Here is a 56,449-nt window from a genome sequence, read left to right as displayed (position 1 = left end):
GGCGCTTGCCGCCACCGAGCCATACCCGTCGGAGAATCGAAATGCTCATGAATCGAGAGGGCAGAGTCTTGCCGTCTTTTCCTTCGCGGTTGCTGATTGCAGCCTCTTCTGCCGTCCTTGTCGCCGCGTGCGGAGGGGGCTCGGATGGGAATTTCGTGGCCCTGCCGCCCGTGGGTGGGCAGCCAGCGCCGGCGCAGCCCGCGTCCCCGAGCTGCGCCTCGCTGGCAGGCACGACGCTGGCGGATACCACGTTCACCACCGCGGAGGACGTCCCTGCAGGCAAGTTCGTTACCCCGACGGGTGCGACCCTCAATGACGTGCCGGCCTTCTGCCGCCTGGCCGCGACGATGAAGCCGACAGCGGAGTCCAACATCAAGGTGGAGCTCTGGATGCCGGCCAACTGGAACGGCAAGTTCCTCGGGACGGGCAACGGCGGCGCCGGCGGAGCCATCCGCTACAACGACCTGGCAGTCGGCCTGCGTCGCGGCTATGCCGTGGCCAACACGGACATGGGCACCGGCCCCGACGGTGTGAGCACCATGGTCGGCAAGATGGAGAAAGTCGTCGACTATGGGCATCGGTCGACGCACCTGATGACCACCTTGTCGAAGGCCTTGTTAAAGCAGTTCTATGCGGCAGCCCCGTCGCGCTCGTATTTCATGGGCTGCTCCACCGGAGGCGCCCAAGGGGTCGCCGAGGCGATCCGGTATCCACAGGACTACGACGGGATCGTCGTCGGCGCGATGGGCCACAACCGCGTGCCTGCCCACGTTGCTGGCCTCTGGGCATATGCCGTCACCCAACAGGACATGACGACCTACTTCACGCAGGAGAAACGCAAGTTGTGGGCGGACAAGGTGATGGCCAGCTGCGATGCCCTCGATGGCCTCACGGACGGGGTGATCGGACGACCTGACAAGTGCACGGTCGACCCCGTCGTCCTGCAATGCACGTCCGGCGACGGCCCGGACTGCCTGTCCGCCGGTCAGGTCGGCGCGTTGCGCAAGATCTATGCGGGCCCGAGCCACTCGGTGACCGGTGAAAAAATCTATCCTGGCTTCCTGCGAGGCACCGAGCTCAGCTTCTCGACGGCAGTCCCTTCACCCACGTCCATTTCGGAAGGCGGCAACTTCCCGTTTCAATGGATCTGGGGCACGAACTGGAACTGGCGGACCTTCGACTTCGGCACCGACGTGGACGTGATGCGCAACGCGCTCAACTTCGCCGTGGACCACACCAGCGGCGACCTCTCCGCGTTCAAGGGCCGAGGCGGCAAGATGATCCTGTTCCAGGGCCTGGCCGATCCGGTCGCTGCCCCTGAAGAATCGCTGAACTATCTGCAAACGGTAGAGAAGACTCTGCCCGGTCAATCGAACCAGTTCGTCAAGTTGTTTAACGTACCGGGCATGGGTCACTGCCGTGGCGGCGTTGGCCCCAACTACTTCGGCAACTGGTCTGGCGGCCCTGCCGTTCCGTTCCCCCAGAAAGCGACGGATCCGACCGAGGACCTGCTCGCCGCCATGGAGCAGTGGGTCGAGAACGGGCGCGTGCCAAACGAGATTATCGCTACCAAGTACGCGGGCAACCAACCCACCGGCGCAGTGGAACGCACGATGCCGCTGTGCGCGTGGCCGAAAGTGAGCAAGTACAAGGGAACGGGCGACGTCGATTCCGCGGCGAGCTTCAGCTGCGTCGATCCGGATTGAGCCGGCGAGGAGCGCATCCATGAAACTGATTCAAAACCTCTTGCTCTGCCTGCTCGCCCTTCCCTTGTCTGCGGCTGCGGGCACCGCCGCCGACACGTTCCCCGAGCGTCCCATTCGCATCATCGTGCCGTTCCCGCCGGGCGGCGGCACGGACACGGTGGCGCGCAGCGTTGCGGCCAAGCTGTCCGAAAGCTGGAACGTGCCCGTCACGGTGGACAACCGCCCCGGTGGCAACACGTTGATCGGTGCGGAGATGGCCGCGCGAGCAGCGCCGGACGGCTACACGCTGTTCCTGCCGATCGACTCCACGCTCGCGATGAACCAGAGTCTCTATGCGAAGCTGCCGTACGACCCGATCAACGGCTTCGCGCCGGTGTCGCTGGCGATCACCATGCCCATGGTGCTGGCGGTGCATCCCTCGGTGGAGGCGCGCAGCGTGAAGGAACTGATCGGCCTGGCGAAGTCGCGCGATGGCAAGCTGGCGTACGCTCACGGCGCCCTGCCGGCGCAGGTGGCAGGCGAGGCTTTCAAGTCGGCGGCCAAGGTCGACATGGTGGCTGTCCCGTACAAGGGCAGCGGCCCGGCGATGACGGACGTGGTGGGTGGGCAGGTGCCGGTGATCTTCGATGCGCTGGGTCCGGCGATCGCCTTCGTGAAGGCGGGCAAGGTCAGACCTCTCGCAGTCACTAGCGCCAAGCGTTCGCCGTCGCTCCCGGACGTACCCACCTTGGCAGAGTCGGGTCTGACCGGCGTGGGCCTGGTCACCTGGATCGGCTTCGTGGCACCTGCGGGAACTGACCGCACGATCGTTGCCAAGCTCAACACCGAGATCACACGCATCATCAAGCAGCCGGAAACCAGGGAGAAGCTGGGCGCTATGGGAATGGACGTGGTGGCCAGCAGCCCCGAGCAGTTCAAGCAGACCATCAAGGACGACGCCACCAAGCTGGGCGCTGTCATCAAGGCCGCCGGCATCAAGCTCGATTGAAGCTGACGTACCAATCTGGAAGTGAGGTATTACCCTCGCACTCGGTTTTCGGGCGCAACCGATGCGATGAACTCCGACCTGCGCCGGGCAACTCAGACCGAAATCTTCTCCAGGTAATAGCAGCCTAGCCCGCGAACCGTTGCGACGCGCACCGGCCCCTTCTCTATCTTCTTGCGCAGGCGATGGATGTACACCTCAATCGCATTGAGGCTCACCTCCTCGCCCCATTCGCACAGGCGCTCCACCAACTGGTCCTTGCTGACCGGCCGCCCTGCGCGCTGCAGGAGCACCTCGAGCAGGCTCAGCTCCCGGCCCGACAAGTCCACCATCTTGCCGTCGAGCGTTGTCAATCGGCTGGCCTGATCGTAGACCAGCGGGCCATGCCTGATCGCGTTGCCGGAGATGCCCATGCCGCGTCGCGAGAGCGCGCGTACGCGCGCCTTGAGCTCCTCCAAGCTAAAGGGCTTGGCCATGCAGTCGTCGGCGCCGTTGTCCAGGCTCCTGATGCGCTCCTCCACGCTGTCTGCCCCGGTGAGTACAAGCACCGGTAGGTGCGACCCGCGGGCACGCAGGCGCCTGAGGATCTCGAGGCCGTCCATGGCGGGAAGGCCGAGATCGAGGATCAGCAGGTCGAACTCGCCATGGGTGATGAGGCTCGTATCGGCCTCCGAGCCGTTGGTCACGTGATCAACCACGGCGCCCGACGCACGCAGGGTGCGCAGGATCGAGTCGGCCAGCACCTGATCGCCGCCCGCGACAAGAATTTTCATGGTGATCTCTTACGTTGATCCCCTGACCACCGCTCGCGGAGTCGCACGAGCCGCCAACGATTGACAAGCTGCGTCTTCGGTTCTCTCATGCAACGCCTCAATGCAGCTTGACGTGGGGCTCGGTGCGCCGCGTGATGAGCCGGGCCAGCGTGTCGAGCGAGACCTTGACCACGCCGTGCAGCGCGAGCTCGTGCATCTTGTAGAGCGACACGTACATCAGCCGTGCGAAGGCGCCTTCGATCATCAGGCTGCCGCCGATCAGGCCGCCCATCATGTTGCCCACCGTGCTGTACTCGCCGAGCGAGACCAGCGAGCCGAAGTCGCGGTAGCGGTAATCCTTCAGCGGCGTGCCGGCCAGGCGGCGACGAATCTGCGCGGCGACGTGCGAAGCCTGCTGGTGCGCGGCCTGTGCGCGCGGCGGCACGAAGCCGCCCTTGCCGCCGTTGGCCTCAGGCCAGGCGCAGGCCGCGCAGTCGCCGATCGCGAAGATGTCGTCGTCGCGCGTGGTCTGCAGCGTCGGGCGCACCGCGAGCTGGTTGCTGCGGTTGGTTTCCAGGCCCGCAATGTCCTTCAGGAAGTCGGGCGCCTTCACGCCCGCGGCCCATACCACCAGCTCGGCCGGCAGCGTGCGGCCGTCGGCCAGGCGCACGCCCTCGGGCAGCACCTCGGCCACCTTGGCCGAGGTGTGCACGTCCACGCCGAGCTCGCGCAGCAGATCCTCGGTGGCCTTGGACAAGCGCGGCGGCAGCGCCGGCAGCACGCGATCGGCGGCCTCGATCACGCTGACCTGGATGTCCTTCTCGGCATCCACGCGATCGAGCCCGTAGGCCACGACCTCGCGCGTGGTGCGATGCAGCTCGGCCGCCAGCTCCACGCCGGTAGCGCCGGCGCCGATGATGGCCACGTGCAGCTGCTCGGGGCGCAGCGGCGTGGTCTGCGCGTGCGCTCGGATGCAGGCATTGACCATGCGCATGTGAAAGCGCTGCGCGTCGGCCTTCGACTCGAGCCTGAGCGCATGCTCGCGCACGCCGGGCGTGCCGAAGTCGTTGCTGAGGCTGCCGATGGCGACGACCAGCGTGTCGTAGCCGAACGCGCGCGCCGGCGTGACCAGCCGGCCCTCGTCGTCCATGTAGGGCGCGACATGCACCTCGCGCCGCTCGCGGTCGATGCCGGTGAGCTCGCCGAGCCGGAAGCGGAAGCGGTGCCAGTGCGCCTGCGCGAGATAGTCGACCTCGTGCGCACTCATGTCCATGCTGCCCGACGCGATCTCGTGCAGCTTGGGCTTCCAGATGTGGGTGCGGTGCATGTCGATCAGCGTGATGTCCGCCATGCCGCGCTTGCCCAGCGTATCGCCGAGGCGAGTGGCCAGCTCCAGACCGCCGGCACCGCCGCCCACGATGACGACTCGGTGCTTGGACAAAGGGCTGTTCATGGTTGACTGCTCGTACAGGCGCGGGGGCACTTCAATGCGGCCGGGCCACGATGACCGATCGGTTCGCCGGGCACGGCCACCTTGTGGAGGCGCGCCAGCATTCCAGGCCGAGGCCCAGCGCTGCTACAGCTGCCCCTGGCACACGTACTTGATGTGCAGGTAGTCGTCGAGCCCGTGCACTGAGCCTTCGCGTCCGTAACCTGAGGCCTTGACGCCGCCGAAAGGGGCGGCCTCCGCGGCGAGCGCGCCTTCGTTGATACCGACGATGCCTGTCTCCAGCGCCTCGGCCACGCGCCAGATCCGGCGGACATCGGTCGAGTAGAAGTAGGCCGCCAAGCCGAAGGGCGTGTCGTTGGCCGCCGCGATCACCTCGGCTTCGCTGTCGAAGCGCGTGATCGGCACCACCGGCCCAAAGGTCTCCTCGCAGCTGCAGGCCATGGTGGCATCGGCGTTCACCAGCACCGTGGGCGCGTAATAGTTCGGGCCCAGATCTACAAGACGCCTTCCGCCGGTGAGCACTTTGGCGCCCTTGGCGACCGCGTCCTGCACATGGCGCTCGATCTTCTCGACCGCGCGCGCATTGATCATCGGACCGATCTGCGAGCCCGGCTCGCTCGCCGGGCCCACCTGGAGCGCACCGACGCGCCCGGCCAGCTTGTCGGCGAAGGCGTCATGCAGGCGCTCGTGCACGAACACGCGGTTCGGGGAGACGCAGGTCTGCCCGCCGTTGCGGAACTTGGCAGCCATCAGGCCTTCCACCGCGGCGTCGAGGTCGGCATCGTCGAAGACGATGAAGGGCGCATTGCCGCCGAGCTCGAGCGAGAGCTTCTTCAGCGTGTCGGCCGAGCGGCGCGCCAGGTGCTGGCCCACCGGCGTGGAGCCGGTGAAGCTGATCTTGCGCACGCGCGCATCGTCCAGCCACACGTCCACCACCTCGGGCGTGCGTTCGCGCGAGGCAGTGACGATGTTGATGACCCCCGCCGGCACCCCGGCCTCCTGGGCCAGCTTGACCAGGGCCAGCGATGTCAGCGGCGTGTCCTCGGCCGGCTTGCACACCACGGTGCATCCGGCCGCGAGCGCCGGCGCGATCTTGCGCGCGATCATTGCGGCCGGGAAGTTCCACGGCGTGATGGTGGCGACCACGCCCACCGGCTCCTTCAGCGCGAACATGCGCCGTCCCGGCACCGGCGCGGGGATCACCTCGCCATTGGCGCGCGTGGCTTCCTCGGCAAACCACTCGATGTAGCTGGCGGCATAGGCCACCTCGCCCCGGCCCTCGGCCAGCGGCTTGCCCTGCTCGCGCGAGATCAGCCGGCCCAGGTCCTCCTGGTGCGCCATCACCAGGTCGTTCCAGCGCTTGAGGATGCGGGCGCGCTGCTTGGCGGGCACGGCGCGCCAGGCCGGGAAGGCGGCATGCGCGGCATCGACGGCCGCGCGTGCGTCGGCGGCCGTGCCGTCGGGCACGCTGGCGAAGACGGCGCCGGTGGCAGGGTCGGTGACGTCGAGGCGGCGTTCGTCGCTCGCCGCGCGCCATTCGGCGCCGATGAGGTGGGTGCCGGGCATCAGGTCCTGGCGTTCGAGGGTCAGTGTCATGGTGTTTGTCATGGGGGTTTCAGGCTGCGCTCACACGCTCGGCAATCGCGATGCCGAGTTCGGTGGTGGATGCAGTGCCGCCGAGGTCGCGCGTGCGCGGGCCCTCGCGCAGCACCGCCTCGATGGCGCCGAGGATCGCATCGTGGGCGGCGCGGCCCGCGCCCTGCCCTTGGGTGAGGAAGTCCAGCATCAGCGCCCCCGACCAGATCATCGCGATCGGGTTGGCGATGTTCTGGCCGTAGATGTCGGGCGCCGAGCCGTGCACCGGCTCGAACAGCGACGGGAACCTGCGGTCCGGGTTGAGGTTGGCCGAAGGCGCGAGGCCGATGGTGCCGGTGGTCGCGGGGCCGAGGTCGGAGAGGATGTCGCCGAACAGGTTGCTCGCCACCACCACGTCGAAGCGCGTGGGCTGCAGCACGAAGCGCGCGGACAGGATGTCGATGTGCTGCTTGTCGACCGTCACCTCGGGGTAGTCGCGGCCGATCGCGTCGGCGCGGCCGTCCCACCAGGGCATGCTGATCGCGATGCCGTTGCTCTTGGTGGCCACCGTCAGGTGCTTTCTCTTGCGCGCCTGGGCGAGTTCGTAGGCGTACCTCAGCACGCGGTCGGTGCCGTGGCGCGAGAACACCGATTCCTGGATCACGATCTCGCGCTCGGTGCCCTCGTACATCACGCCGCCGAGCGAGGTGTATTCGCCCTCGGTGTTCTCGCGCACCACGAGGTAGTCGATGTCGCCGGGCTGGCGGCCCGCGAGCGGGCAGGGCACGCCTTCGAACAGGCGCACCGGGCGCAGGTTGATGTACTGGTCGAATTCGCGGCGGAACTTCAGAAGCGACCCCCACAGCGAGACGTGGTCCGGCACGGTGGCGGGCCAGCCGACGGCGCCGAAGTACAGCGCGTCGACGCCCTTCAGTTGTTCCTTCCAGTCGTCCGGCATCATCTGGCCGTGCGCGGCGTAGTAGTCGCAGCTGGCCCAGTCGATGGTGCGGCAGTCGAGCTCGAAGCCGAAGCGCGCCGCCGCGGCCTGCACCACGCGCAGGCCCTCGGGCATCACTTCCTTGCCGATGCCGTCGCCGGCGATCAGTGCGATGCGGAAGGTGGGTGTCATCTCGGTTTTCCTCATGATGCTGCTGCAGCCCTGCGGTCCATGTCGTCGAGCCAGCCCTGGCGCAGCTCGGGCACCGAACGGGCCAGCAGTTCGTAGTAGGGGTGGTGCGGCCCGCGCTCGTAGTCGCAGCGCGCCACCTGCGCGAGCTTGCGGCCGTGCTGCATCACGACGATCTCGTCGCACACCGCGCGCACCGTGTGCAGGTCGTGGCTGATGAACAGGTAGGACACGCCGAGCTCGCGCCGCAGCTCCGCCATCAGGTCCAGCACCGCCGCGGCGACCACCGTGTCGAGCGCGGAGGTCACCTCGTCGCAGAGGATCAGGTCCGGCTCGGCCGCGAGCGCGCGTGCGAGGTTGACGCGCTGCTTCTGCCCGCCCGAGAGGCCGCCCGGCAGGCGCCCGGCCACCGAGTGCGGCAGCTGCACGAGCTCCAGCAGTTCGCGGATGCGGCGTTTCAGCGGCTCGCCGCGCATGCCCTTGTAGAACTCGAGCGGGCGCGCCAGGATGCGCTCGATGGTCTGCGAGGGATTGAGCGCGGTGTCGGCCATCTGGAACACGATCTGGATGCGGCGCAGCTCGTCGCGGTCGCGCTGCTGCAGCGTCGGCTTGAGCTCGCGGCCGCGGAACAGCACGCTGCCGTGGCTGGGCTTGAGCAGGCCCGCCACCGCTCGCGCCAGCGTGGTCTTGCCCGAGCCCGACTCGCCGATCACGCCGATCGCCTGGCCGCGGTGGAGCTTCAGGTCGATGTCCTGCAGGATCGGCATGGCCGGACGCCCCTGCGCATCCACCGGGCCGTAGCCGGCCGAGAGCTGCTGCACATGGAGCAGCAGCTCGGGGTCGTCGTTCGCTGCCTTGCCCGATTCGCGCGTTGCCGGCCGGACGGCGGCCAGCAGGCACTTCGTGTAGTCGTCCACCGGTGCCGAGAGGATCTGCCCGGTCGCGTTCAGCTCACGCATTTTTCCGTCGCGCAGCACCAGGATGTGGTCCGCCATCTGCGCCACCACGGCCAGGTCGTGACTCACGTACACCGCGGTGGCGCGGCGCTCGCGCACCACGCGGCGGAAGGCGCGCAGCACCTCGATCTGCGTGGTCACGTCGAGCGCGGTGGTCGGCTCGTCGAGGATCACGAGCTCGGGGTCGCCGATCAGCGCCATCGCCGCCATCAGCCGCTGCAGCTGGCCGCCGGAGACCTGGTGCGGATAGCGCGCGCCGATGGTTTCCGGATCGGGCAGCGCCAGCTCGCGGAAGAGCTGCACCGCCTTCGCCTCCGCCTCGGCCCGCTTGCACAGGCCGTGGATCACGGTCGGCTCGACCACCTGGTCCATGATCGTGCGCGAGGGATTGAAGGAGGCGGCCGCGCTCTGCGCGATGTAGGAGACCGTGCGGCCGCGCAGCGCGCGCTGCTGCGCCGCATCGAGCGCCAGCACGTCGGTGCCGCCGATCTGCACCCGGCCGGCCGAGATGCGGCAGCCGTGGCGCGCATAGCCCATCAGCGCCAGCGCGGTGGTGGTCTTGCCGGAGCCCGACTCGCCGATCAGCGCCAGCACTTCGCCGGGCTGCACGGAGAAGCTCAGGCTGTCGACCAGCGTGTTCGCGCCGGCGCAGATGCTCAAGCCCTGGACGGTGAGTGGTGCGCCCATCAGCGTGCTCCTCTTTCGCGGGCAGTGCGGCCCGGCAGGTTGTCGATGACGAGGTTGACCGCGATGGTCAGGCTCGCGATGGCCAGCGCCGGCACGATCACCGAGGCGCCGCCCATGGCCAGCGCGCCGATGTTCTCGCGCACCAGCGAGCCCCAGTCGGCCGCCGGCGGCTGGATGCCCAGGCCGAGGAAGCTCAGGCTCGCCAGCAGCAGCACGACGTAGACGAAGCGCAGGCCCAGGTCGGCCAGCATCGGTCCGACGATGTTGGGCAGGATCTCGCGCAGCATGATGTAGAGCGTGCCTTCGCCGCGCGTGCGCGCCACGGTCACGTAGTCGAGCGCGTTGATGTTGACGGCCAGCGAGCGCGCCATGCGGTAGGCGCCCGGCACGTAGATGATGCCCGCCGTGACGACCAGCATCGGCACCGAGGAGCCGAAGCCCGCCACCATGATGAGCGCGAACATCTTGCTCGGGATCGCGGTCAGCGTGTCCAGGCCGCGGCTGAGCACCGCGTCGATCCAGCGGCCGCTGGCGGCGGCCAGCAGCGCCAGCGTGGTGCCGGTGCCGCTGGCCAGCAGCGTGGCAAACAGCGCGACGCCGATCGTGTAGCGCGCCCCCTCGATGATGAGTGCCAGCATGTCGCGGCCCAGGTAGTCGGTGCCCAGCCAGTGCTTCGCGCTGATCGGCGCGAAGACGTTCGAGGTGCCCATGGCCGCCGTGCTGTGCGAGAGCAGCCAGGGGCCGAGCAGCGCTGCGAGCAGCCAGAACAGCAGTACCGCGAGGCCGAGCAGGCCGGAGGGGCCGAAGCCGCCGAGCCGGCGCAGCGGGTTGCTTCGACGCTCGGGTGGCGGGGCCGCGACGGAAGCCATGGCGTTCACGGCCGAGGTGGAGGTGGAGGTGGAGGTGGAGGTTTCCATGGAACTGGCCTCAACGGTGCCGCAGCCGCGGGTTGGCGAGGATGCCGCAGATGTCGGCCGTCGTCACCAGGATCAGGTAGGCGCAGCAGAAGATCATGGCGCAGGTCTGCACCAGCGGCATGTCGCGCTGCGAGACGCCGTCGACCATCAGCTTGGCGATGCCCGGGTAGTTGAAGATGGTCTCGACGATGATCACGCCGCCGAGCAGGTAAGACAGGCTCAGCGCCACGGCGTTGGCGATCGGCCCTACCGCATTGGGCAGCGCATGCGCCAGCACCATGCGCATCGGCGAGGCGCCCTTGAGCCGCACCATCTCGATGTAGGGCGCCTCGAGCTGGTCGATCACCGCGGCGCGGGTCATGCGCATCATCTGCGCGACGATCACGCAGCACAGCACCAGCACCGGCATGGCGAAGGCGCGCAGCAACTGGCCCAGCGACTCGATGTCGTTGACGAAGGAGAGCGCCGGCAGCCAGCGCAGCTGGACCGCGAAGACCAGCACCGCGAGGGTTGCGACCAGGAACTCCGGCACCGACACCACGCCCACCGCCGTCGTCGAGGCGGCGCGGTCGAACCAGGAGCCGCGCCACACCGCCGAGGCGATGCCGAGCGCGAGCGCGATCGGCACCGAGAACAGGGCCGTCACCGCCGCGAGCAGCAGCGAATTGGGCAGCCGGCTGGCGACCAGCTCGGCCACCGGCATCTGCGTCGTGGCCGAGCGGCCGGGGTCGCCCGTCACCATACCGAGAAGCCACTTCGCGTAGCGTTGGGGCGCCGGCACGTCCAGGCCCATCTGCGCGCGCAGCGCGGCGACCGCCTCGGGCGTGGCGTCCTGGCCGAGCTGCTCCTGCGCGGCATCGCCGGGCAGCACCGCGGTGATCGAGAAGACGATCACCGACACCGCCAGCAGCGACAGCAGCGCCAGCGCGATGCGCTGGGCGAGAAGCTTCAGGATTACATGGTTCATCTCGGTGCTCCTTGGCGCTTTGCGCCGTTCGCGACAGATGGAACCGACGCCGCCCGTTCGGGAAACGCCGCGGAACCGGCGTTGATGGGCCGCTGGTGTTGCCTCCGGTGAGAGAATTGACAGCGCGCGGAGTGCGCCAAGCCTGGGGAAGAGTTCATGCTCAGGCCTCGAGCCAGACGTTTTCGGCGAAGTTGTAGCCCATCAGGCCGCCAACCGGGATCGGCGACAGGCCCTTGAGCTTGGACGTATGGCCGTCAATGCTCGCGAGGAACATCGGGATGCCGATGCCGGCGTCCTGGTGGATCATGGTCTGCATGTCGGCGTACATCTGCTTGCGCTTGGCCAGATCGGTTTCGGCGCGCGAGGCGAGCAGCAGCTGGTCGAACTTCTCGCTCTTCCAGCGCGACTCGTTCCAGGCCGCACCCGACTGGAAGAACTGCGTCAGCAGCACATCGGCGCTCGGGCGCGGGTTGACGTTGCCGAATCCGACATGGCTGTTGAGCCAGTGGTTCGACCAGTAACCGTCGGCCGGCATGCGCTTAAGCTCGAGTTCCAGCCCGGCGCGTTGTGCGGTTTGCTGCAGCATCAGCGCGATCTCCACCGAATAAAGCGCTGCCGGCGATGCCACTACCGGCACCTTGCCCGTGACGCCAGCCTTCTTGAAATGGAACTTGGCCTTGTCAAGATCGAAAGGACGCTGCGGCAGGCCGGCAAAATGGAACCGGTTGGTCGGGTCGATCGGCTGGTCGTTGGCAACCACCGCGTAGTCGAGCGCAATGGTCTTCTTCATTTGCTCGCGGTCGAACAGGTGCTTCATCCCAAGCACGAAGTCCGCATTGGTGCCGGGACCCACGTCCTTGCGCATCACGAGATCGGAGTACTGGCCGGACTGGGTGACGAAGATGCCGAAGCCGGGCGTGCCCTTCACGCGCTCGACCGAGCGCGGATTGACTGAGCCCACAAGGTCCATGCCGCCCGACAGCAGCGCGTTGACGCGCGCGCTCTCGTCGCCGATGCCAACGAACTCGATCTCGTCCAGATAAGGCTTTCCGGGCTTCCAGTAGGCGTCGTTGCGCACCACCAGCGAACGCACGCCGGGCTTGAACTCCTTGAGCTTGTAGGGGCCGGTGCCGATGCCGGCGTTGAAGTCGGTGGTGCCTTCCTTGACGATCTGGAAGTGGAATGTGCCCAGGATCACCGGCAGGTCGGCGTTCGGCGCGCTCAGCACGAAGGTCACTTCGTTCGGGCCGGTGGCCTTGGCGCTGTCGATCTGGTCGGCGAGCACCTTGGCCTTCGACGCCGTGGCCGGGTCCTTGTGGCGCATGACCGAGAACACCACGTCGGCCGGCGAGAGCGGCTTGCCATCGTGGAAGGTCACGCCCTTGCGCAGCGTGAAGACCCAGGTCTTGGCATCCTTGGTGGCGAACGATTCGGCCAGCGCGGGCTGCGGCGTCAGGCTGCCGTCCAGCGAGGTGAGGCCGTTGTAGATCATGTTGCAGCGCGAGTAGTCGGTCTGGTTCGACTGCTTGGCCGGGTCGAGCGTGTCAGTGGCAGCAGCAGTCGCGCCGGCCACGCGGATGCGGCCGCCCTTCCTGGGCGTCTGCGCATGCGCGGACATCGCCGCGCCCGCAATGCCGCCGGCCAGCGTGGCCTGCATGCCGCCGGCCATCAGCATCGCGAGGATGTCGCGCCGCGAGGCGCCGCGCTTCAGCGACTCCATCACGCGAAGGCTTTCGCCGGGACCGACGAGCTTCTCGAAGCTCTTGTTGCTGCTGCTGTTCATGGGGTTGTCTCCTCTTGGTGGGTCGATAAAAAAATGGCGCTCAGGCCAGCCTGTCCTTGAGCGTGTAGTAGAGGCCCACCGCCGGCAGGAACCACGGCGGGCCGAAGTGACCGGGGATCGCGGGCCAGTTGCGGCCCTGCCAGGGGTTGGCGAGCGCGTCTCCGCCCATCACGGCCGCCATGCGCTCGCCCATGTGCACCGACATCTGCGTGCCGTGGCCGCTGTAGCCCATCGCGTAGTAGAGGCCATTGCGTTCGCCGGCGTGCGGCAGGCGGTCTTGGGTCATGTCGACCAGGCCGCCCCAGCAGTAGTCAAGCCGCACGTTGCCGAGCTCCGGGAAGATCTGGGCAAGCCCTACGCGCAGGATCTCGCCGCTGGCGGCATCCGATTGCGGGCTGGAGATCGCGAAGCGTGCTCGCCCGCCGAACACCAGCCGGTGGTCGGCGGTGAGCCGGAAGTAGTGGTGGATGTTGGCCACCGTCACGTAGGTGCGCCGCGCCGCGAGCAGGGCCTGCGCGCGCTCGGCGCCGAGCGGCTCGGTGACGACGATGAAGCTGCCGATCGGCACGATGCGGCGGCGCAGCCAGCCGAAGCTGCCGTAGCCGCCGTGGCGCGTGGCGCCGGTGGCCAGCAGCACCTGCTGCGCGCTGACGGTGCCGCGCCCGGTTTGCAGCCGATGCGCATGGCTTCGGCCCGCGCGTTCGAGACGACTCACGCCGGTGCCGGTATGGATCTGAGCACCGTTGCGCTCGGCCGCCGCGGCCAAGCCCTGGGCGAAGCGGCCCATGTGCATCTGGCCGCTGCGCTTGTAGAGAAGGCCGCCGTGGAACTGGTCGCTCTGCACTTCGGCGCGCACGCTGGCTGCATCGAGCACCTCGACATCGGTGTCGACGCCGTCGCGGACCAGGCGCTCGGCGCTGCGCTCCAGCGCGGCCATCTGGTTCGGACGTGTGGCGAGCTTGAGCTTGCCGTGGCGCAGGAAGTCGCAGGCAATGCCCTCCTCGCGCACCAGCTGCGCCACCGTGTCGACGGCGTCGTCATAGGCCCGGTACCAGGCTCGGGCACGTTCGGAGCCGAACTTTGCGGCCACCTCGGCATAGTCCACTGCGAGCCCGTTGTTGACATGGCCGCCGTTGCGGCCCGAGGCCTCGGCCGCCACGCGCTCGCCCGCCTCCAGCACCACGACCTTGGCACCACGCTTCGCGAGCGCCAGCGCCGCCGACAGGCCCGTGAAGCCGCCGCCCACGATCGCGACATCCACCTGCGCCGGCAGCTCGCACGAGCGCGGCACGAAGGCGGGCGCCGAATCGGTCCAGTAGGAGTCGAGCTTCATCGCGTACGGTGCTTGCAACGGATCAGAGACCGACCACGCCGGGGAGGCCGCCAATGTCCTTGATCTCGACGTAGCGGTAGGCCGGATTGCCCGGGCCGTGGCCGCGGTTGACGAAGACCTTGTTGACGATGCCCAGGTCGTCCGCCGACATCAGGTCGTAGCGCAGGCTGGAGGACACGTGCAGCACGTCCTCGGGGTTGCAGCCCAGCGAGTCGAGCATGTATTCGAAGGCCTGCAGCCGCGGCTTGTAGGCCTGGGCCTGCTGCGCGGTGTAGACGCGGTGGAAGGGCGCGCCGAGCAGCGCCACGTTCTTCTGGATCTGGCTGTCCGAGGCGTTCGAGAGGATCACCAGCGGAATCTCCTTGGCGATCTTGGCCAGGCCTGCGGGCACATCCTCATGAGGAGTCCAGGTCGGCACCGCGTCGTAGTACTTCTGCGCTTCGTGGTCGAAGTACTGGATCTTCCACTTCTTGCAAAGCCGGCGCACTGCGTTCTTCAGCACCACCTCGTAGGGCTGCCAGTCGCCCAGCACCTCGTCGAAACGGTAGGCCGTGAAGTCGGCGATGAACTGCTCCATCTGTTCGGCCGGAATGCGGTCAGCAAAGATGTCGCGCGTAAGTTCGCCCATGCGAAAGCGCGTGAGGGTGCCGTAGCAGTCGAAGGTGATGAATTTGGGACGGAAGCTCATGGTCTCTATTCCTTGAATGACAGATGAAAATGCGACAAGCTCATGACGAAGCGATTGCAGCACGCAGCAGTGCCGCGGGTGTACGGAAATGCGGCGCCCGGCACACGAAAGCTGCGGTTTGGAGGGGGTGCGGCGGCATGCCATGCGGTCCGCCCCTCGCGTGTGCAGCCACGCACCTCGGTGCGCTGCGCAGAAGTCGATAAGCACGCTTTTGAAGCGGCAGCGGCTGCGTCATGCTCAGGCCATGATCCACACCTTGCGCACGGTCTCGAGGGTGCGCCAGGTGCCGGTGTAGCCGGGCTTCATGATGAAGCAGTCCCCGGCCTTGTAGGTCACTGGGGGCTGTCCGTCCTCGGTGATCTCGACCACGCCGGACAGGATCAGGCAGAACTCCCAGGTCTCGCCCTTGATGGAGCGGTTCACGCCGGGTGTCGACTCCCACACGCCAGCGCGCACCTTGTCGTCCTTGGCGCTGTCGACGTCCCAGTTGCGGCACACGATGTCGCCTTCGATGACGCGTTCGGCCGGCGGCCGGTACTCGCGCGGTTCGCCGAGTTGGTCGAAGTTGAAGTTGATGAGCAGATTCTTTGACATGAAAAGTGGACTCTCAGGAGGGTGGAACACGACCCAGATGCTATGTTTGGGCGTTCCCGCGTGGGTGCCGAAGCCGATGCCGAAAACGGTGACAAATGCGCGATTGGCTGCGCGGCAAAGCGCAATCTGCTTGCGCGGGCAATGCGTGAGACTGCCGCCATCCGTTGGAGAAGTCGTTGCCTGCCACCAATGCCGGGCCGACCTTGGTGACGGCCTGCGTGATCGGGAAGTTCCAGTGCGCGATGGTCGCAACGACGCCGTAGGGCTCGCCGATCACCAAACCCAAGTGGTCGCTGCGGGTCGCCTCCACATCGCCGCCCAGCTTGTCTGCGCTTCTGCAAGGAATCTCAGGCAGTCGGCAGCGTAGGGAATGTCCACCGCCAAGACATCCTTGAAGGGCCGTGCTGAGCCCAAGGCTTCGATCCGGGCAAGCTCGTCGCTATGGGTCTCGATCAGGTCAGCCCAGCGCCGCAGTATCCGGGGGCGTGCACGGGCGCTCCCGTAACCCGGTCCGAAGTCTGGAATGCGGCCTGCGCATTGCTCACCGCGCAATCGATGATGGCTGCAGCAGCGATCGGTACCTCGGCATAGACCCTCCCATCGGATGGACGACGAACCTCCAGCACGTCACCCTCGCCATTGACCAGCACACCCCCGATGAAGTGTCCGTTCGGAAAGGAGGTCTTGTTGGGGCCGGAAATCAAGCATGTTCAAGTCCGGGTCGAAGCTTTGCATGGCGATCGATGCTAGGGAGATTGGCTCAGCATTTGTATGCGTAAGCAGGCCCGCCGCCGCAGCGAATTGCAAAACAGGCGCGCTTTGCAGGCGAAGCTTGCGAGTTGCGAAAGAGCGCGAATTCGGTCTGGCGAAAGGCGAGGATGTCGTCCAAGATGAGCTGCCCTTTTGCTCGCACGAAGACCTGCCGATGCCCGCCCAGACACTGAACGCACCCGCTCTCGACGGCGTGGTGCTGAGACCGATGACCGCTGCCGACCTGTCGCTCGCGCACGCGTTGACTACCGAGCTGCGCTGGCCGCACCGCCCCGCGGACTGGGCGCAGGTCTTCGCCCATGCCGCGGGCATCGTTGCCGAGCGCGACGGGGAACTGGTCGGCACCGCCCTACGCTGGCGGTGGGGCGATCGCCACGCCAGCATCGGCCTCGTGATCGTGTCGCCGGCCTGCCAGGGGCGCCGCCTCGGCCACCGGCTGATGAGCGCGCTGCTCGAAGAGCTCGAGGATTGCACGGTGCTGCTGCATGCCACCGCCGAAGGCCGAGGTCTTTACGAGCGCCTGGGCTTCGTGCGCACTGGCGAGCTGCGGCAGCACCAGGGCGTGGCCCACCCGGCGCCGCTGGTCGCGCTGCCCACGGGCTGGCGCCTGCGGCCCGCCGGCCAGAGCGAGGCGGCATCGCTGCAGGCGCTCGATGCCGCGGCACGCGGCATGCCGCGCGATGCGCTGATCGCGGACCTGCTCGCCGCGTCCGATGCCTGCGTGGTGCTCGACCACGACAACGCGCCGCGCGGCTTTGCGATGCTGCGGCGCTTCGGGCGCGGGCACGCGATCGGTCCGGTGGTGGCGCCCGATGCCGAAGGCGCGAAGGCGCTGATCGCGCACCTCGCCGGGATGAACGCTGGAAACTTCACGCGCATCGACATCGACTTCGCCAGTGGTCTGGCCGAATGGCTGGAGAGCATCGGCCTGCTGCGCGTGGATGCGCCGACGACGATGGTGCGCGGCGCGCCGCTCGCCACGCCGCCGGGCGGTCCCGCGCTGTTCGCGATCGTCACGCAGGCCGTGGGCTGAGTTCGATGGGCACGACCACCTTTCTCTACAAGTCCGATCCGGTGCGCGGCCGCCAGTGGGCCGAGGTGTTCGGACGCCGCGCGCCCGGGATCGACTTCCGCATCTGGCCCGACATCGGCGACCCGGCGCAAGTGCGTTTCCTAGCGGCCTGGGAGCCGCCGCCGAATCTGGCCGAGCGCTTCCCTAACCTGGAGGTGCTGTTCTCTTCCGGCGCCGGTGTCGACCAGTTCGACTTCGCGGCGCTGCCGCCGGACTTGCCGGTGGTGCGCATGGTCGAGCCCGGCATCGTGCAGGGCATGGTCGAGTATGTGACGCATGCGGTGCTCGGCCTGCATCGCGACATGCCGCGCTACCGGCGCCAGCAGCAGGAGGGCCAGTGGCGCCCGCTGCCGGTGCGGCCCGCGGGCGAGCGGCGCGTCGGCGTGCTCGGGCTCGGCTCGCTCGGCCAGGCGGTGCTGGCGCAGCTTGTCGGCCTGGGATTCGATTGCGCGGGCTGGAGCCGCTCGCGGCACGCAGTCGACGGCGTGCAATGCCATGCGGGCGCCGATGAGCTGCCGGCCTTCCTCGCGCGCACCGAGATCCTCGTGTGCCTGCTCCCGCTGACCGATTCGACGCGCGGCTTTCTCGATGCGCGGCTGTTCTCGATGCTGCCCGAAGGCGCGGACCTGGTGCATGTCGGGCGCGGGCCGCAACTCGTCGAAGCGGATCTGCTGGCCGCGCTGGCGAGCGGCCGCATCGGCGATGCCGTGCTCGACGTGACCGACCCCGAGCCGCTGCCGCCGGCGCATGCCTTCTGGCGCCATCCGAACATCCAGCTCACGCCGCACATCGCGAGCGTGACCCAGCCCTTGAGCGCGGCCGAGGTGGTGCTGGACAACCTGCGCCGCTTCGAGGACGGCGAACCGATGCTCGGCCTGGTCGATCGCGCGCGGGGATACTGAGGAGATGCAGGGACCTCAACGCGACAACGAGCAGCGCTGGGAGCAAGAGCGTGCGTGCTATCCGGCGTAGCAATCTCGACACCTTGGCGCGTGCGGCGACGCCGGCGTTTGCGGACGTATGATTCCGGCCCTCCAGCCCCATCCATGCTCCTGCGCCACGTATTGATCCGATTCCTGCTCCTGGCCGTGTTTTTCAACACGGCCATGGGCATGCCTGCGCACGAAGCAGTGCATCTGCAGAACGCCGCGGCAGCGGCGGCGGCACTGCCGGCCCCGCAGGCGAGCGACGATGCCGCGGAGCATGACCAGGAAGCGGATGGCGCGTGCGCGTGGTGCCTGGCCTACGCACATCTGGGCACGGCGCTGAGCTCGCCATCGGCCGCGCGTGCGCTGCCGGTGAACGCCGGTGTTCCACCACCGCGAGCACTGCTGGCCTTCGTCCCCAGCCCCGGCCATTGGCCTTTCGCCTCGCGCGACCCGCCTCGCCCCGTCGCCTGAAGCCCGCCGTTACGGCGGCAACTTCGCCCGCTCCGCAGTCCCGTCGCCCGGCGTGAGTTCACGTCTGGGCGGCGTGCGCCCCGGCCGCTGCCGGGCAAGACCCTGCGCGGTCCTTTCTGTCCTGCCGAGACTCCTCATGATTTCCATGCAACGCCCTGGGGCGAGTGCGCCCTTTCCTCTCGCCCTCGCGGTCGCAGCATTGTTCACCCACCCTGCGATCGCTCAATCTTCCGACTCCCCCGCGGAGACCAGCCAGTTGTCCACGGTCGAAGTGGTCGGCCGCACCGAGTCCGGCGCCTATCACGCCGACGAAGCGGCCGGCGCCAAGACCGACTTGCCGCTACGCGAGCTGCCCCAGTCGGTACGCATCGTCACGCGCCAGGCCATCGACGATCTCGGCGCGACCAAGCTCGACGACGTGCTCGACTACGTCGGCGGCGTCTCGCGCCAGAACAATTTCGGCGGCCTCTGGGACAACATCGCCATCCGCGGCCTGCCCGGCAACGAGAACACCGGCATGGCGACGCTGCTGAACGGCTTCTCCTCGAACCGCGGCTTCAACGCCCCGCGCGATCTGGCAGGCGTCGAACGCATCGAGTTCCTCAAAGGGACGGCGGCCGCTCTCTACGGCAGCAGCGAGCCTGGCGGAACGCTCAACATCGTGTCCAAGCGGCCGCTCTGGAAGGCGGCCCATTCCGTCGAAGGCTATCTCGGCAGCTACGGCCTCAAGCGCGGCGCGTTCGACAGCACCGGCCCGATCGGCGAGAACTTCGCCTACCGGCTCAACGTCGCAGTGGAAGACCGCGACAGCTTTCGCGACCACGTGAGCGCCGAGCGAGGCGTGATCGCGCCGGCTTTCACGTGGAAGCTCGGCCGCGACACTGTGCTGGAGTATTCGGGGGAGTTCCTGCGGCACGCCACGCCGCTGGACCGCGGCGTGGTCGCCATCAACAACCGCCTCGGCGCGATCCCGCGCAGTCGCTTTCTGGGCGAGCCCGCGGACGGCGACGTGACGGTGGAGAACCAGACCCACCAGTTCATCCTGACGCACGAATGGAACTCGGCGTGGCGCAGCCGGCTGGGCCTGTCTTACCGCGAGACTTCGGTGAACGGCTTCTCGACAGAGGCTTCGGCTCTGCGCGCAGACAACGCCACGCTCACGCGCCAGCGACGCTTCCGCGACTTCGACTCGGACGACATCACCTTGCAGGCCGAGCTGCAGGGCAACGTGAAGACCGGCGCCATCGAGCACGAGCTGCTGTTCGGCCTGGAGAGCTTCCGCTTCAGCATGGACTCGCTCATGCTGCGGGCCAATCCGACGACGGCTCGGCCCTATGCAATCAACATCTACAACCCGGTCTATGGCCAAGCCCAACCGGTGCCGGGGCGCAACACCGACACGCTGGAACACCAGCGCAACACCGCGCTCTACGTGCAGGACGCGATCAAGCTCGCGCCCGAATGGCGCCTGGTCGCCGGCGCGCGCGTGGACAACTACCGCCAGTCGCTCGAGAACCGCATCACCGGCACCACCGCCCGCCAGGATCCGTCGTCGACCTCGCCGCGCATCGGCTTCGCCTGGCTGCCGGCGCCGCAATGGACCGTCTACGCGAACGCCGGCCGCTCGTTCCGCCCCAACGTCGGTTCCGACTTCGCGGCCCAGGGCTTCGAGCCGGAAACCGGCCGCGCGCTCGAGCTCGGTACCAAGTGGGAAAGCGCGGACAAGCGCATGGGTGCGACCGCCGCGCTGTTCGACATCCGCAAGCGCAACGTGCTGACTGCCGACCCCGTCAACACCGGCTACTCGATGGCCGCCGGCGAGATCCGCAGCCGCGGCCTCGAATTCGACTTCGCGGGCCAGCTGACGACGAACTGGCGCCTCAATGCCAGCCTGGTGCTCAACGACGTGGAGATCGCGAAGGACAACACGCTGGAAGTCGGCGGTCGACTGCTCAACGTCCCCCGTGTCAACGGCAGCTTGCTCGCGGTCTACGAGAACGCGCTTGCCAACGGGCAGCGCTATGGCATCGGCGGCGGCGTCACGCACGTGGGCAAGCGGCTGGGCCAGGCCCGCACGCAGGCCGAAGCCGATGCCGCGACGCCCGCCTTCGATCTGCCGAGCTACACCACCGCCAAGCTGGTCGCCTACTGGCGCATCAACCCCAGCCTGCGCGCGACGCTGGACGTCGACAACCTGTTCGACACCACCTACTACAGCAGCTCTTACAGCCGCCTCTGGGTGACGCCGGGCACGGCGCGCACCATCACCATCGGCTTGCAAGCCAAGTTCTGAACGCGAGCGAATGCAGACCATGCCCTTGACCGACCTTCCACCGCCGCGCGCTGTGACCGCGCCCCATCCTGCCCTCGAAGCCGCCGGTGTGGTCGCCGGCTACGGTGCCCACACCATCCTGCACGGGTTGGACCTCAGGGTCGAAGCCGGTGAAATCTATGCGCTGCTGGGTGCCAACGGCGCCGGCAAGACCACCACGCTGAGCCTGTTCCTGGGCTTCGTGCAGCCCGGGCGTGGTCGCGTGCGCGTGAACGGCACCGACCCTGTGGCCGACCCGACGTCTGCGCGGCGCCAGCTCGCATACATCCCCGAGAACGTGGCGCTCTACGAGCATCTGAGCGCGCGCGAGAACGTGGCCTACCTGCTCGACCTCGCGGGACAGCGCGCCAGTGTGCAGGCGATCGACGAGGCCCTCGCATGCGCCGGCCTGGAAGCTGCGGCGCACGGGCGGCGCGTATCGGGGTTTTCCAAGGGCATGCGCCAGAAGGTGTCGATCGCGCTGGCGCTGGCGCGCAAGGTGCCGGCGCTGCTGCTCGACGAGCCCACCTCCGGCCTCGACCCGCAGGCCACGGCCGAATTCAACCGCCTGCTGGGGCTGCTGCGTGCACAGGGGGTGGCCATCCTCATGGTCACGCACGACCTGCTCAGTGCCGCCGACGTGGCGGATCGCATCGGCTTCATCGACGGTGGACGGCTGGTCGAAGAAGTCGCAGCGTCGGGCCCGGAGCGTTTCGATGTGCGCGCACTGCACCGGCGCTACGCCGGCCAGGAGGCGCAGCAATGAGCGCCGTGCTGCGCATCGCGCGCGAGGAGTGGCGCCTGCTGCGGCGCGACCGCGTTGCCGTGCTCGGGTTGACCTTGCTGCTGCTGCTGACGGCCGTGGCCGCATTCACTGCTTGGGAACAGCGCCGCACCACGGACGCCGAGCGCGCGCGTCACCAGACGCAGGTGGACCACGAGTTCGAGGCCCAGCCCGACCGGCACCCGCACCGCATGGTGCACTACGGGCACTTCGTGTTCCGGCCGCTGAATCCGCTGGCGGCTTTCGATTCCGGGGTGGATGCCTACACGGGCCACACGCTCTTCCTCGAAGGACATCGGCAGAACAGCGCCAACTTCGGCGACGTGCGGCAATCTTCGCTCCTGCTGCGCTTCGGCCAGCTCACGCCGGCCTTCGTGCTGCAGGTGCTGGCACCACTGCTGCTCGTCTTCGTGGGCCATGCGGTCCTGGCGCGCGAGCGCGAGTCGGGCACGCTGCGCATCCTGCTGGCCCAGGGCGCAAGACCGCGCCAGATCGCGGCGGGCAAGCTGCTGGCCCTCTGCGGCGTGGCCGCGCTGGCCCTGCTGCCGGCGCTGCTGGCGCTGACCTGGATCGGCGCGGCGACATCGGCCCCAGGGAGCTTGGTCGTCGCGTTGGCGGCGGGCTACGGGCTGTGGCTGCTGATCTGGGCCGTCGGCATCGCCGGCTTGTCGACGTGGTTCGCGCGCGGGCGCGATGCGCTGGTGGCATTGCTGGCGGTCTGGGCGGTCAGCGTCGTGCTCGTGCCGCGCCTGGCGCCCGAACTCGTGGCCTCATCCCTGGCACTGCCCACGCGCTTCGAGACTGACATCGCGGTGGCGCGCGACCTGGCGGAACTAGGCGACAGCCACGACCCCGATGATCCCTACTTCGCGGACTTCAAGAAGAAGGTGCTTGCGCAGTACGGCGTCTCGAAAGTCCAAGATCTTCCCGTCAACTACAAAGGCCTGCTGGGCATGGAGGGCGAGCGGCTGACCAGTGCGCTCTTCGAGCATTACGCCAACGCCGGCTTCGAGCGCCAGGACGCACAGTTGCGCCGGATCGACGCCTTCGCATGGTTGAGCCCGGTGATCGCGCTGCGGCGCCTCTCCATGGCCGCCGCAGGCACCGACCTGCAGAGCTACCGCAGCTTCGTCGAGCAGGCCGAGCACCATCGCTATCGACTGGTGCAGGAACTCAACCGGCTGCAGGCCGAGAAGCTCAGCTTCGCTGGCGACCGGTCCAGCCGCGACAGCCGCATCAGCCACGCGCACTGGCACGACTTTGCCGAGTTTCGCTACGAAGCCGCACCGCCCATCGACGCGCTGCGCCGTGCGGCGTCAGCCGCAGGTGTGCTGCTGCTCTGGCTGGCGATGCTCGCGGGTCTGTTGGGACTGGCAGCGCAACGCCTGGGAAGGATCAAGCGATGAGCTGGCTCGCCCATGAATGGCGCCTCCTGGCGCGCTCGAGACTCGCTGTGACTGCGCTGGCATTGCTGCTGGTTCTGTCGGCCGTGGCCGTCATTTGCGGCGCCCGCGAAGTCGCGCGCCAGCAGCAGACGATTGCGCGTCTGGCCGAGCTACAGCAACATGATCTGGCTGCGCATGCGCGCAAGTACACCCACGGCGGCGATCCCGGCTCCGCCGCCTATTACAGCTTCCATGGCACCTGGGATGCACCGTCTGCCACGGCCTTCCTTGCGCTCGGGCTGCGCGATGCCGCACCCTATGTGCTGCGCGTGCGCGCACTGGCGCTGCAGGCTCAACTGCACGAAGGAGAGAGTTTCAATCCCGAGCTGGCACTGGCCGGACGCTTCGACTTCGGTTTCGTGCTGGTGTACCTGGCGCCTCTGTTCGTGATCGCCTTGTTGTACGACCTCGTTTCGGGCGAACGCCGGTCGGGCCGGCTGGGTACGCTACTGGCGATGTCCGGCGCCGGTCGGCGCCTGTGGCTGCGCCGTGCAGGGCTGCGCGTGGCGCTGGTATTCGCTTGCCTCGTGCTGCCGGTGCTGGGCGCAGGGCTGAGCAGCGGCACCGCAACGACAGCCCTGGCCACGGCACTCCTGGTCACGGCGGCCTACCTGGCGTTCTGGGGCGGCTTGGCGCTGATCGTGGCGACACGAAGCGGAAGCTCTGCCGCCAACGCAACGGCGCTCATGGGCTGCTGGGCGGTGTTGACCTTGGTCCTGCCCACCATCGCCAACGCCGCGCTTGCGCGCGCCGTCCCGGTGCACCAGGGCGTGGAGCTGATGCTGGCGCAGCGCCAGGCCGTGCATGGCGCGTGGGACCTGCCACCAGAGGCCACGATGGAGAAATTCTTCCGCACGCATCCCGAATGGAAGCACACCGCGCCGCTGCCTTCGGGCTTTCACTGGAAGTGGTACTACGCCTTTCAGCAGCTCGGCGACGAGAGCGTGGCGCCGCAGGTGGCGGCTTATCGCGAAGGCTTGCTCGCGCGCCAGCGCTGGACCGCACGCCTGGGTTGGCTGCTGCCGGGCGTCGGTGTGCAGGCCGCGCTGCATCGCCAGGCCGATACCGATCTGCAGGCGCAGCTCGCGTATCAGGATCGCATCGCAGATTTCCACGCGCGGTTGCGGACCTACTACTACCCGTACTTGTTCGACGACGTGCGCTTCGGTCTCCGCGACTTCGCCGCCCAGCCGCGCTTCAGCCCTTCGGCCAGGTCCGCGGAGACACCTGCGGGTCAATTGCCGGGACTCGTGCTGATGGGCATATGGGCCTTGGTGCTGGGCGTGGCCGCCACCGGTCGAGTGCGACCGATGTGAACGCCCGTGACGTACGCGCGACGGCACGATCTGCTGTAGCGACTCGCACAACCGCAGCCTGCTTTGCGCAAGGCCCTCAATGCAGCACCCGCGCGAGGGGCACGCGGCCTAAGCTTTTGGACATCCAAAGGCCCGACCTCAGCCCCACCATGACACACCCCACCGCATTACCCCACCAAGCCGCGCTCGACGCGATCGACCGCGCGCATCTGATCCATCCCGTCTCGCCCTGGCGCGTGCACGAGCAGCGCGGCCCCACCGTGCTCGCCTCGGGACGCGGCGCGTGGCTCACCGATGCCAGCGGCCACGAACTGCTCGACGCCTTCGCCGGCCTCTGGTGCGTGAACGTGGGCTACGGACAGGAGAGCGTGGTGCAGGCCGCGGCCGAGCAGATGCGCCGCCTTCCCTATGCGACCGGCTACTTCCACTTCAGCAGCGAGCCGGCCATTCGCCTGGCAGAGAAGCTGGTGCAGATCACGCCGGCATCGCTGACCCGCGTGTACCTGACGCTCGGCGGCTCCGAGGCGATCGATGCCGCGGTGCGCTTCATCGTGCAGTACCACAACGCGATCGGCAAGCCGTCGAAGAAGCAGTTCATCGCGCTGGAGCGCGGCTACCACGGCTCCTCGTCCACCGGCGCCGGCCTGACCGCACTGCCGGCCTTCCACCGCGGCTTCGACCTTCCGCTGCCCACGCAGCACTACATCCCGTCGCCCTACGCGTATCGCCATGCGGACGGCGCCGACCCGCAGGCGCTGATCGCAGCATCGGTTGCCGCATTGCGCGCCAAGGTGGCCGAGCTGGGCGCGGACAACGTAGCCGCCTTCTTCTGCGAGCCGATCCAGGGCTCGGGCGGCGTCATCGTGCCGCCCAAGGGCTGGTTGAAAGCCATGCGCGAGGCCACGCGCGAGCTCGGCATCCTGTTCGTCGTGGACGAGGTCATCACCGGCTTCGGCCGCACCGGCCCCATGTTCGCGTGCGAGGCCGAGGGCGTGGAGCCCGACCTGATGACCATGGCCAAGGGCCTGACCGCCGGCTACGTGCCGATGGGCGCGACGATGATGTCGGAGCAGGTCTATGCCGGCATCGCCGACGGCGCGCCGGCCGGCGCATCGGTCGGCCATGGCGCGACCTATTCTGCGCACCCGGTCAGCGCCGCGGTCGCGCTGGAGGTGTTGCGCCTCTACGAGGAAGGCGGCGTGCTCGCCAACGGCCAGCGCGGCGCGGCCCATTTCGGGGCCGGGCTCGACGCGCTCTGCGCGCACCCGCTGGTGGGCGATGCGCGCCACCGCGGCCTGCTGGGTGCGTTGGAGCTGGTGAGCGACAAGGCGAGCAAGCGCGGCTTCGATGCATCGCTCGGCCTCGCCGACCGCATCTTCGCCATCGGCTACAGGAACGGCCTGGTGTTCCGCTCCTTCGGCGACCACATCCTCGGTTTTGCGCCTGCACTCACCTTCACCGAAGACGAGTTCGCCCAGATGTTCACGCGCTTGAAGAAGACGCTGGACGAGGTGCTGGCCGCGCCCGACGTGCGCGCCGCATTGGCCGGCTGAGCGCGCCTGCGCAAACCAGGACCGACGCACGCAGAATCGGGGCATCTCTCCTACCCGGCGCCGCCATGTCAGAAGCTTTCAAGATCGACCGACTCGATCTGCGCATCCTGGCGCAGCTGCAAAAGAACGGGCGCATGACCAACGTGGACCTGGCCGATGCAGTGGGCCTGTCGTCCAGCCCCTGCCTGATGCGCGTGAAGCGGCTGGAGCAGGCAGGCTACATCGCCGGCTACGGCGCGCACCTGCGGCTGGAAAAGCTCGGCGACACGCTGACCGTGTTCACCGAGGTCACGCTGCAGGACCACCACCGCGAGGACTTCGCACCTTTCGAGGCCGCGATCCGCGAGGTCGACGAGGTGCTCGAGTGCCACCTGATGAGCGGCGGCTACGACTACCTGCTGCGCTTCCTGACGCGAGGTGTGAACCACTACCAGGAAGTGATCGAGGAACTGCTCGAACGCAACATCGGCATCGCGAAGTACTTCAGCTACATCGTGATCAAGTCGCCCTTCATCAAGACGCATTGTCCGATCGGACGGCTGTTTCCCCACCCGCGCTGAGAGGCGCGCCTTCGTTCCGTCCATACCCGCCACTGCGCTGACGGGCGACTGGCGCAGCCGCGGTTGACGGGCGACTACCACACGTACTTGTTCAAAGAAATGCGCTTCGGTCCCGGCGACTTCGCCAGCCGAACGCTTCAGCCGGTCCACCCGGTCGGCGGAGACACCTGCGGGTCAAGCGCTGGGACTGGTGCTGATTGCGTACTGGCTTGGTGCTGGGGGCGCAACCGGTCGAGTGCGTCCGATGTGAAGGCCTCTGACGTATGCACGACGGCAGCATCTGCTTTGGCGAGTCGCACAACCGCAGTCTGCGTTGTGCAAGACCCTCATTGAAGCACCGGCGCGAGGGGTGTGCAGCCTAAACTTTTGGACATCCAAAGGCCCGACCTCAGCCCCATCATGACGCACCCCACCGCATTAACAAGCCTCCGTGGCCACGCCTTTACGGATGGCAATGAACACCCCTCACGTCTTTTCCAAAAGGCCGACTCCATGAACTCCTCCATCATCGAGCACCTCAGGAGCGCTGGCCGCCTGGATCGCATGTTCATTGGCGGCGAGTGGGTCGTGCCTCAGGGGCAAGCTCAAACCTCTGTCATCGATCCGTCGACGGAGGAGCCTGTCGCAGAGATCGCGCTGGGCAGTGCAAGAGATGTCGCTGCAGCCGTGGCTGCGGCGCGGGGCGCCTTCGCGACCTGGTCCGTGAGTTCTGCCCAGAGCAGGGCCTTGCTTCTCGATCGCGTCCACTCCCTGATCCTCGAGCGCGCAGAACTGTTCGCTCAGGCGATCTCGTTGGAGATGGGCGCTGCCATCGGCTTTGCGCGCAGCACACAGGTGCCGTCTGCGGCCGAGCACATCCGCGTGGCCCGCGACAATGCGCGCAGTTATGCGTTTGTCACCCATCGCGGGGACATGGCCATCATGCGCGAGGCCATCGGCGTGTGCGGCCTGATCACACCCTGGAACTGGCCGCTCTACCAAATCACCGCCAAAGTCGGCCCCGCCCTGGCAGCGGGATGTACGGTCGTCCTGAAGCCCAGCGAGCTGTCGCCCCTGAGCGCCTTGCTCTTTGCCGAGGTGATGCACGATGCCGGCATCCCGCCGGGTGTGTTCAATCTGGTGAATGGCAGCGGACCGGAGGTGGGCGCTGCCTTGGCGGAGCATCCCGACGTGGACATGATCTCGATCACCGGTTCGACGAGGGCCGGCGTCCTGGTAGCCCAAGCGGCGGCCCCGACAGTGAAGCGCGTGGCCCAGGAACTCGGCGGGAAATCTCCCAACGTGATCCTGCCGGATGCGGACCTCACGCGTGCCGTACCGGCAGGCGTGGCGGCCGGCTTCCGCAACGTCGGCCAATCCTGCAGCGCGCCGACTCGCATGATCGTGCCCCGCGCCCGCCTCCAGGAGGTCGAACGGATCGCGCTCGAAGCGGCATCCAGCATCGTCGTGGGCGATCCGCGTTCGCAGCAAACCACGCACGGCCCGGTGGCGAATCGCGCGCAGTTCAATCGGGTGCAGGAAATGATCGGCATCGGAATCGCCGAAGGCGCGCGGCTCATTTGTGGCGGCCTCGGGCGGCCAGAGGCTTTAAGCCGCGGCTTCTACTGCCGTCCGACCATCTTCTCCGCGGTGCAGCCTCGGATGCAGATCGCGCAGGAGGAGATCTTCGGGCCGGTGCTCGCGTTGATCCCCTACGACAGCGTGGACGAAGCTGTGGACATTGCCAACGACACCGTCTATGGCCTGGGCGCCCATGTGCAAGGCAAAGACCTTGCCGCAGCGCGCGCCGTCGCGGCGCGCATCCGCTCCGGGCAGGTGCACATCAATTATCCGGCCTGGAACCCCCATGCCCCCTTCGGTGGCTACAAGCGCTCGGGAAATGGCCGCGAATACGGCATAGAAGGTTTCGAGGAGTACCTGGAAACCAAGGCCGTTCTTGGCTTCCAGGATGCCTCGGCACCCAGTGCCATTTGACAGACTTTCAGTGAAAACATCGCGCATCGCGCAGGAGCAATCATGACCGTGGCCTTAGTGCTGCATCGCGCCGACGGCGCACCCGTTTCAACCTCCTTCCGCAGGACGGCGTTCGGCAAGGACGACCCCTTTCCGCGGCATCGGGAGATCGCGTGGGAAGGACCGGGTTCGATGAGCGCAGGCCGAATCAGCTTCATCGGTGAGCTCGAAGTCCCGAGCTTTCCCCACACCGAGACCATCGTCGTCATGGCCGGAGAGCTCAGCCTGACGGCGGCCGGCGCGACACCGCTCGTGCTCCGCCCCGGTGAAGGGGCCGTCATCGCCCGCGGCACGGCAGTTCGCATACTGGCCCGATCGCGCACGCTGTTCGTGTTCTGCGCCGCAGCGGCAGAGGGGCCGAACAACCCCGGCATCACGCCGCTGCGCGCCGGCAGCGTGCGGTTCGCAGCCCCTGATGGAAGCGTCCTGTCGGTGGGAACGGGCGATGCGCTGTTCGTACCCCAGGGCGCACCGATCGGATGGGAAAGCAGTGATCGCGTGGCGAAGTTCTACGTGGTCCAAAGCGTCCAGGCTTGAATCGACGAGCGAGATTCATCATGTCCCCTCCGCTGCACCATATCAACACTTCCCCCAAGCTGCCGGCCTCCGCTGACGTCGTCGTGATCGGCGGCGGCATCATCGGTGTCTTTACCGCCTACTACCTGGCCAAGCGCGGCGTTTCAGTCGCCTTGGTCGAAAAGGGCAGGATCGGCGCCGAGCAGTCGAGCCGCAACTGGGGCTGGTGCCGGCAGCAGAACCGCGACGCGCGCGAACTGCCCATGGCGAGCAAGAGCCTCGATCTCTGGGAACGATTTGCCGCCGAAAGCGGTGAAGACACGGGTTTTCATCGCTGCGGGCTCTTGTATCTCAGCAACGACGAGGCCGAGCTGTCTCGTTGGTCCAGCTGGCGTGATTTTGCGAAGACCGCCGGCGTGACGACCTACATGCTCAACAGCCGGCAGGCCGCGCAGCGCGGGCAAGCGACTGGCCGCGCCTGGAAAGGCGGCGTCTTCTCGCCCACCGATGGCACCGCCGATCCTGCCAAGGCTGCGCCGGCCGTGGCAGCCGCGCTCATCAAGCTCGGAGGCAGCGTTCATCAGAATTGCGCGGCCCGCGGCATCGAGACGGAAGGCGGACGGGTCAGCGGCGTCATCACGGAAGCCGGGGTCATCAAGACCAGGACCGCCGTGCTCGCCGGTGGCGCCTGGGCCTCCTCGTTCTGCCGGCAGCTCGGCATCCGTTTTCCCCAGGCCTCGATCCGCCAATCCATCCTGAGCGTGTCGCCTGTGGAGCATCGCTTGCCGGATGCCCTGTTTACGGCGGGCGTGTCCGTCACGCGCCGCAACGACGGACGCTACGCACTGGCCATCAGCGGCCGCGCACGCGTGGACGTGACGCCACAGTTCATGCGATTCGCCCCGCAGTTCGTGCCCATGTTCGCCAAGCGCTGGCGCAGCCTTCTTCCGGGAGGCCTGGAAGGCGTTCGCGGCGGCCACGAAACGCTGAAGCGGTGGCGGCTCGATGCGCCGACCCCGATGGAGCGGGTGCGCATCCTCGATCCGAAGCCCTGTTTGTCCACGGTCAGGGAGACCCACCGCCGCGCTGTCGAACTCCTGCCTGAACTGCGCGAAGCAAGGATCACGGACGCCTGGGCCGGCTTTGTCGATAGCACGCCGGATGGTGTTCCCGGCATCGGCGAAGTGCCGTCCATCCCGGGCTTCATCCTGGCTGCGGGCTTTTCGGGACACGGCTTCGGCATCGGTCCTGGCGCCGGCCACCTGATCGCGGACCTGGCCAGCGGTGCCGAACCGATCGTGGATCCCGTACCGTACCGGCCCGAGCGGTTCAGCGGCTCAGCATGGGGCAAGGTCGCTGATTTCTAGGCCGCGCACAGCATCGCGGTAACGGGCACCAAAGGCATACATGTCTTCGAGCGATGTGATCGTGATTGGCGGCGGCTTGGTCGGCACGGCAGTGGCCTACGGGCTGGGCCAGCTCGGCAAGAACATCACGGTCCTGGATGAAGGCGACGATGTGTTTCGCGCTTCCCGCGGAAACTTCGGCTTGATCTGGGTTCACGGCAAGGGCCGCGGCGTTCCCGACTATGCCCGCTGGACCAGGGAGTCCGCGCGGCTGTGGCCCGCGCTCGCCGCGCAACTTCACGGCGAAACCGGCATCGATGTCCAGGCCAGGCAGACCGGCGCCTTCAACCTGTGCTTTTCCGAGGCCGAACTCGCGGCGCGCAGCGAGCGGCTTGCCGCCGTGCGCGATGAAGTAGGCGGCGAATATCCCTACGAGATCCTCGACCGCGCGGCCCTGCTGCAGCGACCAGCGCTCGGTGGCTGCCGCCTTGCTGGCGGCCGGTGTGTCGCGCTTTCGCTCCACGCCCGTGTCGGGTGCGCCACGTGCTCCCTACTGCATGATGGGCGTTTGTTTCGAATGTCTGCTGGAAATCGATGGCGTGGCCAATCGCCAGGCGTGCCTCGTGACAGTGCAACCGGGCATGAAGATCCGCTCGCAGGAAGGCGCCCGCCATGCAGCTTGACGCGGTAGACGTGGCGGTGATCGGCGCGGGCCCGGCGGGTCTCGCAGCGGCTGCCAGCGTGGCCGAACTGGGGCTGTCGGTCGCATTGCTCGACGAGCAGTCGCATCCCGGCGGACAGATCTACCGCGACGTCACTCGCGTTCGGGCCGATCGGCTGCAGGTGCTCGGGAACGACTACGCCGCAGGCCGAGCGCTGGTGGAGCGCTTCACGCAATCGACGGCGCGGCACGTGGGCGGCGCGTCCATCTGGAACATCACCCGTGACCGCGTCATTCACTACTTGAAGGATGGGCGATCCCAATCCATGACAGCCGGCCAGGTCATCCTGTGCACCGGTGCGATGGAGCGGCCATTTCCGATTCCGGGCTGGACGCTGCCCGGCGTGATGACGGCCGGGGCGGCGCAAATCCTTCTCAAGAGCGCCGGCGTGGCGCCATCGCAGCCGGTCGTGCTTGCGGGCTGCGGACCGTTGCTGTACCTGCTGGCTTGGCAGTACTTGCGGGCCGGTGTGCGCATCGGCGCGATCGTCGACACCACGCAGCGCGGCGACTACCTGCGGGCCCTGCGCCATCTCGGCGGCGCCATCGCGGGATGGCGCGACGTGAGGAAAGGGCTGGGCCTGATCCGTAGCATCCGCGACGCGGGCATCCCCTACCACCGCGCTGCCACCGATCTCGCCGTGGAAGGGAGCGCACGGGCGGAGGCCCTGCGCTTTCGTATCGGAGCCACGTCGCACCGGGTGCAGACCGACCTGGTCCTGCTGCACCAGGGCGTGGTGCCGAACAACCAGATCACGGCGTCGCTGCGCCTGGCGCACCGTTGGGACGACCAGCAGCTGTGCTGGGTGCCGGCGGCCGATGCCTGGGGCCGCCTCGAGCTGGACGGCTTCCTGATCGCCGGCGACGGGCGTGGCATTGCCGGCGGGTTGGCAGCGGCCTTGCAAGGGCAGCTCGCCGGCGTGGCCGCGGCGCACGACGCCGGGCGCGTGTCCGAACTCGAACGCGACCGCCAGGCCGAGCCGCTGCGGTCGGCGCTTCGTCGCCAGCTGCACATCCGGCCTTTCCTCGACACGCTTTACCACCCCAAGATGCAGCATCGCGTGCCGGCCGACGACGTGATCGCCTGCCGCTGCGAGGAAGTCTCGGCCGGCGAACTGCGCCGATCGGTTGCCCTCGGCTGCCAGGGGCCGAGCCAGGCCAAAGCCTTCACGCGCTGCGGCATGGGCCCCTGCCAGGGCCGCCTTTGCGGCCTGACGGTCACCGAGGTCATCGCGCATGAGCGCGGCGTCTCTCCGGCCGAGGTCGGCCACTACCGGATCCGCGCTCCCATCAAGCCGATCACGCTCGAACAGCTGGCCGCACTTTGATTCCATTTTTTCTCAACGCCTGGAGATCGCACCAATGACCGACATCACCCGCATCGAACCCACCCATCGCCTCAGCCGCCTGGTCGTGCACAACGGCGTCGCCTACATGACAGGCGTCACCGCGCAGGACGGCACGTTGGACATCCAGGGCCAGACCCGCCAGGTGCTCGAGAAGATCGACGGCCACCTCGCCAAGGCCGGCATCGACAAGACGCGCATGCTGTCGGTGCAGATCTGGTTGAAGGACATCGAGCGCGATTTCGCGGGCATGAACGAGGTGTGGGACGCGTGGGTGCCCAAAGGCGCCGGTCCGGCACGCGCCACCGGCGAGTCCAAGCTGGCACACCCCGACTTACTGGTGGAGATTCTGGTCACCGCCGCTGTCTGAGCCGTTGACCATCCGAAGGGCTTCCATGGTCCGGCGCATTGCCTTCATCCATACGGTTGCGATGCTGGTCGAGCGTTTCCGTCCGCGCTTCCAGTCGGAACTGCCAGAAACGGACTGCTTTCACATGCTGGACGAAAGTGTCCTGCAGGATCTGATCCGGCAAGGTCCTTCAAGCGGCATCACGCGCCGCATCGTCACACTCTCCCAAGTGGCGGCCGATGCGGGTGCCGAGTTGATCGTTTTCACGTGCTCGTCGACCTCACCGGCCATCGATACCGCGCGCCAGACGGTGAGTGTGCCGATCCTCAAGATCGACGATCCCCTCTACGCCCGCGTGGCAAGCGCGCCAGGCCGCGTCGGCCTGATCTGCACGACCTCGTCGACGGTCGCACCGAGCCGGGCACTGCTGACTGCGCACGCCCAGAGCGCGGGCCTGGATATCCCGGCGGAGAGCGTCCTGTGCGCGGCGGCATTCGACGCCTTGGCCACTAACCGGCGTGACCTGCACGATCGCCTCGTGTGCGAGGCTGCGGCAGAGTTGGCGCCACGCGTCGATCGCATCGTCCTGGCGCAGGCCTCGTTGGCGCACCTGGGCGAACCGCTCGCCGACCAACTGGGGCTGCCGGTCTTCGCGAGCCCGGAACTGTTGGTGCAGGAGGTGGTCGCCCGAGTACGGGATTCGGCCTGATGCTTGCCCGCCATGACCGAAGCCGCCGCCCCCTCACGCTCGAGGTCTTGAAGGCGGCGGCAGAGAGCGCGCGCGCCCAGGGAGTTTCAGTCCTTGCGCTCACGGACAGCGTCCTGTCGCCATCTGCCCGCCACACGCAGGTCATCCTTGAAGGTGCGCGACGCGGAGCTCGCCGGCTTCCGCACGGTGGCGGTGTCGTTGGCCTTATGCCATGGCCTGGCCGTAGGCCTGGTCATGGAAGAGGAATCCAGGACTCGGCGCGGCACGCGGCGAACGGCACGATAGTCATCGCCTGGCTGCGATCCTTCTCGGGCAGCAAACTGTCCTTCGCTCGCAACAAGGAATAGCCATGACCATCCTGCTCGGCTGCATCGCCGACGACTTCACCGGCGCGACCGATCTCGCCAACAACCTGGTGCGCGCCGGCATGCGCGTGGTGCAGACCATCGGCGTGCCGCAAGAGCCGCTGGCCGCCGAAGTCGATGCGGTGGTGGTGGCGCTCAAGTCGCGCACCATCGCGCCGGCCGAGGCGGTGGCGCACTCGCTGGCCGCGCTGCGCTGGCTGCAGGCCGAGGGCGCGCAGCAGATCTATTTCAAGTACTGCTCCACTTTCGACAGCACGCCCGAGGGCAATATCGGGCCGGTGACCGAGGCGCTGATGGATGCGCTGAACTGCGATTTCACCATCGCCACGCCGGCCTTCCCCGACAACAAGCGCACCGTCTTCAAGGGCTACCTGTTCGCCGGCGAGGTGCTGCTCAACGAGAGCGGCATGCAGAACCATCCGCTCACGCCGATGACCGATGCCAACCTGGTGCGCGTGCTGCAGGCGCAGACGCGGCGCAAGGTGGGGCTGATCGATCATGTGGCCATGGCGCAGGGACCGGCCGCGATCGGCGAGCGCATCGCACAGTTGCGCGCGCAGGGCGTGGGCATCGCGATCGTCGATGCGGTCTCGAACGACGACCTGCTGCGCCTCGGCCCGGCGCTGGCGCAGATGCCGCTGGTCACGGCCGGCTCGGGCGTCGCGATCGGGTTGCCGGGCAACTTCGGCATCGCGCCTTCGTCCGCCGCGAGCGCGCTGCCTGCGGCTTCGGGGCTCAGGGCCGTGGTGTCGGGCAGCTGCTCGCTTGCCACCAACCGGCAGGTGCAGCACTTCATCGCATCGGGACGGCCGGCGCTGGCGATCGATCCCTTGCGCATCGCGGCAGGCGTCGACGTGGCGACCGAGGCGCTGGACTGGGCTGCACCGCTCGTCGAATCCGGCCCGGTGCTGGTCTATTCGACGGCCGAGTCCGGCGCCGTGAAATCGGTGCAGGGCCGGCTCGGCGTCGAGGAGGCCGGCGCGATGGTGGAGCGCACCATCGCCGCGATCGCGCGCGGGCTGGTCGCGCAAGGCGTGCGCCAGCTGGTGGTGGCGGGCGGTGAAACGTCCGGCGCCTGCGTGCAGGCGCTCGGCATCGCGCAACTGCAGATCGGCGCGCAGATCGACCCCGGCGTGCCGTGGTGTCATGCGGCGTGCGAAGCGGCCGGCGGCGCGGGTCTGCATATCGCGCTCAAGTCCGGCAACTTCGGCACTGACGATTTCTTTTCGAAAGCCTTTACAGTCATCGGATGAAAGAGAGCGAATCGCGCGAAGAGATCTGCCGGATCGGCCGCAGCCTGTTCGAGCGCGGCTATGTGCATGCCACCGCCGGCAACATCAGCGTGCGGCTCGCTGACGACGGCTTCCTGATCACGCCCACCGATGCCTGCCTCGGATTTCTCGACCCGGCGAAGCTCGCGCGCCTCGATGCCGGCCTGAACCAGACCGCCGGCGATCGCGCCAGCAAGACCATCGCGCTGCATGCGCGCATCCATGCCGCAGCCACGCGCTTCGATGCCGGAACGCGCTGCGTGATCCACACCCCGAGAGCATCCATATCGACGCGTCCGGCGGCATCGCGTGGAAATGCGTACGCGCGTTTGGCATGGAATAGTGACTGGAAGCGAAGCTCGTAGTCGAAACGCGGGGTTGCGGCATCAGATGAAGCGTTTCATGGCGATCTCCTTTTGCGTGCATTGATGTTCGCCCGCGCAGCCCGTTTGAACTAGCCCCTTCGTGCGCTCGCTATCCGCAAACTGCCAGTACTTGCGTTGGAGCCATAAGAAGGGGGCTCATCGATGACCATGCCGTGCAGCAGCTCTCAGGCGCTTCACTTCATCAAGGAGGCGGTTGTCATGCCGCCATGAACCTGCCGCTCGATCAAGAGATGCGGGTGGAGTGACGTGGAGAAGGTCCAGAAACAGCGAAGCCCAATACCGTGGAAGCCCGTCCCCGTCCCACGGGCGAAACTACGCGCCTGGCGCTAGAGCTTTCACCAGCGCGGTGTTGCCGCTTCCGCCAACTGGGGCAATCCGATCATCTTCAGGTGATCAATGTGGGAGGGAACAGAGGTTGCTGGCGGTGCGCTACTTCAAGGTGGCGCCGCCTCGTGCGAGGTACTGACCCGACAGGCGGGCAAATTGGCCACCATCGGTGCTGATCGAGGTTTGATGGGCCCCCCCTGAGCTGAAGACGATCGCGAAAGTATGGGTGTCACCGTACTCCTGGGCGTTGCGCAGCATGTAGTCGACATGGTTGTTGCGATAGTGCAGGTCGGTGCCACCGGGCGTGGCGGACGGCACGCCCATCGGCGTCTGCCACCACAGGATCGGCAGTCCATTGCCCAGGGCTGCGCGATAGTCCGAAATCTGCCTCTGGGACTCGTGGAAGTTCGGGCTGGTGATGTTGCTTTCGTCCCAATAGAACGGGCCGCTTCGTCCCGTGCATTCCGCGGGAGGCGATGGGACTTCCCTGCAGCCCGCGTCGCGGTCGCTCGTCTGGGCGACGATGAAGTCTGCCTGATGTGCCCCGACCGCCCGCATCTGCGCGCCGACCGCGGCAGCGGTGCCGCTCCAGAATGCGGGCGGGAACCCCACCAGCGCCTTGGGCGCGATCTGCCTGCCCATCTGCACCAGGCATTGGCCGAGGCCCCCGGCGGTGTTCGGCAAGCCGCCGCATTCGGGCTGGCTGTTCACGACGGCCGCCATTTGCGTCGCATCGCGATTCGGCGCTTGCGCCGCAACGAACCCCCAGAAGTCCGGCTCCAGATTGATCAGAACGGGCGTACCGAGGGCTGCAATGCGCTGGTACATCAGCCGGACCTGCGCCCAGTAGTTGTTCATGAAAGTCGCGTTGGCGATGCCGCTCAAATTGCCCTCGCCGTTCGCAGTCATCTGGTACAGCGTGAACATCGGAATCGCGCCGTAAGCCTGGATGGCCTGCGCGGTGTACGTGACGTACGCCCCGTCGGGACTGTTCCAGCTGGGCCAGGCGCCTGCGCCAACGCCCACGAGGTAGGTGTCCACGATGTCCGGACGAATGCCCTGGCTTTGCATCTGCGCGAGGGTATTGCCCGCGCCGAGTCCGACCAGCACCCGAGCGGGCTTGCCGAGCTTGGCCACCAACGCGGCGGTCGCCGCGACGGGCGAAGCGCCTTCACCTGTGCCACCGGTGCCACTTGTGCCACCGCCGCTTTGGCTATCGCCACCCTGGCTGACGCCATTACCGCCCTGGCTGCCACTGCTGCCGGCCAAGCCACCGCCTTGAGTACCGCCGCCTCCGCCACTGCCGCCACCGCAGGCAAACAGGAGCACCGAAAGCATCAGTGCAGAAACGCATCGTTGGGAAAACATCATCATGAAAAAGGCGCTTTTGAGATTGAAAGAAGACCAGCCGCCGCACACGTCCCGAACTTCGATTCTGGGGATCCGTCGCTTCAAACCTAAACCAACGCTGCGATCTCAGCCGCGCTCAAGGCCCCGTGGTAGACCCGGAAATCGTCCACGCGCCCCGGCAGCGTCGGATCTGCGGTGAACTGGGAGCGCCCGAGCCAGTTCTGCGTGGTCTCCCCGAGGTCGAAGGGCGCCAGCGTCATCTGCGTGTTGGTGCCCACTGCGATGCCGTCGACGTACAGCGTGCCGAGCGTGCCGGACAGGGTCACCGCCACATGCACCCAGCGGCCGGTCGGCAGCGCCGCAACGCCCTCGATCAGCTGCTCGTTGTAGCCGTGAACCGTGGAGATCGCAAAGCGCACCGTGCCGACATTGCTGCGCGGCGTCAGCATCATGTAGCGGCGCGGGCCGGAGCCGAAGTCGAAGACGCGCGACCATGTGGCGGCGCTGTCCAGGTACACCTTCGCCGCAATCGTGAAGTCGGCGAGGTCCTTCACCAGGCCCGCGGCGAGCGTGGCGTGGCCGTTGGCACCGTCGTCGGTCTTCTTCTGCAGCAGCAGCTCGGACTTGATCGCCGCCTGCACCTCGTTCGATGCCGCGCTCTCCCCTGCCGCATTCACGGCAACGATTGCGTAGTGGTACACGGCGCCGGGGATGACGGTGTTGTCCGTGAATGTCAGCGTGTCGGTGATGCCCGAGGTGATCGTGGTGTAGGGGCCGCCCGCGCTGCCCGCGCGCTTGACCGTGTAGCTCTGCGCGTCGGTGCAGCCCCACCACGACAGCAGCACCTGCGGCCCGCGCACCCGCGCCGTGAGGCCGCTCGGGCGACCGCGCGTCGCGATCGGGTCACGCGTGAAAGTCAGGGTTCCGAAACCGAGTTGATCGCCGTTGCTGCCGTCCCGCTCGGGGCGCAGCTGGGCCGCCTGCAGCGCCGCATAGGGCGTCGCGATGCCGAGGCGGTTGGCGTAGTGGTTGTGCACGCTCTCCCAGACCACGCGCTGGTGCCCTTGCGCGCCCGTCGACAGCACGGACTGCGTGCCTTGCCTGTTGATGTTGGTGAGGAAGGGCACCGTGTAGAAGGCGCTGGCCGCATCGCGCAGATTGGACTTCGCCACGTATTCGACGCCGGCGAGGAAGCGGTTGTTCTCATAGCCGTAGATGTCGTCGCCCTGGTTCCACGCCATCTCGCAGAACGCGCCTGCGAGGCCGATGCCCAGCGTGCAGTGGCCCTGGTCGCGGCCGCTCTCCTGCCATTGGCCCAGATAGCCCGGATGCACGTGGTAGACCGCCTGCAGGCCCGCCCCGTTGCCTTGACCGGTCTTGTAGTAGCCGAGGGCCTCGTCGTAGATGTCCTGCCGGTCGCACAGCACGCCGATGGCCAGCATCGATGCCAGCGCGCACTGGTCCCAGTTGGCCCAGTAGTTGGTGATGACGGCACCGTTGTGGTTGACCAGGAAGTTGTGGTTGAGCGGATAGAACACCGTGAGCATCATGTTCTGGAAGCGCGCCAGGTCGCTCGCCGCCCAGCCCGCGTAGGAGCGCATGATCTCGGCCGCATTCGCGAACTGGTAGCCATAGATGCCGGCGGCCAGGAAGCGGTCGGCGTTGCCGTGGATCGCGGTCAGCGTGGACGACCATGCGTTCAGGAACACCACCGCGCGATCGGCGTAGCGCACGTCCCCGGAGACCTTCCAGCGCAATGCGAGCTGATAGGCGCGCGCGATGTCGATGAACATCTGGGCGAAGTTCGAATCTTCGCCGCCGCGGATGACGATGGCCAGCGGACGCGGGCTGGCGCCGAGCTGGGAGCGGCCGTTGGAGGTCAACGCGTTCCAGCCGCTCAGCCCAGGGCTCTGCACCGGCCGCGACCTTCAGGCGCATGCGCTCGAAATCGGCTTCGGTGTGCAGCAGGCCGGGATGCGTGAACTTTCGCGCTTGCGAGGCCGGGGTCGAGTTCGCGGCAGGCTCGGTCGCAGCGACTTCGGTGGACGTGGCCGTCGAAGTCGCCGCATTCTGTTGCGCGGTCCCGAGCGCGCCGGCGCCGCCAAAGCCGCTGCTTCCACCGTCTCCGCAGGCCGCGGTTCCCAGGGCCGCGAAGCTCACTGCGCCCATGCAGAAAAGGCGGCGATCCATCGAGATGGTGTTGTTGTCGTTCCCTGATGGATTCACTGTCGACCTGGCGTAGTCCTGTTGAAGGAGCGATTCAGCAACATGCATGCCCGTCGTTCGCGGCGCAGCACCCGAACGGGTCCGCGCAGAGGATCCGTGTCCGGCACCTGACAACCAGCGTCATGCGAGACGCTCGATCAAGCGAAAAATGTCACACTCCGATGCGCTTTAGCGGCGCGCCGGGATCCATGAAGCTGAGGAGATACGAACTTCACCTTACAAGACGCCGCATTCGCTTGAAACGCTCAGCCAAGCTGGAGAGCCACACCGCAGCGCAGCACACGAGCTCAAGGCAAGCTTTAGACGCTTGGTCCGCCGCGCTGGACCTGCTCGTGCAGCCTAACCTGTACCCTGCAATCGCCGCCGGATGTTCGGCCTCGCCAAAGTCGGACAGCCGACACCCATGTCTCCGCGGCGCTCGGTCACCCAGCGCCGCAGGAGGTTGGCCCCACCCCCTCAAGGCAAGTTCTCCCGAAAAATCACCTGACTCCGCGTCCATTCCCCCGCCTCGGACGGTGCGCGTGGCGCGAAACCCTCAATAGCCCAGCACAGCATCCCAGACCGTCAATTGATTCAGCTTCGGCACCGCACCCAGCACGGTGTCGCCTGTTGCGCCTTCGCCCCAGCGCACCGCAGTCGCAGTCCCGGGCCGGTACAGCGGCCAGGCTTCACCGGTGCCGAGCCTGGGCTGCGCCTCGCTGGCGAACGACACCATGGCCGCCATGAATTGGTTGGACAACTGCGCCTCCTGCGGTGCGGCACCCAGCTTGTCGCGGTGGTAGTTCAGTCCGTAGGTTCCGAACAGCATGGGAACCTCAGCGCAGTGCGGCACGCCACGCCCGGGCGCCTTGACCGCATGCATGTAGGTGCCGAAGCGAACCGGCACGCCGGCCGTGGAAAGACGGGCTGCATAGCGCGTCCCGAAATTGCGCAGCAACTGGTCGCCGAAGATGTCCATCCACAGCAGCGATGGCGTCGTCGGCCGCTCTTCCGCAACCGCGGCTTGAACATACACGTCGATGACTGTATTGGCGGCGTCGGTTCGCCCACCGAGCTGGGCCGCCAGTGCGGCGCCCAGGGCTGGCAGCGTGGCGGGAGGTGTCGGCGTGAGCATGGTGTTGGTCGCCGGATCGTAGAGGTCCCACCAGAACGCGCCTTCGTCGAGCGTGTAGTCGATGACGACAGGCAGGTCCGACGGCCAGTCGCGCCGGGTCCAGTCGCCCAGGTAGGTCTTGCCGTCGGCGACGGGCGCGAGCTTGTAGGGCGACGCGCCCGAGGTGAATCCTGCCGGCAGCGGCGCCGCATTCTGAGCCAGCTCCGCATCGTGCAATGCCTTTGCCGGCACGTCCCGCAGCCCGCGTGGCGTGGTACCGAGCTTGGTCGCGAGCAACTCGGTGTAGGCCGCCGCATCCGACACGGTCAATGAGGCAGGCGGTGTCACGTTCGGCGGGCTGAGCAGCACGGCCTTGTGGAAGGTGCTGCGGTACGCAGGGTTCTGGGCCAGCATCGCCGTGTGCATGGCGCCGCCCGATTGGCCCACGACGCAGACGCGCCCGGGATCGCCGCCGAACGCGGCAATGTTGTCGCGCACCCATCGCAGCGCCGCGTCCATGTCCTGCAACTGCCAATTCGCCGTTGAGCCATTGCTCGCATCGACGAAGTCCGGATGGGACAGCAAGCCGAGAGCGCCCAACCGATAGTTGGCCGTGACCACGACGACGCCGCGCTGCGCAAGCAACTTGCCGTTCATGAGCGGCATGCCGGTTGCGCCGGTGCGGAAGCCACCACCGTGGAACCAGACGATCACCGGCAGGCGCTGAGCTCCTGATGGGCTCCAGACGTTGAGCGTCAAGCAGTCTTCGCTTTGAAGGTCTGGCGATGGATAGATCCAGGACACCATGCCTCCGACGGTCTGCAGGCTGGCTGCCCCGAAAGCAGCGGCGTCGACGATTCCGGTTGCAGGCTGGACTGGTCGCGGCGTCTGGAAGCGCAGTGGCCCTACAGGTGGCTGGGCATAGGAAATCCCCAACCACGAAGTGACGCCATCTTGCTGTCGGCCGCGAAAACTGCCGGACGCGGTTGCGGCCACGAGATTGTCATCGCCGCCGACACCGATGTCGCCGATGCCGCCGCCGACGCTGTCACCGCCACCGCCGCAGCCCACCAGGGGCGCGGCTGCCAGTGCGGCACTTGAGAGCAGGAAGCGCCGGCGTGTGGCCGCTGCGCGAAGAGCGTCTATTTGCATATGTCTCCTGTCGGATGCACCGCCCGGGGGTGAACGGCTAGGGAGAATGCTAGGTATCGCGCGTACTTCGCATAAGGCCGCCACCGCAATGCAGCGTTCCAGAGGTGCAATGATGCAGGGTGGTCAGCGCATACCGCGTTCGAGCGAGGCCATGCCTTCTGCCAGCGCATCGATGAACCGGCGACCCGCCAGCGTGAGGGCGCGCCGCGAGGGATACAGCACGTAGATGCCCACCTGAGGCGCAGCCCAGTCAGGCGCGATCACGCGCAGGCGGCCTTCTTCGATGTCCTGGCGGCACAGCGCATGCGGTAGCTGTGCGACACCCACCCCTGCCAATGCCGCTTCGCGAATGAGCAGCAGGTTGTCGGTGCTGAAGCGCACGTCCACGGCGATCTCATGCTGGCCATGACGGGAATGCTGCAGAGACCATTGCGCAGGATCGGGGAAGAACGTCCATCCCACCGCCGGAAAGCAAGGAAAGTCCGTCGGTCCCGGATTCTCCGGGATTTCGTGCGCCAGACCCGGTGCGCTCACGATCACGTAGTGCGCATGCACGAGGCAACGTGCGACCAGGCTCGAATCGCGAAGTGGTTGAAGACTCGGCTGTATGGCGAGGTCTGCCGGCGCCATGAAGGGACGGCTCCTGCCATCGGTCGACTCGATCACGATTTTCACGCGGGGATACCGTGCCATGAACGCGATTGCGATGCGGCCGACCAAGGCCGAAGCCAGCGCCATCGGGCACAACACACGCAACATGCCCGAGGGTTCGCCGCGCGAATCGCTTGCTGCGGCCGCAGCGCCTTGCAACTGCGTACGAACGCTCACCGCGTCTTCGTAGGTTCGCCAGCCGACATCGGTCACCGTGAAACGCCGCGAGGTGCGCACGAGAAGATGGACGCCCAGGTTGTTTTCGAGCGCCGCGACCGAGCGGCTTAGCCGCGAGGGTGGAACCCCGAACCTGGCGCCTGCAGCATTGAATCCCCCGGCGTCCACGACAGCAGCGAATGCCATCAGGTCTTGGAACAGCTTCGACAGTTCATCCATGAGGACGGTAGCTTAAGGTGGTCACGAACGTCAGGTCCTGGGCGAACTGAGCACCACCTGCGAATGACTGGTATTGCCTTATTGTCCTTCGCAAGCATTGGCGATGCTCGACTGTCGTCCGGCGAGGATTGGCCGCGTTTCGCTGAAGGGACAGACTCGGCGATATCGATCGGACCAAGGAGGGCAGTACTCTGACAGTGGGCTCGGCTCCCAAGCCTGCCCAATTGGACGTATGGGACGCACTGCTGGGCTACTAGGATCGCTTGAGACACGTCCTTCAAACGGGATACTCGATGTGGGCTTCGTCGCTCGTTCGCGGCGCAACTTCTTTCGACCGCGGGGAGTCGAGCTGCGCTGCGGAGCAGTTACTGAGCGGCTCGTGTGGGGTCGCGCGGACAGATGACCGGGAATGCGTAGTCGCGCCCCATCAGAGCCCGGGCAAACAGGTAGGTGTTTCGCGCGCGGTCGCCGAGTGCATCGAGATCCACGCGCCCAGCGGCGTCGCAGGGAAAGGCCAGGCACTGCACGCTTTCGGTGATTGGAAGGAAGCGCAACTCACGACTGAAGCTCATGCAAGGCGCTGCGTTCACAGTGTGATGCTGGGATGCCATGATGTCTCTCCGTGGAGTTTTCTCGTTGACAAGAATAGACGCAGGTCCGCAGTGACTGGTGCCGTTGTGGGCGCTGCGGCGGCAGATCGTTGGGGATCGGAGGGCCTTTTCAACAGGAGATAGTCACAAATGTGCGAGGCGAATGCCGGAGCTTCAGAGATCCATTTCAAGCTGGCCACGATGCTGCGTTTGGCGCCAGGATCCATGCCCACTCCCTGCCAAGGGAAGAACGCGCGAATTGATCCAGAAAGTGACATGGAGCGTCGCTTCAAATTCGACCTGGGAAAGTTATCGTTAGCTTTTCGAGTTAAAGGCCGTCAAGCGTGAGGCAGTGTCGCGCTCGCGTCCAATGCCCATATCTGCGCCAGCAGCGCCTGAGAACGGTCGCTTCCAATCACGGGCGACGCCAACTCCATATACTTTCCTTCGAGCTCGTCATCTGTCAGAGCCTGCTCGGGATCACCCTTGCGGTTGGGCTGCAGGTGGTCAAGACGACGCCCGTCGCGGGTCTCGATGACGACGCGTGCGGCGCGCTGCCCTGGAAAGGCCGCATCCAGTGCCGGATCGACCGCGACTTCGATGCGCTCCATCAGCGCGCGCGTGACCTGATCCTCCAGCCGAGCTGGCTCGTAGGCCGCCAGGCGCACGCTGCCGTGCGCCAATGCCGTTGCCACCACGTAAGTCAGGCTGAACCGCGCTTCGTTGGCCGTGGTCGGATGTGTGTAGCAGGCGATGTCGAGCGCAGGCCGGTATGTCGCCACGTGCACGCGCGCGATGTTGCCGGCTTCGAGACCGTAACGCTGCTTCAGCTCGAGCGCAGCGTCGATGGCGGCGAAGGTGTGACCGCAGCCGATGTGATTCTTGAAGGTCAGCCTGGTGATGTGGAAGTCCTGCCCCAATGTCGCACCTGCCTGTGACCAGTCCGGGCCGTTGCTCATGGCTTGGCCCAAACCGATCTCGCCGTCCAGCACGTCAAGCGAGCCGATGACGCCGCGCCCCGCGAGCTGGGCCGCGAGAACGCCTGCTTCTGCGGCGCGGCCTGCATGCAGCGGCTTGGACATCGAGTCCATGCGGAATGCCTGCTGCAGGCCGGCCGTGAAGGTGGCCGCCGTCGCCAAGGCATGCGCGAAGGCCGGTTCGTCCAGCGACATCAAGCAGGCAGCTGCGGCCGCAGCACCGAAACTGCCGACCGTGCCCGTGCTGTGCCAGTACTTGTAGTGCGGTCGGCCCATGACCACACCGATGCGCGTCGACACTTCGTATCCCAGAACGACACCCCGCAGGAACTCGAGCCCGTTGGCGCCAACGTTCTGCCCCGCGGCCAACGCCGCCGCCACGGTCGCGGCACCCGGGTGATACATGGCGTCCCGGAAACTGTCATCCACTTCTGCGGCGTGAGCGGCTGTTCCGTTGATGAGCGCTGCCGCGCGCGCTGTCGCCGAGCGACCCCGGGCCAGCGAAGCTCGACCTCGGTCGAGGTCATCGGCCAAGGCTTCTTCGAGTTGCCGCACGGGCGCGGCACTCAGACCGGGAAACAGCGAGGCATACCAATCGATCACGGCGCGTTTGGCGTGATGAATGACCTCGGGTGGCAGCGGCTGTCGATGAAACTCGGCAGAGTAACGGGCGAAGACTTCCGTAGCGTGCATTTCAACTTCCAGCTCAGGCCAGCACGACCACGCCGTCAGCGGCACGCACACCCTGCCCCTGCGGCAGCACGAACACCGGGTTGATCTCGGCCTCGAGCAAGCGCTCACCGAGCTGGGCCGCCATCTTGGAGAAGGCAACGATGGCATTGACCAGCGCCTCGACATCGGCCTTGGGGCGGCCACGGAAGCCGTCCAGCAACGGCCAGGTCTTCAGCTCGCGCGCCATGGAGAGCGCATCCTCGCGGCTCAGACCACCTTGGGAGGGCAACAGCCGCAACGTGGTGTCCTTGAACAGCTCGGCAGTGATGCCGCCCATACCCAGCAGGATGGCAGTGCCCAGCATGTCGTGGTGCATGCCCAGGATCAGCTCGGTGCCGCCGCCCACCATTTCCTGCACCAGGAAGCGCTGCGGCCGCACGCCTGCCTTGCTCTCGACCTCGGCGGCCATCGCCTGCAGGCGCGCCCCCACCGTCTCAGCCGTCAGGTTCACGGCAACGCCGCCGACATCGCTCTTGTGTGTGATCTCGGCCGAAAGAATCTTGAGCACGACCCGATCGCCCAGCTCGCGCGCCGCAGCTTCGGCCTGGGCCGGCGTGGTCACCACCACCTCTCGCGCGCAGGGCACGCCGAAGTGGGTGAACAGCTGCTTGGCCTGGGCTTCATCCAGGGAGCCTGCCGGCAGTTCGTCGATGACCACATCGGCCTCGGGCGCGCTGGATGACTTCGGCTCCTGCCAGCTGCCGACGTTCAGCATCGCGCCCAGCGCGGTGGTGCAGCTTTCGGCTGCGGCAAAGGCGGGTACCCCGCGCTGCGTCAGCAACGCAGCGACTTCGGGCGCGTGCGGGCTCACATAGGCGATCACCGGCTTGTCCGAATTGGGCAGGCAATCCTGGATGGCGCCTGCCATCAGCTCCGGCATGGCCAGGCTGGACGAGCCGACGATGATCGTCAGCGCGTCGTAGCTGGGGCTCTTGAGCAGGATGTCGATGGCGCCGCGCAGCAGGTCCGGCTGCAGACCGGCCAAGGTCACGTCGATGGGGTTGCGGTCGAGCACCGCGTGATCGCCGCTCTGCAGCGCGCGCAACGCCTCGGCCGTTGCAGCATCCGGCACCGGCGTCTCAAATCCGTGCATGCCAAGATCGTCCGATACCAACGTTCCGGCGCCACCCGTCGAGGTCAGGATGGCCACGCGCTTGCCGCGTAGCTTGCGACCCGTGGCCAATGCGACCGGAATGTCGAGAAGATCACCAAAGGTCTCGGCACGGATCACGCCGACTTGCTTAAACAACGCGTCGTACATGCTGTCGGCGCCCGCCAACGCACCGGTGTGCGACACGGCAGCCTTCGCACCGGCTTCGGAGCGACCGATCTTGAACGCGACGACAGGCTTGCCCGCGCGAGCCGCCTTCAGAGCAGCGGCGCGAAACTTCTCGGGATTGCGCACGCTCTCCACATAGAGGGCGATGACCTTGGTGTCCGCGTCGTCAGCCAGATGATCGACGAAATCCGCCAGGTCCAGATCCACCTCGTTGCTGGTCGAGATCAACTTCGACAGGCCGATTCCACGTGCCGCGGCACGCGACAGCAGCGCGCCGAGGATGCCCCCGCTTTGCGAAACCACGCCGATCCCGCCGACCGGGAAATGATCCATCTCGAGCGCGCCACTGGCGGAGAGCACGATGTTGTCGGTCAGGTTAACCAGTCCGATCGTGTTGGGGCCGAGGATGCGCATGCTGCCAGCCGCCTCGATGAGCTGCTGCTGGCGGCGCGCACCTTCCTCGCCGGTCTCGGTATACCCGCTGGCGAGAACGATCGCGGCGGCAGTTCCTTTCGCCGCGAGTTCCCGGACAGCCTGGTGCGCCCGCTCGGCACCCAGCAGCACGATGGCGACATCGGGCGTGCCTGGAATCGAGGCGATATCGGGATAGCAGGTCAGGCCATCGATCGAGCTGACACGCGGATTGACCGGAAAGATCTCGCCGGTAAAGCCGTGCTTGCGCAGATAGGCCACTGGCCGGCCGGCGGTCTTGGCGGCATCCGCCGAAGCGCCGATCACTGCGACGCTGCGAGGCTTGAGAAGCCTGGTGACGGAGTTCAGTTCGGTCATTTCGTTGTCTCCCTTTTTGCGTTGCTCTTGGCCAGGAAGGCCATCACCGATTCGCGATGCTCGGTACTGGTGTAGCAAATGCCCTGCGCCTGGCTGCCCTGGGCGAACACCTGATGCGCGGACATCTCGAAGCTCTGGTTGAGGATCGTCTTGCCCAATGCCAATGCGGTGGCCGAGCCCTTGCTCATCTCGGCTGCCCAGCGCTGCGCGTCGGGAACGAGGGTCTCGGCATCCGACCGGCGATCGGCGATGCCAAGGCGCAGGGCTTCTTCAAGCTCGACTTTCCGGCCGCTGAAGATCAGTTCCTTGGCCTTCGAGAGGCCTACCCGGCGCGGCAGGAAGTACATGCCGCCGCCATCGGGAACGATGCCGCGATTGATGTACGACCAGGTGAAGCTCGCCGCATCCGAAGCGATGATGAAGTCGCATGCCAGCGCCGTGTCGGCCCCCAGGCCGGAAGCAGCCCCGTTAACGGCAGCGATCGTCGGCTTGGGCATAGTGTGTAGCAGCGATTGGGTATGGTGCACACGTTGCTGGCGGCTCCACCCGTTGAATCCCACCTCGCCTGCAGGCGCCTGCATCCGCCGCTCCATGCCGGCGACATCCCCGCCGGCGCAGAAGCCCTTGCCGCGTCCGGTGAGCACCAAGGCACGGATTGCCTTGTCGTACGCCACATGCTCCAGCGCCGCGATGAACTGCGTGCGCATGTCGTCGCTCATGGCGTTGCGTTTGTCGGGACGGTTCAGCCACAGCGTGGCGATGCCGTCTGCGACCTCGAGCTCGATCAGTCGTTCGGTCATTTCAACGTCTCCGTCATTCGTTGGTAATGTTGTTTTCCTTGACCACCTTGCGCCAACGCGCTTCCTCACCCTTGGCGTACTTGTCGAAGTCCGCCGGCGAGCCGCCATTGATCACGAGGCCCTCCCCTTCCACGCGCTTGCGAAAGGCCTCCGTCTGGACTGCCTTTTTGGCGGCTGCGTTCAGGCGGGCGATGACATCGGCCGGAGTGCCTGCAGGCACATACAGGCCGTACCAGCTGTCGGCCACGTAGCCGGGCACACCGCTTTCCGCGATCGTGGGAACCTTGGCCAGAGCGTGGGAGGACGATCGCGTGGCCGTGGTCACTGCCAGCGCACGCAGCTTGCCGCTTTCGACGAAAGTCCCCACTGCAGCCGCAGTCGCGAACATGACATCCACCTGGCCACCCAGCAGATCGGTGATCGCGGGACCAGCGCCCCGGTAGGGGATGTGGGTGATGTTCGTCTTCGTCAGGTTCTTGAAGAGTTCACCCGCGAGGTGCGCCGACGTGCCCGCGCCTTGTGACGCGAACGACAGCTTGCCCGGGTTCGCCTTGGCTGCGTCGATGAGGTCCTTGACCGATTTGAGAGGGCTCTCCGCCCGCACCACCAGCACGTTCGGAGAAACCCCGATCAGCATGACCGGCGCGAAGGCTTTCTCGTAGTTGTAGGGGAGCTTGCTCTGGATGCTGGGGTTCACCACGTGGGCCACGGTGGCCATCACCATCGTGTAGCCATCGGGTGCGGACTTTGCCACTGCGTCCGTCCCGATGATCGTGCCCGCACCGGGCTTGTTGTCGATGATGACCGGCTGACCCAGTTCCTCGCCCATGGCGATGCCCATGGTTCGGGCGACCAGATCAGTGCCGCCGCCGGGTGCGAACGGCACGACTATCTTGACGGGCCTGTCGGGGAAGGCTGCAAGTGCCGGCGTCGTGATGGCGGCGGCCGCTGCTGCGATCAAAAAAAGGACCAAGCCGATCCTGAGGCGTGCCAAGGGCAAGCGCTTTTGCATGGTTGTCTCCAAGTGGAAGTGGGATAAGCGAAGAGCTGAGATCGATGGCGGTTCGGGTCTTCTCATCGAGTGCCACTAGCTTAGGTCCGCGAAACGCTTTGCGCACCCCCCGATTTCCATTCCTTGGAATTACACTTCTGGCTTCGCATCTGCTCGGAATCCCTTGTTTATGTCAACCAGACGTCAACATTTCGAAGAGCCCACGCTGAACCGATCCCTGGAGCGGGGGATCGAGATCCTTCGGGCCTTCAGGCCGGGTGCCGACTTGCTGGGAAACGGCGAGATCTCGGAACGCACCGGGATTTCGCGCGCTACCGTCAGTCGCCTGACCCAGACGCTGGTTGAGGTCGGGATGCTCGAGCACGATCGGAACCTACGGGCCTACCGACTTGCCGCGCCCGTACTGAGCTTTGCCCACGCCATGCGCGGCGGCTCCCCTGTGTTGAGCGTGGTCGCGCCCCTGATGCGGACATTGGCGGAGAAACTTCGTATCAATGTCGGCTTGGCGGTTTCGGATCGAGACGAAATGGTCTACCTTGAATCGGTCCGCTACAACCGCCGGGTGTCGCTGCGCAACGTCGTCGCCGGACAGCGAGTGCCGATGGAACTCACGTCGCTTGGCCGGGCCTACCTCGCGGTCGCCGATGAGCCCACCCGGCGCACTCTCATGGCGCAGTTCCGCGAACGACGCGGGAACGGCTGGAACCAGATTCGTGACGAAATCAAGAGCGCAATCCGGAGCGTGACGGAGCGCGGCTTTTGCACGGCTTCCTGGCAACCGGAGGTGATCGCCCTCGCGACGCCGCTTGTGGTGGAAGGCCGACCTGTCTACGTGCTCAACGTGAGCGTCACGACGAAGGGCAGCATTGCGGAGACCGAATCGATGCTTGGAGGCCCGCTGCTCGAGCTCTCGAAGAACGTGAAAGCCACCCTCGCCGCGCTGGAGGTTCGGAGAGCCTAGCACCTGCGCACAAGGTACTCTCTTCGCGGTCTTGAGATCGTCAACCCGCGCAAGGGGGCTGTAGCGACGAAGGAGGTTCGGCAGTCGGGCTGAGACCGGACGTTCATCGCGGACAGTAGAAAAATCCTCCTTGGGGCACCAGGGCAGACGCTGGCGCAATACTTGGCGCCATCTCCGCAGCCCAGTGCGGCGATCTCGTAGACTCAACGCGCATCTTGCCTCCTGGGATCCGCCCCAGGCGCAGTTCGCGCGGCTGCACCTGGATTCATTCACTTTCGATCTCATCTTCCAATGCACGCCAAGGTAGTCCGCTATTTTGTGGAAGTCGTCCGAACAGGATCGATCCGCAAGGCGGCCGAGCAGTTGCATGTGGTTCCGACGGCGATCAATCGGCAGATCCTCAATCTCGAAGCAGAACTGGGGACTCCGCTCTTCGAGCGCATCCACAACAAGCTCAAGCTCACACCCGTCGGCGAGATCGTGCTCGCGCATGCGCGCACCACGCTGCAGGAGTTCGAGTCGGTGCGAGAACACATCGACGCGGTGCGGGGGCTGCGGCAAGGCGAGGCGTCGCTCGCGACGACTACAGGGCTTGCCAGCGCGTTCCTTCCCGCAGTGGCGCAACGTTGCAGGGCGGCCCATCCCGGCCTTCAACTCAAGTTGCTCGACATGCCGATCGCGGCCGTCATCCGGGCAGTGGCCGACGGCGATACCGATCTGGCGCTGGCCTACGACGTGCCCGACACCACCGTGCTGCGAACGCTGTTCTCGAGCGAATGGCCGATCGGCGCCGTCGTTGCGCCGGACCATCCGCTGACGGCGCGAGCCACGACCACGCTCGCGGACTGCGTGGGCTTTGCACTGATCCTGCCGGCTGCCGCTCTTTCGCTCAGGACCATCCTCGATGGCGCATTCGGGCGTTGCGCCATCGGAGTGTCTCCCATCGTCGAGACCACCTCGACCGCGCTGATGCGCAAGCTGGTTGCGCAGCGCCAGGGCGTCGCGCTGCTCAATCGCCTGGACATCGAAGAGGATCTTCGCGCCGGCACGCTCGTGTTCGTTCCGCTGCGCGATGCCGGATTGCAGCCACAGCGTCTGTCGCTGGTGGCGCGCTCCGGCAATGGGCCGAGTCCTGCTGCAGGGTTGCTTGCCGCCCAGGTCATCGACTGTCTCGAGGAAGCCTTGGTCCGCTGAGGCGGGGATGATGACAGCCGGTGTCCACTTTTCGTGGACGCAAGAGGCCATTTATTGACTTTGCGCTGCTCGGGGGTGCGCTTCTAGACTCCGTCCGCCGATCGAAGCGCCGCCATGGCGCCATGCGGCGGAAAGGTCATCCAGATGCTTACCACTCACACGACCGATGCCGGAGACAACCCGAGCAGCGACGCGGTCGACCAGAAGATCCCGCTTCCGCGCTGCGCGGCCCTGGGCCTGCAGCACGTGCTGGTCATGTACGCCGGCACCGTCGCCGTGCCGCTCATCGTCGGCGGGGCGCTCGGCCTGTCCAAGGCGGACATCGCGTTCCTCATCAACGCCGACCTGCTTGCCGCCGGCATCGCGACGCTGATCCAGGCCCTGGGCCTTTGGGGCTTCGGCGTCCGCATGCCGGTGATGATGGGCGTGACCTTCGCCGCCGTCGGGCCGATGATCGCGATCGGCATCAACCCGTCGCTCGGACTGCCCGCGATCTACGGCGCGACCATCGCGGCGGGCATCTTCGGCATGCTGGTCGCGCCCCTGATGGGGCGCCTGCTGGGGGTGTTCCCGCCGCTCGTCACCGGCACCGTCATCACCTTGATCGGCATCTCGCTCATGGGCGTGGCGATCAACTGGGCCGCGGGAGGCCAGCCGACTGTCGGCCGCGTGATCGACGGGATGAGCCATGCGACAGCCAACCCGGACTACGGCGATCCGGCGAAGCTTGCCATCGCCGCCTTCGTGCTGCTGGTCGTGCTTGCGATCACGCGCTTCGGCAAGGGCCTGATCGCCAACATCGCGATCCTGCTGGGCATCGTCGCCGGGGTCTGCGTGTCGCTGGCGTTCGGCCTCATGCAGTTCGACGGCCTTGCGGAGGCGAACTGGGTCGCCCTGACCACCCCGCTGCACTTCGGCATGCCGCGCTTCGAGTTCACGGCCATCGTCTCCATGTGCATCGTCATGCTGATCACGCTGGTGGAGTCGACCGGCATGTTCCTTGCGCTCAGTGCCATCACCGGCCGTCGCATGACGCCGGAGCTGCTGACGCGCGGCCTGCGTGCGGATGGCCTCGGCACCGTGCTGGGCGGCGTGTTCAACACCTTCCCGTACACCTCCTTCTCGCAGAATGTCGGGTTGGTCACGGTGACCGGCGTTCGCTCGCGCTACGTCGCAGCCATGAGTGGCCTGTTCCTGATCCTGCTGGCACTGCTGCCCAAGGTGGCGCACCTCGTGGCGTCGGTCCCGTCCTTCGTGCTCGGAGGTGCGGGCATCGTAATGTTCGGCATGGTGGCGGCAACCGGCGTACGGATCCTGGGCGCTGTCGACTTTGCGAAGAATCGTCACGCGCTGTACGTGATTGCGATCTCGATCGGCCTCGGCCTGATCCCGACGCTGTCGCCCAACTTCTTCCAGCATCTTCCCGCATGGATGCATCCGCTGACGCACAGCGGCATCGTGCTCGGCACGTGTGCAGCCGTGCTCTTGAATCTCTTCTATCACGGCGTGCTGTCGAAGGACCGCGCTTTCGCGCTGGCCGCCAGCACCTCCCATGGCAGTGAATGACATGTTTCAGCTTTCCGAGAACTCCCGCCCCCTGCTGCTTCGCCACGCCGATGTGCTCGTCACCATGGACGCCCAGCGTCGCGAGATCGCCGACGGCGCGGTGGTCGTCGAAGGTCCCGCCATTGCCTGGGTCGGCGCGACCAGCGAGTTGCCCGCGGCCTGGCGCGATGCAGCCGGCAGCGGCTCGATGGAGGTCGTCGACCTGCACGGCCATGTGCTGATGCCGGGCCTGGTCAACACGCATCACCACATGTACCAGAGCCTCACGCGCGTGGTTCCGGACGCGCAAGATGCCGAACTCTTCGGCTGGCTCGAGAACCTCTACCTGCTGTGGGGCCACCTGACGCCCGAGATGATCCGTGTCTCCACGCAGACCGCCATGGCCGAGCTCATGCTGTCGGGCTGCACGACCACCAGCGATCACCTTTACATCTTTCCCAACGGAGCGCGACTCGACGAATCCATCGAGGCGGCCGAGCGCATGGGCATGCGATTTCACGCCGCCCGCGGCAGCATGAGCGTTGGCCGCAGCCACGGCGGCCTGCCGCCGGATTCGGTGGTCGAAGACGAGGCCGCCATCCTGGCCGACAGCGAGCGTCTCATCAGGCGCTGGCACGACCCCTCGCGCCACAGCATGCGGCGGGTCGTGCTCGCTCCGTGTTCCCCGTTCTCGGTATCGCGCGACCTCATGCGCCAGTCGGCCTTGCTGGCGCGCGAGTACGGCGTGTCACTGCACACCCACCTGGCCGAGAACGACAACGACATCGCTTATTCACGAGAGAAGTTCGGCATGACGCCCGCCGAGTACGCCGAAGACTTGGGCTGGGTCGGCCACGACGTGTGGCACGCCCACTGCGTCAAGCTGGACCCTGCCGGCATCGCCCTGTTCGCCCGAACGGGGACGGGCGTCGCGCATTGCCCGTGCTCCAACATGCGGCTCGGGTCGGGCATCGCCCCCGTCCGCTCGATGCGCAGCGCGGGCGTGTCCGTCGGACTGGGCGTCGACGGCAGTGCATCGAACGATGGAGCGCACATGCTGGGCGAGGCGCGCCAGGCGCTGCTGCTGCAGCGCGTCGGCTTCGGGCCGGCCGCGCTGACTGCGCGCGAGGCGCTGGAGATCGCCACGCTGGGCGGCGCCGCGGTTCTCGGCCGCGACGACATCGGCGCATTGGCACCGGGGATGGCGGCTGATCTAGTGGCATTCGACCTGCGTGGCGTGACGCATGCAGGCGCAAGCCATGATCAGGTCGCCTCACTCGTGTTCTGTCACGCGGTGAATGCGGCGCTCAACGTCATCAACGGGCGCGTGCGCGTACGTGACGGCAAGCTGGTCGACATGGACCTGGCGCCGATGCTGGCGCAGCACCGGTCATTGGCGCGAAGGCTCTACGAGGCGGCGAGGCATCCGCACATGGCCTGACGCGAACATCGATTGCGCAGCGCGCCGCGGATTCCGTTCTATGCGCCGTCAGCCACTCTGAGAATGGCTGGTCGTTCTCGGTGGTGATGCCATATGCATCTTCTCTCACGGATCGTGCAGGATGTCGACCATGTAGTCGATCAGGTGTGCGTTGCCCATCATGGCGCGCTGCGGCTCATCGATTTGGAGCCCGCGCCAATGGCAATGTCGCAGTCGCCCATCGCAATGGCCTGTGCCGCCGACACGATGGCCTGCAAGCCCGAACGCGCCATTGCGATGTTTCCAACAATGGCAGGACACATCCGTCGATACGCATCGCACAACGCCTCCGCACCGAGCTCGACCGCCATCGCGACGAAGGAAGAATCTCCGAAGCCTGCTACGCCAGGCCAACGGAGCACCCATCTCCCCCTCTCGAGGATTGGATCGGGAAGGTGATCGACAAGACCAACGAGATGGCGAAGAACGAGGCGGCGCGCAAGGAAGCAAGGAAGTGGCGAAGCGACTCAGCTGAGTTCGATCGACGCGACGCCCGATGCGCGACACGGCCGGTGAATCCGAACAGGCCTGTACGGGCCATCGCATTCGCGTAACTGAACCGGTTCGCTGTCTGCGGGGACTGCTCCGGTCCCCTACCCTGCCCTTCGCAAGCGACCGTCGGAAGGCAAGTCTGCAGCGTAAGCGGTCTTCCAAGTTGACAAGCACGGACGTCTGCAAGCTGGCGCTCTGGGGACCTTCATAGTTCCTGCTGTGCTGTCAGCGCCAGATGCCGAGCGCTGCGGCTGCAAATACCTCGGCAGATGTTGGAGAAGGTCGGCCTCGGCTCACCTGCCCACCATCTATCGAAGTTCAGTAGGCCCGAGGCTCCGATACCAGGTAATGCCCTGCCGTTCCACACTTCCTCTCTCCTTTCGAACATGAAACTGGCCGGACTTTCTGAGGAGCTCGCTCCAGTTTTGACAGAAGTACTTGGGCGGCCGATGCTCTGGGTGAGTGGCCCGAATCGCCTCGAGCGCGGTGTCAAGGCGAGTCATCTCCCCTGGAGCGGTGTTCTGCTCTTGCCGGCGCAGCAGCACGACGGCAGTGCTGTTCGGCCAGTCGACCGTACCGTCCGGCAAGATGCCGTGAAAGAGTTGGTCGAACTCTGGGCTCTGCACGAACGCCGCAAAGTGCTTCTGGGCCTCTATCGCCGTCTTCGCCCACTGAAGGATGTCCTCATATGACGATTGCGCAGTCGCAAGGCCTTCCTCAAGCACAGTGATAGCCTTTTGGCATCCGACTTGAGTGAGCAGGTCGTGGTCCTCAAGGAAATGATGGACGATGCGATTGCGAAGCTCCTTGAACTCGTCGAGCCTCGCCCTCGTTTGCTCCAGCTCCTCGGCGGGCAACTCCAGGGCAAAGCGCGTGCGAAAGACCGGTTTGTCCGGATCGACGTGCGGCTCCTCGGCTTCTTCAGGGGCCGGGGCACCCAACTCTCGAAGGTACGTGCGTTTGATCTCGTCGAAGAGGTACCCCATCGGTTTGGAGCCGAACAGCTCCTTCCGGCGCTGCTGATTCAGGGGCGCCGTCTCAACGGTTCCGAAAGCGACGCTATCGATGACCAGGGCCTTCAGTAGCATCTCATAGCGCTGCACGCGAAGCAGGAAGCGTCCAAGCTTCCGGTGGACTATCGCCTGTAGTTCTTGCAGATCGGAATCGTTCATCCTCGCTCCAGTCTGAGCCGCGCGCATTCTGCCCTAGCCCATCTTTCTCAACCCAACCCCGATTTCGACGATTTTTCGGGTGTTGAGCGACGCAAGTGCTTGATGCGTATAGGGGTGACTCGGCAAAACGCTTGTGGTGGAGACCTTGGTCCTTGGCGTGCAGGCGAGGGGTTCCTAAACTGCGGCGCATGTTTCTGCGCTGCAACCGACGCCTGAAGGACGGCAAGACGCACGATTACTGGAGCGTGGTGGAGAACCGCCGACTGGCCGATGGGCGCGTGGTGCAAAGGCAGGTGCTCTACCTGGGCGAGATCAACGCGAGCCAGCGCGAAGCCTGGCGCAAGACCATCGAAGTGCACGACGAGGGAACGAGGCGCCAGGTGGCGCTGTTCCCGGCCGGCTCGATGCCCGCGGACGACGCGAATGCGATTGGCATCCGTCTGGACGAACTGCGCCTCGAACGCCCGCGCCAGTGGGG

At 66.6% G+C, this 56,449-nt stretch carries 47 protein-coding genes and 5 pseudogenes (1 of these 52 only partly in view); 28 read left to right on the top strand and 24 right to left on the bottom strand.

The genetic code is table 11. The features are described from left to right. The first annotated feature begins 155 nt into the window (after nucleotides 1-155). Together ACSQ86_RS30760 and ACSQ86_RS30755 are read left to right on the top strand one after the other, a co-directional pair. Entirely contained in the window at nucleotides 156-1,706 is a 1,551-nt protein-coding gene (locus tag ACSQ86_RS30760; protein ID WP_436310397.1) for a tannase/feruloyl esterase family alpha/beta hydrolase, read from the top strand. Between the two features lie 19 nt (nucleotides 1,707-1,725). Further along, complete coding sequence (locus ACSQ86_RS30755) at nucleotides 1,726-2,694, top strand: Bug family tripartite tricarboxylate transporter substrate binding protein (RefSeq protein ID WP_436310396.1); 969 nt, start codon at nucleotides 1,726-1,728, stop codon at nucleotides 2,692-2,694. A 92-nt stretch (nucleotides 2,695-2,786) separates the two neighbouring features. Here ACSQ86_RS30755 and ACSQ86_RS30750 read toward each other — a convergent pair whose 3' ends face one another. The 13 genes and pseudogenes from ACSQ86_RS30750 to ACSQ86_RS30690 all read right to left on the bottom strand — a co-directional run bounded on the left by ACSQ86_RS30750 (nucleotide 2,787) and on the right by ACSQ86_RS30690 (nucleotide 16,223). Then, the gene (locus tag ACSQ86_RS30750) at nucleotides 2,787-3,464 is read right to left on the bottom strand and encodes a response regulator (protein ID WP_436310395.1); all 678 of its coding nucleotides are present in this window, start codon (nucleotides 3,462-3,464) and stop codon (nucleotides 2,787-2,789) included. A gap of 97 nt (nucleotides 3,465-3,561) precedes the next feature. After that, nucleotides 3,562-4,896, bottom strand: a complete 1,335-nt coding sequence (locus ACSQ86_RS30745) for an NAD(P)/FAD-dependent oxidoreductase (RefSeq protein ID WP_436307368.1) — start codon at nucleotides 4,894-4,896, stop codon at nucleotides 3,562-3,564. 123 nt (nucleotides 4,897-5,019) lie between these two features. After that, a complete protein-coding gene (locus tag ACSQ86_RS30740; RefSeq protein ID WP_436307369.1) occupies nucleotides 5,020-6,489 on the bottom strand; it encodes an NAD-dependent succinate-semialdehyde dehydrogenase in 1,470 nt (489 codons plus the stop codon). A 19-nt stretch (nucleotides 6,490-6,508) separates the two neighbouring features. Beyond that, entirely contained in the window at nucleotides 6,509-7,597 is a 1,089-nt protein-coding gene (locus ACSQ86_RS30735) for a tartrate dehydrogenase (RefSeq protein ID WP_436310394.1), read from the bottom strand. An 11-nt stretch (nucleotides 7,598-7,608) separates the two neighbouring features. Further along, nucleotides 7,609-9,237: an ABC transporter ATP-binding protein gene (locus ACSQ86_RS30730; RefSeq protein ID WP_436310393.1), complete on the bottom strand. Its 1,629-nt coding sequence runs from the start codon at nucleotides 9,235-9,237 to the stop codon at nucleotides 7,609-7,611. Further along, nucleotides 9,237-10,106 (bottom strand): ABC transporter permease, encoded by an 870-nt coding sequence (locus ACSQ86_RS30725; RefSeq protein ID WP_436306342.1) that lies wholly within the window; start codon nucleotides 10,104-10,106, stop codon nucleotides 9,237-9,239. The genes ACSQ86_RS30730 and ACSQ86_RS30725 overlap by 1 nt, the downstream gene beginning before the upstream one ends. Nucleotides 10,107-10,164: 58 nt before the next feature. Continuing rightward, nucleotides 10,165-11,121: an ABC transporter permease gene (locus ACSQ86_RS30720; protein WP_436295090.1), complete on the bottom strand. Its 957-nt coding sequence runs from the start codon at nucleotides 11,119-11,121 to the stop codon at nucleotides 10,165-10,167. 160 nt (nucleotides 11,122-11,281) lie between these two features. Continuing rightward, nucleotides 11,282-12,904, bottom strand: coding sequence for an ABC transporter substrate-binding protein (locus tag ACSQ86_RS30715; protein ID WP_436307372.1), 1,623 nt, complete (start codon nucleotides 12,902-12,904; stop codon nucleotides 11,282-11,284). 40 nt (nucleotides 12,905-12,944) lie between these two features. Next, complete coding sequence (locus tag ACSQ86_RS30710; protein ID WP_436310392.1) at nucleotides 12,945-14,237, bottom strand: NAD(P)/FAD-dependent oxidoreductase; 1,293 nt, start codon at nucleotides 14,235-14,237, stop codon at nucleotides 12,945-12,947. A gap of 22 nt (nucleotides 14,238-14,259) precedes the next feature. After that, a complete protein-coding gene (locus ACSQ86_RS30705) occupies nucleotides 14,260-14,925 on the bottom strand; it encodes a haloacid dehalogenase type II (RefSeq protein WP_436310391.1) in 666 nt (221 codons plus the stop codon). 237 nt (nucleotides 14,926-15,162) lie between these two features. Beyond that, entirely contained in the window at nucleotides 15,163-15,519 is a 357-nt protein-coding gene (locus tag ACSQ86_RS30700; RefSeq protein ID WP_436307375.1) for a cupin domain-containing protein, read from the bottom strand. Between the two features lie 40 nt (nucleotides 15,520-15,559). Next, nucleotides 15,560-16,071: pseudogene (locus ACSQ86_RS30695) on the bottom strand (aldehyde dehydrogenase family protein). Further along, nucleotides 15,972-16,223 (bottom strand): hypothetical protein, encoded by a 252-nt coding sequence (locus ACSQ86_RS30690; RefSeq protein ID WP_436307785.1) that lies wholly within the window; start codon nucleotides 16,221-16,223, stop codon nucleotides 15,972-15,974. The pseudogene ACSQ86_RS30695 and the gene ACSQ86_RS30690 overlap by 100 nt, the downstream one beginning before the upstream one ends. A 221-nt stretch (nucleotides 16,224-16,444) precedes the next feature. Here ACSQ86_RS30690 and ACSQ86_RS30685 point away from each other — a divergent pair, with 221 nt between their 5' ends. The 19 genes and pseudogenes from ACSQ86_RS30685 to ACSQ86_RS30595 all read left to right on the top strand — a co-directional run. Beyond that, nucleotides 16,445-17,323 (top strand): GNAT family N-acetyltransferase, encoded by an 879-nt coding sequence (locus ACSQ86_RS30685; protein ID WP_436310390.1) that lies wholly within the window; start codon nucleotides 16,445-16,447, stop codon nucleotides 17,321-17,323. Between the two features lie 5 nt (nucleotides 17,324-17,328). Next, entirely contained in the window at nucleotides 17,329-18,264 is a 936-nt protein-coding gene (locus ACSQ86_RS30680) for a 2-hydroxyacid dehydrogenase (RefSeq protein WP_436307378.1), read from the top strand. Nucleotides 18,265-18,408: 144 nt separating this feature from the next. Next, complete coding sequence (locus ACSQ86_RS30675) at nucleotides 18,409-18,762, top strand: DUF2946 family protein (RefSeq protein WP_436307379.1); 354 nt, start codon at nucleotides 18,409-18,411, stop codon at nucleotides 18,760-18,762. A gap of 136 nt (nucleotides 18,763-18,898) precedes the next feature. Beyond that, nucleotides 18,899-21,055, top strand: a complete 2,157-nt coding sequence (locus ACSQ86_RS30670; RefSeq protein WP_436307380.1) for a TonB-dependent siderophore receptor — start codon at nucleotides 18,899-18,901, stop codon at nucleotides 21,053-21,055. 19 nt (nucleotides 21,056-21,074) lie between these two features. Next, nucleotides 21,075-21,839 (top strand): ABC transporter ATP-binding protein, encoded by a 765-nt coding sequence (locus ACSQ86_RS30665; protein WP_436307381.1) that lies wholly within the window; start codon nucleotides 21,075-21,077, stop codon nucleotides 21,837-21,839. After that, nucleotides 21,836-23,263: an ABC transporter permease gene (locus ACSQ86_RS30660; RefSeq protein ID WP_436307382.1), complete on the top strand. Its 1,428-nt coding sequence runs from the start codon at nucleotides 21,836-21,838 to the stop codon at nucleotides 23,261-23,263. Before ACSQ86_RS30665 ends, ACSQ86_RS30660 begins: the two co-directional genes overlap by 4 nt. After that, the gene (locus ACSQ86_RS30655; RefSeq protein ID WP_436307383.1) at nucleotides 23,260-24,618 is read left to right on the top strand and encodes a DUF3526 domain-containing protein; all 1,359 of its coding nucleotides are present in this window, start codon (nucleotides 23,260-23,262) and stop codon (nucleotides 24,616-24,618) included. Before ACSQ86_RS30660 ends, ACSQ86_RS30655 begins: the two co-directional genes overlap by 4 nt. 149 nt (nucleotides 24,619-24,767) lie before the next feature. After that, nucleotides 24,768-26,171 (top strand): aspartate aminotransferase family protein, encoded by a 1,404-nt coding sequence (locus ACSQ86_RS30650; RefSeq protein WP_436310389.1) that lies wholly within the window; start codon nucleotides 24,768-24,770, stop codon nucleotides 26,169-26,171. A 65-nt stretch (nucleotides 26,172-26,236) separates the two neighbouring features. Beyond that, nucleotides 26,237-26,731 carry an Lrp/AsnC family transcriptional regulator gene (locus ACSQ86_RS30645; protein WP_436307385.1) on the top strand — a complete coding sequence of 165 codons (495 nt, stop codon included), beginning with the start codon at nucleotides 26,237-26,239 and terminating at the stop codon, nucleotides 26,729-26,731. A gap of 492 nt (nucleotides 26,732-27,223) precedes the next feature. After that, complete coding sequence (locus ACSQ86_RS30640; RefSeq protein ID WP_436307386.1) at nucleotides 27,224-28,705, top strand: aldehyde dehydrogenase family protein; 1,482 nt, start codon at nucleotides 27,224-27,226, stop codon at nucleotides 28,703-28,705. A 42-nt stretch (nucleotides 28,706-28,747) separates the two neighbouring features. Continuing rightward, the gene (locus tag ACSQ86_RS30635; RefSeq protein ID WP_436296956.1) at nucleotides 28,748-29,281 is read left to right on the top strand and encodes a cupin domain-containing protein; all 534 of its coding nucleotides are present in this window, start codon (nucleotides 28,748-28,750) and stop codon (nucleotides 29,279-29,281) included. Nucleotides 29,282-29,301: 20 nt separating this feature from the next. Then, nucleotides 29,302-30,627 (top strand): NAD(P)/FAD-dependent oxidoreductase, encoded by a 1,326-nt coding sequence (locus tag ACSQ86_RS30630; RefSeq protein WP_436307387.1) that lies wholly within the window; start codon nucleotides 29,302-29,304, stop codon nucleotides 30,625-30,627. A 40-nt stretch (nucleotides 30,628-30,667) separates the two neighbouring features. Continuing rightward, a pseudogene (locus ACSQ86_RS30625) lies at nucleotides 30,668-31,042 on the top strand (NAD(P)/FAD-dependent oxidoreductase); the annotation flags it as partial. Nucleotides 31,043-31,076: 34 nt separating this feature from the next. Continuing rightward, nucleotides 31,077-31,289, top strand: a pseudogene (locus ACSQ86_RS30620) ((2Fe-2S)-binding protein); the annotation flags it as partial. Next, a complete protein-coding gene (locus ACSQ86_RS30615; protein WP_436307390.1) occupies nucleotides 31,279-32,655 on the top strand; it encodes an NAD(P)/FAD-dependent oxidoreductase in 1,377 nt (458 codons plus the stop codon). The pseudogene ACSQ86_RS30620 and the gene ACSQ86_RS30615, both read left to right, overlap by 11 nt. Nucleotides 32,656-32,689: 34 nt before the next feature. Further along, nucleotides 32,690-33,043, top strand: a complete 354-nt coding sequence (locus ACSQ86_RS30610; RefSeq protein WP_436310388.1) for a RidA family protein — start codon at nucleotides 32,690-32,692, stop codon at nucleotides 33,041-33,043. Between the two features lie 25 nt (nucleotides 33,044-33,068). Next, on the top strand, nucleotides 33,069-33,731 hold the full coding sequence (locus ACSQ86_RS30605) for an aspartate/glutamate racemase family protein (RefSeq protein WP_436310387.1): 663 nt from the start codon (nucleotides 33,069-33,071) through the stop codon (nucleotides 33,729-33,731). A 349-nt stretch (nucleotides 33,732-34,080) separates the two neighbouring features. After that, nucleotides 34,081-35,349 (top strand): 3-oxo-tetronate kinase, encoded by a 1,269-nt coding sequence (gene otnK, locus ACSQ86_RS30600; RefSeq protein ID WP_436310386.1) that lies wholly within the window; start codon nucleotides 34,081-34,083, stop codon nucleotides 35,347-35,349. Further along, a pseudogene (locus ACSQ86_RS30595) lies at nucleotides 35,346-35,639 on the top strand (class II aldolase/adducin family protein); the annotation flags it as partial. The gene otnK and the pseudogene ACSQ86_RS30595, both read left to right, overlap by 4 nt. A 543-nt stretch (nucleotides 35,640-36,182) precedes the next feature. On the opposite strand, the gene ACSQ86_RS30590 reads toward ACSQ86_RS30595, so the two are convergent. Both ACSQ86_RS30590 and ACSQ86_RS30585 read right to left on the bottom strand, forming a co-directional pair. Further along, nucleotides 36,183-37,535: a hypothetical protein gene (locus ACSQ86_RS30590; RefSeq protein ID WP_436307394.1), complete on the bottom strand. Its 1,353-nt coding sequence runs from the start codon at nucleotides 37,533-37,535 to the stop codon at nucleotides 36,183-36,185. Nucleotides 37,536-37,537: 2 nt separating this feature from the next. Next, nucleotides 37,538-39,223, bottom strand: coding sequence for a LamG-like jellyroll fold domain-containing protein (locus tag ACSQ86_RS30585; protein ID WP_436310385.1), 1,686 nt, complete (start codon nucleotides 39,221-39,223; stop codon nucleotides 37,538-37,540). Here ACSQ86_RS30585 and ACSQ86_RS30580 point away from each other — a divergent pair. Further along, on the top strand, nucleotides 39,210-39,647 hold the full coding sequence (locus ACSQ86_RS30580; protein WP_436310384.1) for a hypothetical protein: 438 nt from the start codon (nucleotides 39,210-39,212) through the stop codon (nucleotides 39,645-39,647). The genes ACSQ86_RS30585 and ACSQ86_RS30580 overlap by 14 nt on opposite strands. A gap of 544 nt (nucleotides 39,648-40,191) precedes the next feature. On the opposite strand, the gene ACSQ86_RS30575 is transcribed toward ACSQ86_RS30580, so the two are convergent. The 7 genes from ACSQ86_RS30575 to ACSQ86_RS30545 form a co-directional block, all read right to left on the bottom strand. Then, complete coding sequence (locus ACSQ86_RS30575; protein ID WP_436310383.1) at nucleotides 40,192-41,901, bottom strand: carboxylesterase family protein; 1,710 nt, start codon at nucleotides 41,899-41,901, stop codon at nucleotides 40,192-40,194. Between the two features lie 123 nt (nucleotides 41,902-42,024). Then, nucleotides 42,025-42,948, bottom strand: coding sequence for a LysR substrate-binding domain-containing protein (locus tag ACSQ86_RS30570; RefSeq protein WP_436307396.1), 924 nt, complete (start codon nucleotides 42,946-42,948; stop codon nucleotides 42,025-42,027). A 365-nt stretch (nucleotides 42,949-43,313) separates the two neighbouring features. After that, the gene (locus tag ACSQ86_RS30565) at nucleotides 43,314-43,559 is read right to left on the bottom strand and encodes a hypothetical protein (protein WP_436295118.1); all 246 of its coding nucleotides are present in this window, start codon (nucleotides 43,557-43,559) and stop codon (nucleotides 43,314-43,316) included. Nucleotides 43,560-43,876: 317 nt separating this feature from the next. Continuing rightward, nucleotides 43,877-45,208, bottom strand: a complete 1,332-nt coding sequence (locus ACSQ86_RS30560; RefSeq protein ID WP_436310382.1) for an MmgE/PrpD family protein — start codon at nucleotides 45,206-45,208, stop codon at nucleotides 43,877-43,879. Between the two features lie 13 nt (nucleotides 45,209-45,221). Further along, nucleotides 45,222-47,315 carry an acetate--CoA ligase family protein gene (locus tag ACSQ86_RS30555; protein WP_436310381.1) on the bottom strand — a complete coding sequence of 698 codons (2,094 nt, stop codon included), beginning with the start codon at nucleotides 47,313-47,315 and terminating at the stop codon, nucleotides 45,222-45,224. Then, nucleotides 47,312-48,115, bottom strand: coding sequence for an enoyl-CoA hydratase/isomerase family protein (locus ACSQ86_RS30550; protein ID WP_436307399.1), 804 nt, complete (start codon nucleotides 48,113-48,115; stop codon nucleotides 47,312-47,314). Before ACSQ86_RS30550 ends, ACSQ86_RS30555 begins: the two co-directional genes overlap by 4 nt. Before the next feature lie 13 nt (nucleotides 48,116-48,128). Next, nucleotides 48,129-49,127 (bottom strand): tripartite tricarboxylate transporter substrate binding protein, encoded by a 999-nt coding sequence (locus tag ACSQ86_RS30545; protein WP_436310380.1) that lies wholly within the window; start codon nucleotides 49,125-49,127, stop codon nucleotides 48,129-48,131. A gap of 169 nt (nucleotides 49,128-49,296) precedes the next feature. On the opposite strand from ACSQ86_RS30545, the gene ACSQ86_RS30540 reads away from it, so the two are divergent. The 4 genes from ACSQ86_RS30540 to ACSQ86_RS30525 all read left to right on the top strand — a co-directional run bounded on the left by ACSQ86_RS30540 (nucleotide 49,297) and on the right by ACSQ86_RS30525 (nucleotide 54,268). Beyond that, the gene (locus ACSQ86_RS30540; protein ID WP_436307400.1) at nucleotides 49,297-50,088 is read left to right on the top strand and encodes an IclR family transcriptional regulator; all 792 of its coding nucleotides are present in this window, start codon (nucleotides 49,297-49,299) and stop codon (nucleotides 50,086-50,088) included. A gap of 291 nt (nucleotides 50,089-50,379) precedes the next feature. Next, nucleotides 50,380-51,282 (top strand): LysR family transcriptional regulator, encoded by a 903-nt coding sequence (locus ACSQ86_RS30535; RefSeq protein WP_436307401.1) that lies wholly within the window; start codon nucleotides 50,380-50,382, stop codon nucleotides 51,280-51,282. A 144-nt stretch (nucleotides 51,283-51,426) separates the two neighbouring features. Further along, on the top strand, nucleotides 51,427-52,848 hold the full coding sequence (locus ACSQ86_RS30530) for a nucleobase:cation symporter-2 family protein (protein WP_436310379.1): 1,422 nt from the start codon (nucleotides 51,427-51,429) through the stop codon (nucleotides 52,846-52,848). Between the two features lies 1 nt (nucleotide 52,849). After that, complete coding sequence (locus ACSQ86_RS30525; RefSeq protein ID WP_436310378.1) at nucleotides 52,850-54,268, top strand: 8-oxoguanine deaminase; 1,419 nt, start codon at nucleotides 52,850-52,852, stop codon at nucleotides 54,266-54,268. A 108-nt stretch (nucleotides 54,269-54,376) separates the two neighbouring features. On the opposite strand, the pseudogene ACSQ86_RS30520 reads toward ACSQ86_RS30525, so the two are convergent. After that, nucleotides 54,377-54,531, bottom strand: a pseudogene (locus tag ACSQ86_RS30520) (acetyl-CoA C-acyltransferase); the annotation flags it as partial. A 171-nt stretch (nucleotides 54,532-54,702) separates the two neighbouring features. Between ACSQ86_RS30520 and ACSQ86_RS30515 the strand changes: the two are divergent. Next, nucleotides 54,703-54,861: a hypothetical protein gene (locus ACSQ86_RS30515; RefSeq protein ID WP_436310377.1), complete on the top strand. Its 159-nt coding sequence runs from the start codon at nucleotides 54,703-54,705 to the stop codon at nucleotides 54,859-54,861. A gap of 246 nt (nucleotides 54,862-55,107) precedes the next feature. Here ACSQ86_RS30515 and ACSQ86_RS30510 read toward each other — a convergent pair whose 3' ends face one another. Next, nucleotides 55,108-55,971, bottom strand: a complete 864-nt coding sequence (locus ACSQ86_RS30510; RefSeq protein WP_436307405.1) for a hypothetical protein — start codon at nucleotides 55,969-55,971, stop codon at nucleotides 55,108-55,110. Nucleotides 55,972-56,159: 188 nt separating this feature from the next. Between ACSQ86_RS30510 and ACSQ86_RS30505 the strand changes: the two genes are divergently transcribed. After that, nucleotides 56,160-56,449 carry the 5' end (the start) of an IS1634 family transposase gene (locus tag ACSQ86_RS30505; RefSeq protein WP_436310376.1) on the top strand. The gene runs 1,492 nt beyond the window's last position, so the window shows 290 of its 1,782 coding nt (coding positions 1-290); its start codon is at nucleotides 56,160-56,162; the stop codon falls past the right edge of the window.

This window comes from Variovorax sp. LjRoot130 (assembly GCF_964253755.1).
Classification (GTDB): Bacteria; Pseudomonadota; Gammaproteobacteria; order Burkholderiales; family Burkholderiaceae_C; genus Variovorax.
Note: the sequence above shows the minus strand (reverse complement) of the source record. Positions and strands in the feature narration are given on the sequence as shown.

What these genes read in the sequence shown, in the direction of transcription:
- ACSQ86_RS30755 (WP_436310396.1), top strand. Translation starts at nt 1,726, where the DNA reads ATGAAACTGATTCAAAACCTCTTGCTCTGCCTGCTCGCCCTTCCCTTG.
- ACSQ86_RS30750 (WP_436310395.1), bottom strand. Translation starts at nt 3,464, where the DNA reads ATGAAAATTCTTGTCGCGGGCGGCGATCAGGTGCTGGCCGACTCGATC.
- ACSQ86_RS30745 (WP_436307368.1), bottom strand. Translation starts at nt 4,896, where the DNA reads ATGAACAGCCCTTTGTCCAAGCACCGAGTCGTCATCGTGGGCGGCGGT.
- ACSQ86_RS30740 (WP_436307369.1), bottom strand. Translation starts at nt 6,489, where the DNA reads ATGACACTGACCCTCGAACGCCAGGACCTGATGCCCGGCACCCACCTC.
- ACSQ86_RS30735 (WP_436310394.1), bottom strand. Translation starts at nt 7,597, where the DNA reads ATGACACCCACCTTCCGCATCGCACTGATCGCCGGCGACGGCATCGGC.
- ACSQ86_RS30730 (WP_436310393.1), bottom strand. Translation starts at nt 9,237, where the DNA reads ATGGGCGCACCACTCACCGTCCAGGGCTTGAGCATCTGCGCCGGCGCG.
- ACSQ86_RS30725 (WP_436306342.1), bottom strand. Translation starts at nt 10,106, where the DNA reads ATGGCTTCCGTCGCGGCCCCGCCACCCGAGCGTCGAAGCAACCCGCTG.
- ACSQ86_RS30720 (WP_436295090.1), bottom strand. Translation starts at nt 11,121, where the DNA reads ATGAACCATGTAATCCTGAAGCTTCTCGCCCAGCGCATCGCGCTGGCG.
- ACSQ86_RS30715 (WP_436307372.1), bottom strand. Translation starts at nt 12,904, where the DNA reads ATGAACAGCAGCAGCAACAAGAGCTTCGAGAAGCTCGTCGGTCCCGGC.
- ACSQ86_RS30710 (WP_436310392.1), bottom strand. Translation starts at nt 14,237, where the DNA reads ATGAAGCTCGACTCCTACTGGACCGATTCGGCGCCCGCCTTCGTGCCG.
- ACSQ86_RS30705 (WP_436310391.1), bottom strand. Translation starts at nt 14,925, where the DNA reads ATGAGCTTCCGTCCCAAATTCATCACCTTCGACTGCTACGGCACCCTC.
- ACSQ86_RS30700 (WP_436307375.1), bottom strand. Translation starts at nt 15,519, where the DNA reads ATGTCAAAGAATCTGCTCATCAACTTCAACTTCGACCAACTCGGCGAA.
- ACSQ86_RS30685 (WP_436310390.1), top strand. Translation starts at nt 16,445, where the DNA reads ATGCCCGCCCAGACACTGAACGCACCCGCTCTCGACGGCGTGGTGCTG.
- ACSQ86_RS30680 (WP_436307378.1), top strand. Translation starts at nt 17,329, where the DNA reads ATGGGCACGACCACCTTTCTCTACAAGTCCGATCCGGTGCGCGGCCGC.
- ACSQ86_RS30675 (WP_436307379.1), top strand. Translation starts at nt 18,409, where the DNA reads ATGCTCCTGCGCCACGTATTGATCCGATTCCTGCTCCTGGCCGTGTTT.
- ACSQ86_RS30670 (WP_436307380.1), top strand. Translation starts at nt 18,899, where the DNA reads ATGATTTCCATGCAACGCCCTGGGGCGAGTGCGCCCTTTCCTCTCGCC.
- ACSQ86_RS30665 (WP_436307381.1), top strand. Translation starts at nt 21,075, where the DNA reads ATGCCCTTGACCGACCTTCCACCGCCGCGCGCTGTGACCGCGCCCCAT.
- ACSQ86_RS30660 (WP_436307382.1), top strand. Translation starts at nt 21,836, where the DNA reads ATGAGCGCCGTGCTGCGCATCGCGCGCGAGGAGTGGCGCCTGCTGCGG.
- ACSQ86_RS30655 (WP_436307383.1), top strand. Translation starts at nt 23,260, where the DNA reads ATGAGCTGGCTCGCCCATGAATGGCGCCTCCTGGCGCGCTCGAGACTC.
- ACSQ86_RS30650 (WP_436310389.1), top strand. Translation starts at nt 24,768, where the DNA reads ATGACACACCCCACCGCATTACCCCACCAAGCCGCGCTCGACGCGATC.
- ACSQ86_RS30645 (WP_436307385.1), top strand. Translation starts at nt 26,237, where the DNA reads ATGTCAGAAGCTTTCAAGATCGACCGACTCGATCTGCGCATCCTGGCG.
- ACSQ86_RS30640 (WP_436307386.1), top strand. Translation starts at nt 27,224, where the DNA reads ATGAACTCCTCCATCATCGAGCACCTCAGGAGCGCTGGCCGCCTGGAT.
- ACSQ86_RS30635 (WP_436296956.1), top strand. Translation starts at nt 28,748, where the DNA reads ATGACCGTGGCCTTAGTGCTGCATCGCGCCGACGGCGCACCCGTTTCA.
- ACSQ86_RS30630 (WP_436307387.1), top strand. Translation starts at nt 29,302, where the DNA reads ATGTCCCCTCCGCTGCACCATATCAACACTTCCCCCAAGCTGCCGGCC.
- ACSQ86_RS30615 (WP_436307390.1), top strand. Translation starts at nt 31,279, where the DNA reads ATGCAGCTTGACGCGGTAGACGTGGCGGTGATCGGCGCGGGCCCGGCG.
- ACSQ86_RS30610 (WP_436310388.1), top strand. Translation starts at nt 32,690, where the DNA reads ATGACCGACATCACCCGCATCGAACCCACCCATCGCCTCAGCCGCCTG.
- ACSQ86_RS30605 (WP_436310387.1), top strand. Translation starts at nt 33,069, where the DNA reads ATGGTCCGGCGCATTGCCTTCATCCATACGGTTGCGATGCTGGTCGAG.
- otnK (WP_436310386.1), top strand. Translation starts at nt 34,081, where the DNA reads ATGACCATCCTGCTCGGCTGCATCGCCGACGACTTCACCGGCGCGACC.
- ACSQ86_RS30580 (WP_436310384.1), top strand. Translation starts at nt 39,210, where the DNA reads ATGTCGATGAACATCTGGGCGAAGTTCGAATCTTCGCCGCCGCGGATG.
- ACSQ86_RS30585 (WP_436310385.1), bottom strand. Translation starts at nt 39,223, where the DNA reads ATGTTCATCGACATCGCGCGCGCCTATCAGCTCGCATTGCGCTGGAAG.
- ACSQ86_RS30575 (WP_436310383.1), bottom strand. Translation starts at nt 41,901, where the DNA reads ATGCAAATAGACGCTCTTCGCGCAGCGGCCACACGCCGGCGCTTCCTG.
- ACSQ86_RS30570 (WP_436307396.1), bottom strand. Translation starts at nt 42,948, where the DNA reads ATGGATGAACTGTCGAAGCTGTTCCAAGACCTGATGGCATTCGCTGCT.
- ACSQ86_RS30565 (WP_436295118.1), bottom strand. Translation starts at nt 43,559, where the DNA reads ATGGCATCCCAGCATCACACTGTGAACGCAGCGCCTTGCATGAGCTTC.
- ACSQ86_RS30560 (WP_436310382.1), bottom strand. Translation starts at nt 45,208, where the DNA reads ATGCACGCTACGGAAGTCTTCGCCCGTTACTCTGCCGAGTTTCATCGA.
- ACSQ86_RS30555 (WP_436310381.1), bottom strand. Translation starts at nt 47,315, where the DNA reads ATGACCGAACTGAACTCCGTCACCAGGCTTCTCAAGCCTCGCAGCGTC.
- ACSQ86_RS30550 (WP_436307399.1), bottom strand. Translation starts at nt 48,115, where the DNA reads ATGACCGAACGACTGATCGAGCTCGAGGTCGCAGACGGCATCGCCACG.
- ACSQ86_RS30545 (WP_436310380.1), bottom strand. Translation starts at nt 49,127, where the DNA reads ATGCAAAAGCGCTTGCCCTTGGCACGCCTCAGGATCGGCTTGGTCCTT.
- ACSQ86_RS30540 (WP_436307400.1), top strand. Translation starts at nt 49,297, where the DNA reads ATGTCAACCAGACGTCAACATTTCGAAGAGCCCACGCTGAACCGATCC.
- ACSQ86_RS30535 (WP_436307401.1), top strand. Translation starts at nt 50,380, where the DNA reads ATGCACGCCAAGGTAGTCCGCTATTTTGTGGAAGTCGTCCGAACAGGA.
- ACSQ86_RS30530 (WP_436310379.1), top strand. Translation starts at nt 51,427, where the DNA reads ATGCTTACCACTCACACGACCGATGCCGGAGACAACCCGAGCAGCGAC.
- ACSQ86_RS30525 (WP_436310378.1), top strand. Translation starts at nt 52,850, where the DNA reads ATGTTTCAGCTTTCCGAGAACTCCCGCCCCCTGCTGCTTCGCCACGCC.
- ACSQ86_RS30510 (WP_436307405.1), bottom strand. Translation starts at nt 55,971, where the DNA reads ATGAACGATTCCGATCTGCAAGAACTACAGGCGATAGTCCACCGGAAG.